Source organism: Hymenobacter sp. BT491 (assembly GCF_014349165.1).
In the GTDB taxonomy this organism is placed as follows: domain Bacteria; phylum Bacteroidota; class Bacteroidia; order Cytophagales; family Hymenobacteraceae; genus Hymenobacter; species Hymenobacter jejuensis.
In genome coordinates this window covers 230687-288357 of sequence record NZ_JACSJJ010000003.1, presented here as the reverse complement: position 1 = coordinate 288357, position 57671 = coordinate 230687, and the positions used below count along the sequence as shown (strand labels likewise).

The following is a 57671-nucleotide window of genomic DNA, read 5'->3' as shown; positions in this document are numbered from 1 at the left end:
TCGGCTAGAAAATCGTGCTCCGAAGGAAATTTCGCGTTCTCCTGCAAATAGGGCAGGATTTGCTGCACGGCAACGCTGCGCGGCACCCGCCACTCAGGTGCCACCGTGAAAGACGCAAGCCGGCTGCTGAACGTAGGCGTGGGCGTGCTGGCGCGCCCAATAAGCAGGCGGTGTGTGTACACGACCCGGCCCCGCCGCACCACCTCCAGGCGGTAGGCAGGCAGGTTTACTACTATATAATCGGAATCGGGAATGGCAACCCAGCGCCAGCGCTCTAGGGTCAGGGCCATTTGCTGCTCTTGTCGCCGATGGGCCACCGGGTCAGGTCCTGCGGGTTGCTGTCGCCAGTTGGCCAGTGCTTGCTGCAACTGTTGGTACTCGCGGTGCTGAGGTTGGCAGCGCAACAAGGCCGTCGCGAAGTCGGGGGCCATGAGTGCCCGTGCTACCCACGCCGCAGGCTCAAACGGCGCTTCGGGTTGCTCCAAGGGCGACGGGGTGAAGGCGTAGAGCTGGCCCCGGCGCAGGTGCCGCGCAAACCGCAGCACGCCGTCGGTGAGCAGCACTTCGAAGCGCGCCTGCTGCGCTACGTGGCGCGCCGGCGGCGAGGGCAACGCCAGCGAATCGGCTAAGGCCTGGAGCGCCGAGGCCTGGTAGCGACGAGGTTGCAGGCCGAAGTCTTCGGCCCGCGTCAGCAATGCCAACGCCGCCCGGCCTATTGTGCCGATTTCCAGGCCTGCGCTCCAGGCTGGCTGGTAATTGCGCAGCGCATAAAATGACTGATCGCCCTGCAATTCGGCCAGCGGCACGCGGCGCGGCGGCTTGTCGGCCGTGTCGAGCAACAGCAACTGAATATGGGCCGGCAACGAATTGGGCTTGGTTTGGAGCGGCCTTACACGGCCTTGGCCACCCGCAGGGCGCTCGGGTAGCGTAGCAAATGCAGTAGTCAGGAAGGCGACGAGCAACACGCACATTATCAAGCGCATAACCAAATAACGAATAAGGTTGGAAGAAAAACATGCGTTGGCTCGCGACAGCGGGTCAGCTTTGTGGCCGACGGCGGTGCGTGCTAATGCCCAACAGGGCGTACAGCGGGCTGTAGCCGGCAACGCCCGTCGCCAGCAAGGCGAGCGGCAGGAGAAGCCAGGCCATGAGCATGGGCGTGCTCAGGTCCTGCCGCGAGATGATGCCGGTCAGGACGGTAGCCAGCAGAATGCGGATCACCCGATCGAAGGAACTTAGATTTTGATGCATGATTGACACAGCATTAGGGTCGAAAACGCATACCAAAACGGGCGGGCGTTGGCCGCTTTTTCAAGCCGCCAACGCCCGCTGCTGTTGTGCCAGATGTTCGGCGCGGGCGCGAATGCCGCGCAGCATCCGGGCTTCCATCAGTGCGTGCAAGGGCTCGACGGCCCCGCGCCACAGCAGGAAGTTGGGGATCGTGGGTGGGTAACGAAAGCGCGACACGGCCACCAAGCGGGTGCGCATCCGGGAGAGCGGCCGCAGGTGAAACGACCACAAGTTTTCGGTGCCCGGTACCAGGCGCCCGAAGAAGACGAGGTGTTCCGCGTCGGGCTGGCGCGCCAAGCGCGGTCCGCCCATCGGGCCCAGCTGCAACACGTCGCCGGGCTGCGGCTGCTGAAACTGCGGCAGCACCACATCGGCGCTGTGTACCGGCAGGCCAATGAGCCGTTCGAGCCAGTCGTAGCTATAAAATCCGCCTTTATCTACGCCTAGCTGCCGCAACCAGGGCATGATGGCGGCGGGTGGTGCCGCCACCGTAATCGCCCGGACAGTGGAATAGGTGGGGTGCGGCAACAGCTCGTCGCCGGGGTAAGCCAGCTGCATTTCCTCGGCGGTGGCACCCCAGCGTGCCAACCGCGGGCGGGCCACCCAAGCGTAAGCCGCCAAGGCGAACGTCATCCAGCCCAACGCCGTTGCAGCTTTCATGGCATGTAAATTATTGATAATCAAGTGATTGTGAAATAAACATTTGCTGCTGAGCAATTCGGCTAATGCGGCACCCGAGGGCGGCGCTGCCATCGGCTCAGGGCCCACCCCAGAAGCTGCCCAAATACCAGCATGACAATCGCGGGGGCTACAATTAGGGTCAGCGCCAGGGAGTTTAGTTGCTGAATACCCAACAGCTCGCGCAGGCCCGGCAGGAAGTAGGAGAGCAGCAACAGCCCCGTGCACAGCGCCAGCGCCAGCCACACGTAGCGGTTGCGAAACACGTCGTTGTGCCGCAGTGGCGTACCGATACCGGCCATGTTGAAAACGTGCAGCAGCTGGGCCGTGGCCAAGCCATAAAACAGGATGTTGTTGCTAACCGTAGTCGATAACTCGTATTGATAATGGGCTGTGAAATAACTGGTTAGCAAAGCCAGGGTCATGAGGGCGGCGTAGGCGGTGGCCAGCCGCCAGTCGCCGGGCCGCATGACGGGCGAGCGGGGCGAGCGCGGCGGATGCTGCATGACGCGGCCACTGCCCTCGCCAACCCCCAAGGCAAGGGCAGGGAATACGTCGGTCAGCAGGTTCAGAAACAGGATCTGCAAGGGCAGCAATCCCAGGCCCACACCAACCAACCCAGCCGTCGTGACCACCAGCAGCTCGCTCAAATTGCAGGAAACCAGATACAGCACGAAGCGCCGGATGTTGGTGAAAATGATGCGCCCTTGCTCTACCGCCGCCACAATCGACGCAAACGAATCGTCGCGCAGCACCAGAGCGGCAGCTTCACTGGCCACCTGAGTGCCGCGCAAGCCCATGGCCACGCCGATATCAGCTTTTTTGAGGGCGGGGGCATCATTAACGCCGTCGCCGGTCATGGCCACAATGTGTCCCTGCTGCTGATAAGTGCTAACCAGATCGAGCTTTTGGGCCGGGCTTACGCGGGCGAATACGGTGGTTTGCAACAGCTGACGGCGACCGGCACCGTTGGGATGCGCCGTCAGGTTGAGCAGCTCCGCTCCGGTGAGTACGGTGGGGTGAGGGTCGGCGGAAAGGTGTACCTGCCGGGCCACGGTGAGGGCGGTGGCGGGGTGGTCGCCGGTAACCATAATCACCCTAATACCAGCATGTTGACAAGCGGCTAGTGCCGGAATCACTTCTGCCCGGGGCGGATCGAGAAAGGCTACCAAACCCAGCCACACCAACTCGTGCGCCCAGTCCGGCTGGTCTTCGGAATCGAGCACGCGGTAAGCGAGCGCCAGCGTGCGCAAGCCACTCTGGGCCAGCTCTTCGGCGCGGTGTAGCCACAGCGCGGTTTCGGTTGCCGTGAGCTGCTGCGGCCCGTCGGCGGTCTGTACCTGGGCGCTGTGGTGCAACACTTCTTCGGCCGCGCCTTTGACGGCCACCCAGGCCGGCACGTGGGCGCTGGCGTGCAGCGTAGCCATCAGGCGGGTGTCGGAGTTAAAGGGCTGCTCGGCCAGCCGCCGCGAAGCGGCTTGGGTGCCGGGCACGTCGAAGCGGCTGGTGTGGGCCAGTGAGAGCAGCGCAACTTCCAACGGGTCGCCTAGGGTGGCATCGGCGTCGGCCGGCGAGAAGGTGGCGTTGTTGCAGAGCACGGCCACGCGCAGCAGGTGCTGGTAGGCTTCGCTGCGCAGCAACGGGTTGGCATTAAACTCAATCTCCGTTTCGCCGGGCGTAAATTCTATCCGGCCTTCCGGCAGCCAGATGGTTTGCACAGCCATCTGATTTTGTGTAAGGGTGCCGGTTTTGTCGGTGAAAATAACGTCGGTGCCGCCCAGGGTTTCAACAGCCGCCAGGCGTTTTACCAGCACGTTGCGCCGCGCCAGCCGCAGCATGCCGTAGGCCAAGGCCAACGTCGCCACGATGGACATGCCTTCCGGAATAGCGGCCACGGCCAGCACAATTGCGGTTTTGAGCAGCAGATACGTCGATTTGCCCTCCAGCACGCCGGCTACTACAAACAGCGCCGCCAAGCCCACGGTAATGAACACCAACTGCTGGGCCAGGCGGTCGAGCTTGGCCTCCAGTGGCGTCGCCGCGTGGCGGGCCTGCTGCACCATCTGCGTGATGGTACCGAGCTGAGTGGTGCCGCCCACGCCCGTCACGTAGGCCCGGCCAGTACCGTTGACGACCGCGGTGCCCTTGAACAAGGTGTTGACTTGCTCGGCCAGCGGGGCGTCGGCAGCTACCTTGGTAAGCTGCTTGCTGACGGGCATGGATTCGCCGGTCAGGGCCGATTCGTTGACCTGAAGCTGTTGCGCTTCAAACAGCTCGGCGTCGGCGGCTACTACCTCGCCGGCTTCTACCAGCAGCACGTCGCCCACTGTCACCTGATCCGATGGGATGCCGCGTACCTGGCCTTCGCGCAGCACGCGAGCCGTGCTTACCCCCAACCGGCGCAAGGCCGCCATCGAGGCCTGCGCATTCCATTCGAGCCAGAAGCCGATCAGGGCATTGAGCAGAATGACGCCCACAATGGCATAGCCCTCCGCTAGGTCGTGGAAAGCAAATGAAAAAATGGCCGCGCCCCCCAGCACGGCCACGATGAGGCTCCGAAACTGCCGCGCCAGCACCCGCAGCCAGCTTTCATCGGCCACGGTTTCCACTGCATTCGGACCGTAGGAGGCGAGTCGCCGCGCAGCTTCGGCGTCGCTGAGACCCGTAACAGCGGCGGGAGCGATGACGGGTGGGGCTTCGACAGAAACGGGCATAACAGTAGCGATGAGTGAATAGTGTAGATAGGTATAATTATTTGATTATCAATAATTTAATATCAAATGAATCTACACTTCCGGCCACAGCATGCCGTCGTCGGCCGACAGGTGTAGCGGTTTGCGCCGTGGCGCCGATGGCTCGCTTACCGGCAGGACCAGCACCGGAACCGGACTCTGCGCAATAACCCGGGCCGTGACGCTGCGGTGAAACAACTCGCCGAGGTAGCTGTGCGGGCGGGCCAGCACCACCACAAGGTCGGCGGCTTGCTCACCGATGGCTTCCAGCACGCCGCCGCTCGGATTTTCGTGCTGGTAGCCCCGCAAATCGACGGTGCGGACGGCGGCCGTCAGGCCGCTGCGCTGCACGGCCCGCAGCGCACGGGCGCAGGCTTCATCGTCGTCTAGGGGTGACACGTGCACAACGGTCAGCTCTGGCGCCAAGGCCCGAAACAGCTCACTCACGGCGGCGCAGTCTTTCAAGGCAAAGTCGTCGCCGTCGGCCGCAATCAGAACCCGTTGGGGCAAGGCTGACGCAGCCGTCGCGACGGGCACCAGTAGCATAGGCAGCTGAGCAGACCGCAGCAAGTCGAGGGCGGCTGTGCTCAGCAGCTCCGAGGAAGTACGCTCAGTGGCCGGCAGGCCCAGCACAAACAACGCCGGCTGGTGCCGGGAAGCAAGGTCGAAGGCTACTTCGGGCAGCAAGTCGGTGGTCAGCTCAACCGTAGTGGGCGCGCGCAGCCTGCCCACCAACTGAGCCAGTAGCGCGCCGGTATCTTTCTCGGAATCAAGCTCTTCTCGGCGCATGGTTTCGCCTACGAAAACGTACGGGTCGAAGAGGGAAGCGCGCTTAACGTGCAGCAGCACCAGGCGGCCGCCCAAAGCACTGGCCAGGGAGTCGGCATATTGCACCGCTCGTTGCGCGGCCTGAAAAAAGCCGCCGAGCACCACCAGCGAAAAGCGCATCATAATCGGGAGTTAAGAAAGCAGGAGACAAAAGCAACGACTATCGAGCACGCGGCCTCACTCAGTCCAGTGCGGGCAAAAGCAGCACCGGAACGGGGCTTTCGCTGATGAGCTGGGCCGTAACGCTGCGGTGAAACAAGCTGCTAAGCAGGCTGTGGCGACGGGCAACCACGACCAGCAAGTCGGCCTTCACTTCGGCGGCACCTTGCAAAATGCCTTCGGCTGGTTTGGGGTGGTAGACTATCCGCACGTGTTCGGGCGTCAGCGCGGTGGCCACCCCGCTTTGCTGGGCCGTGTGCATGGCCCGGTGGTAGGCTTCGGCCCCCGGATCGTGCTGATCGACTACGTGAATGACGTCCAGCGTGCCCTGTAAGGCTTGCAGTAAGTCGCTCACAATGTGTTGGTTATCATACAGGGAGAACGAGTCGCCGTCGACGGCTAGCGCTAGGCGGCGGGGCGGAAACGTGTCCCAGCCCACGGTAGGCACAATCAGCAGCGGGAAAGGCACATGGCGCAGCACGTCGAGGGCGGCGCTGGTCACTACCTCCACGGGCGTAGTGGCCGTGCCGGGGCGGCCCAGCACAAGCAACTGGGGCTGGTGGTGACGCACTGCTTCGGCCACGGCATCGGGCAGAAAAGCCTCGGAAATCTCGACCTGCGTGGGCACAGGTTGGCCTTCAGCCAGCGCGTAGAGGGCCTGCTGGGTTTGCCGGGCGTTGCGCTCCGCGTGGCGGTCAGCGTATTCCTCGGGTGAAAGCAAACCGTCGTGGCGCACGTGCAGCAGCACCAGATGCGACTGAAGCGGCACGGCTAGTCCTGCCGCATACGACAAGGCCCGGTTAGACACGGCAAAAAAATCGGTCAGCACAACAATGGCGGGAGTCGTCATGGCGCGGTAGGAATAAAGATTTAGAAAGAGCCGGCGTAGCGGCCGGTAACGAAACGGTTGCGGGCCAGCCCTTCCGCTTCCGTCAGCGTGTCGCTGAGTGGGCGGTATTCTGGCGGCATATGATAACTGGGGTTGGCATGCGTACGCGAGCGACTTCGGTGGCCCCGGTGTTGCTCCGAAACCTCACTGTCGGGAACAGAGGTCGGGAATCGTTGATACTTCTTCGGAAGGCGATGGTGCATAACTATTTGATAGTTAGGTTTATATACATAACAGTGTGTCGTAGGCCAAACGTTGGCTTAGCCAGACTAGCCCGAAAACTCAGGCCGCACCGCGCAGGTGCAGGTGGTTGTTCACGTCGCGGGCGCCGCAGGCATAGGCTTCGGTCGCAGCGGTTTTGCGGTCGATCAAGGAATCGACGGTGCCGGTGAGGGTCACGCGCCCGTCCCGAATCAGCAGGTTGATGTCCTGGTCGTGCAGGCGCGCCGACCAATAGTAGTGGTTGCGCAGGCGCTTTTCCAGCACGTGGTCGGGCTCGATGTTTTCCAGGTGAATCGGCACGTCGCCTTCCCCGATGGCGGCTACCGCGGGTGTAAAATGCTCAGCAGCAAATACCTGCAAGTGATTGTCTACTTCAATGACGCCGTTGACGCCCGCCGCCACGTCTTCGGCCCGCTCCTGATCGGAGTGCGAATGCACGGTGCCGTAGAGCTGCGCCTTGCCGTTGCTGACGTTCACCGTAAAACCGTAGTGGCCCACAAAAGCATCGCGGGCCAGCGCGGCTTTGATGTTGCGCTGAATGGCCGCGTCGGGCGACGGGTAGTAGGCGCGCACTTGCAGCAGGTTACGCACGTCGAACACGCCCACTACATTGGCGGCATCCTCGCCGGCGGCGCGTTTGGCAGCTAGGCTGCTGACTACGCCGCTCAGCGTTGCCACGCCATCGTGCACGCTCACGTGGGCGCCGGGCTCGAAGGCCCGCACCCGCGGGTCGTAGCCAAACATGTCGCGGATGGCCTGGGCGATGTCCTCGTCGGCTTTGGAGGCGAATTTCTGATTGCGCAATTCCTTATCCAGTGCCCAGTAGGCCACGAATAAGTCGCGAGCCTCTACACGGGTGGCGCCGGCCATGTAGGCCACTGCCAGTACATGGTCGCGCTCAGCGGCGGTGCCCACCGTGCCCGCTACGTGCACCACTCCGTGATCGGTCCGGACGGTAACCAGGGTGCTTTTTACCCGAATATCCCACTCCAGCAACGCCCGGATTTGGGCCGTGATTTCGTCGTCGGAATTGGTAAGTTCGCCGCCCCGGATGTGAAGGCGATTCTCTATCTGGCGCACGCCGTGCACGCTTTTTAGCACTTGCAGCACGAGCTGCTGTTCGGCCCACGATTGCACGGTGCCTTCTGTCAGCACGGTGCCGTCGTGGACGAAGCAGCGTACGTTGTAGTCGGCTGTGGCGGGATCTTGGGCCAGCGCTTTCTCGACGTTGCTCAGTAAGTCGGCATCGGGCACGACGGGCGTGCGCACCAGCAGCTCGTTGATTACGCCGCGCACGCCGCGCACGGCTTTGGCAATCTCCTCGGCCCGTTCGCGCGAGAGCAGACTGGTGGTCGAGCCGGTCAGCTTAACAAGGCCGCGATCGGTGGCCACGTGGATGAAATGCGCGCTAACGCCTTTTTTCATCCGAAAAAGCAGTTCGATGGCCGCTGTGATGTCGGCGTCGGCGAGGCGCTCTTCGGGCGCGAGGGTGGCAGACGAGGGGTTCATGGCTAAGGCTTGCGTGTAACGGAAAGGATATCAAGCAATTGACAATTGCAAGGTAGCGCAGCAGCCAAACGGCGAAAATGACGATTGCCAGACCAAAACCTGACATAGATCAGGTGCGCCGGTAACTCGATTTTCTTTAATAACGATCAGTACATCAATCGATTGACTAGCGAAGGCGCTTGTTGGCCCTTCGTCCGCACGCCCGGCACGTAGTTCGTGCTCACGGGCACCGTCGAGAAAGCGGCGCGCGAGGATTTGGGCGCCGCCCAAAATCAAAAAACAAATTCGCGCTCCTAACTATCGGAGCACCAAGCGATTGGTTCTAAGCAGCCTGCAGCGTTTCGGTGACGCGGCGAATCGTGTGCGACCCCAGCTGGCGGCTTTGGCGAGCGAACTGCCAATGCGCCAGCATGGTGGCAAAGTTGCGCAGCAGTCCGCGAGCCTCAGTTGCCTGCGGCCCGTGAAAGTGTTGGTGTAGCGTGGCGTCCAGCAGGTGGCACCACTGGGCAAAATGCTGCCCGGTGAGGGGCAACTGGTGGGCCTCCGGAGTCAGGCGTCCTGTGTAGCATTTGCCGGCTAGCGCTTGTTCCCACCATGCACATTCGGCGCGCGATACGCGATGGCCCACGACGGAAAGCTCCCCGGCAAATGCAGGCCCCAGCAGCCGATCGGCGGCCACGCGCGCGGCAAACAGGTGCACAAACCGCCGGCGCTGCGCCGGGGTAACCAGGTCGGGAAGGAAGCGAGTGTTCATGGGAATGGGCCTAACAGAGTGGGCTTTACCCCGCAGCAGAATTGTCGCGGGCCGACTGATAAAGGTGCCAACCAAAGCTTGCCAGCGTCAGCAGCAACAGCGAAAACCAAAAGGTGGGAGCAATCATGGCAGTGGACCGTTTAGATGAAAGAACACCGCCCGCATACTGTAAGCGGCTACACTATAAAGATACAGCCAAACGATGCCGATCGCAATGACTATAATCACGGAAGTGCTTGATTTTGATCATGTTTGATGAGCTTCCGTGGCCCGACATTCAACTGCATTCGGCAGTTGCAGCCGCCTAAAAAATCAGCCCTAGGCAGGTGCTGATCGCGCTTTTGGCGTTCACATTCACTTGTTTCTCATGGCACAGCGACTTCCCGATACGCTGCCCGCCGGCCTGGCTTCGGCGGAAGTACTACAACAGCGGCAAAAGTTCGGCTCCAACACGCTAGCCCAGCCCAGCCGCAACGGCCTCCTGACCAGCCTGCGCCACGTCGTCGCGGAGCCCATGTTTGTGCTGCTCGTGCTCACGGCAGGGCTGTACCTGCTCATCGGCAGCCGGGCCGAAGCCTACGTGCTGCTGGGCGCCACGGCCTTGGTGGCGGGCATTTCGCTGTACCAAGAGGCGCGCAGCGACCGGGCGTTGCAGGCGTTGCAGGCTCTCACGCAGCCCCGCGCCCGCGTGCGCCGGGCCGGTGAATGGGCGGAGGTAGCGGCCTCCGAAATCGTGGTAAACGACATACTGGTGGTGGCCGAAGGCGAACAAGTAGCCGCCGACGGTGTGTTGGTGCAAGCCCACGATCTGCTGACCGACGAGTCGTTTCTGACGGGCGAGTCGATGCCGGTGGCCAAAACAGCCGACGGCAAGCAGCAAGTGTTTGCAGGCTCGGCCGTAACCCGCGGCGAAGCGGTTGCCCGCGTCACGGCCGTCGGCGACCGCACCCGCCTGGGCCGCATTGGGGGACTTATTCAGGAAGTAGAAGCGCCCGCCACGCCCTTGCAGCGGCAGATTTCTGGCTTCGTGCGCCGGATGGCCCTGGTGGGAGCCGGGGCTTTTGTGGTAGTGTGGGGCTACAATTGGTGGGAATCGGGCAGCTTGGTGCACGGCCTGCTCCACGGCCTGACGCTGGCCATGGCCGTGCTGCCCGAAGAGATTCCGGTGGCGCTTTCGGCGTTTATGGCCCTGGGCGCGTGGCGTCTCATGCGCCAGGGCATTCTGACCAAGCAGCCGCAAACTGTAGAAACGCTGGGCTCAGCCACCGTCATTGGGGTAGATAAAACCGGGACCATCACGCAGAATCGCATGACACTGAGCCAGTTGTATTGCCCTGGTGCGGAGGGCGCACAGGTTTTCGAAGCAAGCTCAGCGCCTCTAACACCTGCCCAGGCGGAGCTGCTGGCCGCCGCCATGTGGGCCAGCGAGCCCCAGCCCTTCGACCCGATGGAGCAGGCCCTGCACCAAGCCTACGCCGCCACCGCTACTCCCGACGCCCGGCTCGTGTACCAGCTCGTGCACGAATACCCGCTCGGCGGTCAGCCGCCCATGATGACGCACGTTTTTGCCGACGTCGCTGGCCACCGGATTGTGGCCGCCAAAGGCGCTCCAGAAGGGATTATCGCCCGATGTCAGCTTGCGGCGCCAGAACAGGCTGCCGCTTTGGCTGCGCTCCAGGCCATGGCCGTGGCCGGCTTGCGGGTATTGGGTGTTTGTGTAAGCACTTGTAAAGCAAATAGTTATCCATCTACTCAAGAAGGCTTTGCTTGGCAGTTTGTGGGCTTGGTTGGGTTCAGCGATCCGCCCAAAGCCAGCTCGGCGGCAGTGTTGCGGCAGTTTTACGAGGCGGGCGTTGCGGTGAAGATGATCACCGGCGACAACGCCGTTACGGCCGCTGCCATTGCCCGACAGGTGGGCCTGCACCGTCCCGAGCCCGTGCTCACCGGCACCGACGTCATGGATCTGGACGAGCCTACGCTCCGGCGCCGCGTGGGCGAAGTCAACCTGTTTGCCCGCATGTTTCCCGAAGCCAAGCTGCGCGTGATCGAGGCCCTGAAGACCAACGGGGAGGTAGTCGCCATGACCGGCGACGGCGTCAACGACGCGCCGGCCCTGAAAGCCGCTCACATCGGCGTGGCCATGGGCCGCCGCGGCACCGAACTAGCCCGTCAGGCCGCGGCCTTGGTGCTCCTCGACGACGAGCTGACGGGCATGGTGACGGCCATTGGGTTTGGCCGCAAGATCTACCACAACCTCACCAAAGCCGTGCAATACATCATCGCCATCCACATCCCGCTGATTTTGGCGGTGCTGGTGCCGTCGGTGCTTTCGTGGCGGTTTCCGGTGCTGCTCGGGCCGGTGCACGTTATTTTTCTGGAATTATTGATGGGCCCAACCTGCTCCATTGTGTTTGAAAACGAGCCCATGGAACCCGGCACGCTGCAAGAGCCGCCGCGCCCCGTCAACGCTACGTTTCTGTCTTTGCAAGAACTGAGCGGAAGCTTGGTGCAGGGTCTTGTGGTGGCTGTAGGCGTTATTGGTTTGGGCTATTACGCACAAAATCAGGGCTATAGCGAAGTGCTTGTCCGCACGTTGGTTTTCACCACTCTGGTACTGGCCAACGCCCTACTGACGCTCGTCAGCCGGTCCCGCACCCTCACGCTGCGCACGACGTGGCGTTACACCAATCCGTTGCTGCCTGCTGTGGTGGGTTTCACGCTGGTGCTGCTAGCCCTGTGCCTGTTGGTGCCCGCCCTGCAGCATCTATTTGATTTGCAGTCGCTTACGTGGCGTCAGCTGGCGGTGTGCGCGGCTGTGGCTGCCGCGAGCACAGGTTGGTTTGAAGTGTACAAAGCCTTTAAGAAATGAGAATTGATTCTTAAGAGTGCTTTAGGTTGTAAAGTGTTGATTTGCAATAGATTGATTATCAAATAAATAGCCTGCGGGCCCATGAACTGGTATCGGTTCATGGGCCCGCAGGCTATTAGGTTAAAGCCGCGCCGGTTTGCTCAGGAGTCGGTGGTGGGCAGCACGAGCATCGGTACGGGGCAAGTGCTCAGCAGCCGGTTGGTTACGCTGCGGTGAAACATCGCGCCCAGAAAGCTGCGCCGGCGAGCCAGCAGCACGACCATTTCGGCTCCCGTTTGGGTTACGGCTTTGAGGATGCCGTGCACCGGAAACGCGTGTTTTACCACTTCCAGCGTGGTGTGGCTGGCCGCATCGGCGAGGCCATTGACCTTCACTTGGTGCAGCGCGGCCGCGCAGACTTCGTCGTCTTCCACCATCGACACGGTTACGACCGTCATCCGCGGCTCGATTTCCTTGAGCAGCTGCAAAGCGGCCTTGGGCTTGTCCAGCGTAAACGGCTCGCCGTCGGCGGCTACCAGCACCTGCTTCGGTGTAGCGGCACCGTGGTACGTTTCCGGCACCAGCAACAACGGAAACTGCCCGGTGCGCAGCACTTCCAGCACGGCCGTGTTCACCAAGCCTTCCTCAGCAGATTCCTCGGTGCGACCCAGCACAAACAGGGCCGGAGCGTAGCGCTTGGCAAGGGCCGCCGCCGTGGAGAACTGCAAATCCGGCACCAGCTCGATGCTGGCGGGCTTGTAGAGTTCGTCGGCCAGCGTCTGAACGGCCATGCGCAGCTCGCCCTCACGTTCGGGGTCATGCGGCAGCAGTTCGCCTTCGAGTTCCGAAACCTCGCGCACGTGCAGGAGCACCACTTGCGCCCCGATGGGGGTGGCCAGCTCGGCCGCGTAGCGAATGGCCCGGTGCGCTGCCGGCATAAAGTTGGTCAGCACTATCAAAGAGAGGACGGGCTTGTCTTCGGCGGGCACGGCCGAGGGCATGGTCTGGGCCAGATTCTGGGTCATAGTTGAAAGGCGTTAAGTAAAATCGGCAAAGCGCATCGCCCCGAAAGGTCAGAGGGGCTTTTTCGGTTGGCTACAGTTCAAAAATACCACAGCCCTTCTTTCACAGCAATGATTGATGTCATGTAATAACCTTTTGTTAATCATGAAATTACATGGGTTTGCCTACGGGCTCCGAAAGCCCGGCTACAGCTTAGGCGCGGCGGCAAAAAGGGCCTGACGCAGTCCGGCATCGAGGCGGTAGACGTCGTTGTAAAATCGGAGTTTTCCGCCTTCCGCCGCGCAGGTGAAATACCGAATGTGCAGCGGCATGGGCTGCCGCAGGCGCACGTCTTGGGGGCGGGGCTGGAGCGCGCATTCGGCTTCGCTGGGCAAGTTCACGGCGCGGCCCTCGCGCTGCAGCAGGTAAGCCGCCAACTGCATGGGCTGCTCCACCCGAATGCACCCGTGGCTGAGGGCGCGGACGGGCTGCGCAAATAACTGTCGCACGGGAGTGTCGTGCAGATACACCGAGTAGGGATTAGCAAACCGAAACACAATGTTACCCAAGGCGTTGTCGCAGCCCGCCGATTGGCGGATGGTGTAGGCAAAGCTGGCCGGGGTGACTTGCCGCCAGTTGATCTGGTAAGGGTCCAGAGGCCGGCCGCGCGTGTCGTAGAGGGCGTAGTTGTTGCGGGCCAAGTAGCCCGCATCGGCTTGCAGGCGCGGCAGAATTTCCTTGGTAGCAATGGAGCGCGGTACGTGCCAGTCGGGCGCCAGGGTGAAGTAGCTGATGGCACTGCTGAGCGTGGGCGAGGGCGTCTGGGGCTTGCCAATGATGATGCGGTGCCGACGCAGCACACTGTCGCCGCTTACCACATACAGCTCGTAGGCCGGCAGGTTGATCAGCACATAGTCTGGGGCCGCAAAAGCTTCCCAGCGCCAGCGTTCCAGGTTAAGTGCAGCTTGTTCATAATGAGACTGTTGCTGGTAAGCTGAGTCGGGTGCTACCGGCTCGCGTAGCCACTGCGCCAGTGCCTTTTGCAGGCGTTGGTACTCGTGGGTGGGGGGCTGACAGGCCAACACCGCCGCTACCACGCGCCGGGCGGCCAGGGCTTCCCGCAACGTATCGGCGGGCTGGAACACGCGCTTCGTGGCTTTTTCCAGCGGCGACGGGGTGTAGATCCGCAGCCGGCCCCGGTGCAGATCCAGCATGAAGCGCAACACGGCGTCGCTCAAAGCCACGTCGAAGCGGGCCTGCCGGGCGTTGCGACCCGCCGAAGCCGCAAAGCGCAGGGAGTCGCGCAAGGACGACAGGTGCAGAATCGCATAGTTTTCGGGCTGCAACCCATAGGATTTGGCCTGGGCCAGCAGCGTCAGCGCGGCAGTTGCCTCGGTCGTGATGCTGTCGGTGCCCGCCGTCCAGGCGGGAGCCGGTTCGGCGCCGTAAAACGTGTGCACGTAGGAGCCAGCTTGCAAGGCCGGACGGGCACCGGGAGCGGTGCGGCTGAGGGCGGAGGTGTCCAGCATCGCCCTAATCAGTTGGCTGACAGTCGCTTCCGTTGGGGTAGTCGCCAAGGCGGTCGGGTGGGCTGGGGTAGTCAGGGCTGGGTGTTGCTGCTCAGTGCATTGCAGTAAGCTAAGCAGGGTGCTGGTTACCAGCAGGACAATTCGGTGTAGCACGCGGGCGGCTGGAAGAAATAATAGGGATTCGGGTAGGGTTGTTCGAAAAAGCGAGTGCTGAAAACAGAACTGCGCATGGCCGAGCGTCAGACCTTAGCGGGCGTAGACGAAGTCTCCAGACGCGCCAGGATATCGTTCATCATTTCCACCTGAATGCGCTGAATCTCAAGCAGATCCTGCTGCTGGTGCAGAATCAGGTGATCGAGCTTCTCGTGCAGCATCCGGATTTCAAGTTCCGACTTCAGGTTGATCATGTAGTCTTTTTTGGCCCGTTGGCGATCCTTGTCTTCCTGCCGGTTCTGGCTCATCATAATGACCGGGGCCTGCATAGCCGCGAGGCAGGAAAGCAGCAAGTTCAGCAGAATAAACGGATAGGGGTCGAAGCCGCCGTTGCGTAACCACCAGGCATTCAGCACGATCCAAAGTAGCAGGACACCGAAAAAGCTCAGGATAAACGTCCAGCTACCCCCAAACGCGGCAATGCGGTCGGCCAAGCGTTGGCCCAGGGTCAGGGGTTCAACCTCTTCTTCGAGCTTATCGGTGAGGGTGCTGTGGCCCTCGATGTGGTCGAGCACGGTTTGCTCCAGGTCCGAAAGCTCCCCGACCTCCCGCAGCAGATAGTTTTGAATGTACTGGCGGCGATAGGTGTTTAACTCGCTTATTGCCAAGTAGTTATCACGGGTAAAATCGGGGTGGTCCTGCTGGATCAGGGTGAGTAGGGTCGGGCGCAGCGTGTGGCCATCGACTTGTTCGCTCACCGGAAATTCGCGGCCTGAGCAAGCACTGATAAACGTGGCAGGGATGGGTTGGGCGGGCATAGACGGCGCTTAAATACCCGTGAACAGCACATCCGACTCCAGGTACTCCGGCACGATCACCGACGACCAGCCCCGGTCGTGGCGCAGGGCCTGAGCCAGGCTTTCGGCTGCCAGCGGCTCGCCGTGCACTACAAACGTGCGCTTGGGCGCCTGGGAAAAACCGCGCAGCCAGCGCAGAAGCTCGGAGCGGTCGGCGTGGGCCGAAAAGCCGTCGAGCTCCGTTACGTGACAGCGCACCGGTACCCACTCACCGAACATCTTGATTTGCTTTTCGCCGTCTTGGAGGCTGCGGCCGCGGGTGCCTTCGGCCTGGTAGCCGACCAGCAACAGCGTATCCTGGGGGCGGGGGAGGCGGTTGTGGAGGTGATGCACGATGCGGCCGCCCGTGCACATGCCGCTGGCCGAAATGATGATGGCCGGACCCGTTAGCCGGTTCAGCGCTTTGGACTGCTGCTGGTCGCTGACGAAATGCAAGCCCGAAAAATCGAACGGGTTATTCAGCCCCAAGCGGTGTGCCGTGGGGTGCTGACGAAACAGCGAAGTTACCCGAATGCCCATCGGGCTGTCTACGTACACCGGTATCTGAGGCACGCGGCCTTCCTGGCGTAGCTTTTTGAGGTAGTAGAGCAAGGTTTGGGTGCGCCCCACTGCAAAGGCCGCAATGAGCAGTACGCCGCCCCGCTCCACGGCCTCGTTGATAAGTCGGGCCAGCTCCGCTTCCGGGTCTTCAATGCGCGTATTGCGGTCGCCGTACGTAGATTCTACCAGCAGCACATCAGCCTCTTTCACGGGCGTTGGGTCAAACAGCACGGGGTTGTTGTAGCGTCCCAGGTCGCCGGAAAACACGAGCTTTTTGCTTTGCCGGGCGCCCTGTAAGGTCATCTCCACAATGGCAGACCCCAGAATATGGCCGGCATCCCGGAAGATAACCTGCACTTGGTCAGTTACTTGCAAGGTCTGATTATAGGGCGCAGATTCCAGCAGCGCGAGCACTTGCTCGGCATCGGCTACGGTATAGAGGGGCTCCGCAGGATGGTGCTTCGAATAGCCTTCCGCGTTGGCAAAAGCCGCTTCTTCCTCTTGCAGCTTGGCCGAGTCGAGTAGCAAAATCCTGAGCAGGTCGGCCGTGGCATCGGTGCAGAAAATAGGGCCCTGAAAACCGTCTTTTACCAGCTTGGGCAAGTAGCCGCTGTGGTCGATGTGGGCGTGGGTGAGCACTACCGCCTCCAGGTCGGCCGCGACCAGCGGGAGCGGTTCGTGGTTGCGCTGTCGCAGTTCTTGCAGGCCCTGAAACAGCCCACAATCAACAAGTAGCTGTTGCCGGTTGCGGCCACGGTCCAGCGTCAGAACATATTTTGAGCCCGTTACGCAGTGTGCCGCCCCCAAAAAGGTCAGGCTTACGTCGAGGGGAAGCGGCTCGGCGGTTGCCCATTCTACCGCGATCGGCTGTGCGGTGGCCGCGGCCGGACGCGTTGTGGATTGGGCAGAGGATTTAGGCAGCCAGACGAAAGGAAATGGTACAGAGGGAAGGCGAACAATTCGATTCATGGCGAAAGGCAGAAAAGCGTGGGTCGTCGACCAAAGTGCGGATGCCCGGCGCGAGCTACATAGGCCGGAAAGGACAAGTATAGAGCATATTCCCAGCCCGTAACATGATATATGTCATTGGCAAAGAGGATATTACTTCTTTCCGGAACTGTCGCTTTATGCCGAGAAAACGCTGCTTTCTGCTTTAGGCGCCAATCCTCGGCTACGAATGCGCCGGGGCCAGATTAGCGGGCTGGGGCTCGAAATGCGCATCGGTGGAAAGGCCCATGCGCTCGGCGCAGCGCTCGCAGCAGGTGACGTTGGCCTGGCGCGGGGTCTGGCGCAGCACGAGCACCGGAATCTGGGTATGGTAGGCGCGCGTTTTGGTGTAGCACACGTCAAAATAGCGCAGCAATTGGTCTTTGCTGGCCGGCGCAATGATGAGCAGTTGCGCTTGGGTGCGGGCACAAAACTCACTGATGCCTTCCAAGGGCTCGTCGTCTTCCAGCAGTTGCGTGCTGCTCACGGGCCAGGTAAGCTGCGACGCGGCTTTTTCGGCCGCTTTTTTCAGAACTAGCCGCAGTCCCCGCTCGGCGGGGGCGTAAAACTGCACCAAATCCAGTTGGGCCGGAAAGGCTGCTTGCAGGGCCGAAAGCCGCGGTAACGCGTTGAGGTCGAGCGTGTTGAAATCAGCCGAAAAAACCATGCGCGTAGGCAGTGATCGCCGGCCGGGCGGCACCACCAGCACCGGGCACGTCACTAGCTCCGTGATGGACGCCGCGTGGTTGCCCGGCGTTTCTACCCGGCCGCAGTCGATGTGCTCCAGGCCCATTACTACCAAGTCGGCCGCACATTGAGCCGCTTCATCGCGGATGTGGTCGTGCAGGCAACCGGCCAGCACGCGGTAGCGGTACAGAATCCGGCGCCCATCTTGGCGAGTAAGCTGCTGGTAGCGAAGGCGTTCGGCCAGGCTACGCAGCCGATGCTCCTGTGCCAAGGCTTCGGCCTCGGTTAGCGTGGCGCCGAAGTGGCAATACAGCAGCACAATTTCGGCCGGCCAGCGTACGGCCAGCTTGTTGGCATAGGCCAGCGTGGCTTCGGCCGAAGCGGTGAGGTCGATGGGTACGAGGATGGTTTTCATGATTGGGGCTGGAGGAAAGGCGGAGAGAAGCAGAAAATGAGTAGGCGGCTACTGACAGTAGTGTATGGTAAGCGGCTGTTTAGCAAGAATTTGCGTGGATGCGGTGCTGAGCTGTGGGCTCAGGTAAGGAATACCCAGCCCCAGCCCACGCAGGATGAACAGCACGGCCATCAGGGAGGCAACGTACGGCACCGCTTGCCGCATGCGCACGCGCCACACCAGCGGCACCAGCCGGCCCGTGAGCGATAGCCCAAACATCAGCGGCAAGGTGCCCAGGCCAAAGCATGCCATGTAGGCGGCCGAGCCGCCCACGCCCGGCACGCTCAGTGAGCCGGCCAAGGCGAGGTACACCAACCCGCAGGGCAACAGGCCGTTGAGAAGCCCCGTGATGTACAAAGCGCGCAAAGAGGGCTGCTGAAAGAAGTACGCCAACGCGGTCTTGATGCGGACCAGCAGGCGGTCGAAGCCGAGCGCGGCGGCTAGGCGTCCGGTGTAGCGTTCGGGCACTACCACCAGCAGCAAAATCAGCAAGCCCGAGCCAATAGACAGGCTTTGCTGCACTCCGGCTAGGCGCAGGGTTTGGCCGACCAATCCGGCGCCGGCGCCCAGGGCGCTGTAAGTCGTGACGCGGCCCAGGTTATAAAGCAACCGGCCGCCCACGTAGCGCAGGCCCGGCGTGGCCGCGTCCACGCGCCCGGGCAAGGCCAGGGCAATGGCGCCGCACATGCCCACGCAGTGAAAGCTGCCCAGTACGCCAAACAGAAAGCCCGCCCAGATCATGAAACTACTTGATTACTAAAGGTTTTTCGACAAAGTATGCCTGCTCGCCCGCCGTGAAATCGAGGCGTACACGCCAGTAGCCCGGCTGCATTTTGGCCGTGCTGAACTGCTGTTGCAGCTCGGCGTTGGCTTGCAACGGCAAGGTGAAGTCCAGCTTCAGATCCGAAGGGCGGAAGAAGTGTACCGTACCGGCCAAGGGCTGCCCAGCCAGCGAGGCGGGCAACTGCAAGGTGAGCTTGCGGGCAGCAGCGTCGTGGAGCACCGTTACGGGGGCGGGCAGGGTGGCCGTGCGGGCCACCGATTCCATGCGCTTTTGGTAGGCTAGCTCCTGCTGGTAATAATCGGTGCTGATCAGGTCGACGCTGGTTTTCATCGTCTGCCGCACCAGAAAGCCGATGTAGCCGCCAAACAGCACGAACACGGCAATGATGGCGTAAGGCCAGAGCGTGCGCGTAGGTTTTTGTATCGTATTGTTAGTCATGATGTTATGATTTTGCTTTCTGGCTTCCCCGCTTTGCTCGCCTTCCAGTAATGGGGGGTTCGCGGCCAAACGTGCTTAGCGAGCCGGCGCCAGAAACTTTGTTTTCTCCTCCGTAATCAACTTGCCCTGGCTGTAGACGCCGATGCGGATCTTGTTACTGGTCAAGTGCAGCGCTTTGGCCGGCAGCTCCGCGAAAAACACGCCTTCCGTGATGCCCTGGGCCGGCAGCGTCAGCCCGTCGGTGCCCACGAGGGCAATGGTCCCCCCGGCGGGTTCGAGCAGCTTGAGGGTGATTGGGTAGGGGTGGTTGGTCTTGTTGATGACCGAGATGTTGTAGAGGTTGGTGATGGTGCCGTGGTCGGTTTTCTGAAACAGCTGCCCCGGCGTGCGCAGCACCGTCGCCTCCACGTTGGAACGCGTGGCCAGCAGCGCCACCAGAATGCCCGCCAAGACCACCAGCACGCCCGAATACGCCTTGATGCGGCCCGTTACGTGAAACTTCGTGTTGGCCGCGATGTGGCTTTCCGAGTCGTAGCGGATCAGGCCGTGGGGCTTGTTGATCAGGTCCATGATGTTGTTGCAGGCGTCGATGCAGGCTGTGCAATTGATGCATTCCATCTGCTGGGCGCCGTTGCGGATGTCGATGCCCGTGGGGCACACCTGCACGCACTGTTTGCAGTCGATGCAGTCGCCGGCTTTGCGCTCCTGGTTTTTGCGCAGCTTCTCGCGCGGCTCGCCCCGGTTGTAGTCGTAGGCCACCACAATGCTTTCCTTGTCGAGCATCACGCCTTGCAAGCGGCCATAGGGGCAGGCAATGGTGCACACCTGCTCGCGAAAACGAGCAAAAACGGCATAAAAAACTCCCGTAAACAGCACCAGGCTGGCCAGTCCGCCGAGGTGCTGGTCGGGCGAATCGGTGACGAGCTTCACCAAGGCATCGCTGCCAATGATATAGGCCAGAAACGTGTTGGCAATCAGAAACGAGATGACCAAGAACACCGTGTGCTTGCCGGTTTTGCGCCACGTTTTGTTCCAGTCCCAGTCGGCTTTGGCGAGGGCTTTTTGCTGGGCCGAGTCGCCTTCAAAAAAGTACTCGATCCGGCGAAAGACCATCTCCATGAAGATGGTCTGGGGGCAAACCCAACCGCAGAAAACGCGCCCGTACACCACCGTGAACAGGATCACGAACACAATAAACGTGAGCGAGGCCAGCAGCAGAATGAAGAAGTCCTGGGGCCAGAAGATTTGGCCGAAGATGATAAACTTCCGGGCCGGGATGTTGAGCATCAGCACAGGCAAGTCGTTGATGCGCAGCCACGGACCCGCAAACAGCAGCGTCAGCAGCCCGTAGCTCACCCACTTGCGGTAGTTGTATAGCGGGCCCTGGGGCTTCTTCGGAAACAACCACACGCGCTTGCCCGCCGCGTCAACGGTGGAAATGGAATCGCGGAAGGTTTCGTCGTTTTGGGTAATCATTGTCATCGCATTGGTGCTGTGCTCTCTGCCTTGCCATCGGCTGCTAGCTATCGTTTTGCTTTATTGTATAAATACTTGATTATCAATAATTTATGATTAAGCACGCCCAGTCCGACGCGGGCTGCATCGGACTGTGGTTAGCGCATCGCGATTTTGGTGGCCGTTGGGTCTTTTTCGCCCTGGGGCTCTTTGGCGTTGGCCGGTTTCGAGCCTTGCAGCGTCAGGATGTAGGACGAAACCTGCAAAATCTGCTTGCTGGAAAGCTTTCCTTTCCAGGCCACCATGCCTTTGCCTTGCACCCCGAATTTTACCGTCTTGTACACGTGGTTTACTTCGCCGCCGTGCAGCCAGTATTCGTCGGTGAGGTTGGGGCCAACTTTGCCTTCGGCCGCGGCTCCGTGGCAGGGCGCGCAGTTGGTGGCGAAGAGGGATTTGCCGGCGCCAATGTCGGCGGCAGCCGTCAGGGGCTGAAAATCAGTCAGCTTGTTCGGGTCGTCGGAGCCTACTGAAACGAGCAGGGCCGCTTGTTTCATCTCGGTTTCGTACTCCGCTTGGCTCAGTTGGCCGGCATCGGCTACGTGGAAGTAAAACAGATAAACCGCGGCAAACGCGATGGTGCCGTAAAAGCCCATTTTCCACCACGGCGGCAGGTCGTTGTCGAACTCGTGGATGCCGTCGTAGTCGTGCCCGCTCATGATTTCGTCGCGCACCCGGCCTTGCAGCAGCACGGGGTCGCCCACAAACAGGCCGAGAACCTTGCCGCTCCAGGAGGGACGCACGGTGGGCATTTCGTACACCTTGCGTAGCTGTGGCCGTAGCTGCACCACAATCAGGATGCCGGTGAGCACCAACGCCAGCACAAGCACTCCCAGCAGGCTTACCAAAACCCAGAACAGCATCTCCTGGCCGCTCATGCCCGCGGGTGTGGCGGCCGCTTCCGGCGCTTGCGCCTGTGCCGAAAAGCTCAGCAGCAAAGCAGCAGCGGATAGGCGCCAAGAGCGATTTTTTAATGTTGTTGCCATAAAGCTCTTCCTATTCGGCGGTGGTAGATTGCGGATGAAGTATGGTGGGCTCCGCGTCCTGCTCAGGGTCCAGGTGGGGCCGCAGCTGCACGGTTATCATGGCACTGGCCAGCAGCACGACCAACAGCACCAACCCCAGGATGCCGACCACAAACCAGAACAGCATGCCCTGCGTGGAGCTGGCTGCCGAAGCAGAGGTGGCGGGCGTTTGGGCCGCCGCCACGTAGCCGGTCAGCAGGCCCGTGGCTGTCAGCAAAAAAGTGCGCCAGGTTAGCATAGGTTTCCTTGTTCGATGTGGGCTTCCATCTCGTCGTCGTTGAGCAGGGGTAATTCGCTCATCGTGCTGATATGCTGACGGTTAACGACTGCCACGTAGGTAAGCAGCGCCAGGAAAAAGAGAAAGAAGATGGCCAGCGAAATCAGCGGATATATCTCGACGCCGGCGATGGATTGTAAGACGTTCTTGTCCATGATGTTGTAGCGTATTTCTTGGGAAGTGGCTCTGGTTGGCCGGCACTGCCCGCCAACCGGAGGTTACTGGGCGCCAGCGGTAGCGGTCGTAGCTTGTTCGGGCTTCACCTTGATGTCGGTGCCGAGGCGCTGGAGGTAGGCAATCAGGGCCACGATTTCCTTGTCGGATTTCACCTCGATCTCTTCCTTCTTCAGCTCGTTGGCAATTCCCTCGGCTTGGCGCTGCGCATCGGCCACTGCTTGCTGATCGTAGCCCACAGGGTAAGGCGTGCCTAGCTTTTGCAACACCCGGATTTTAGCGCCGGTGTTGGAGTAATCGATCTGGTTTTCAAACAGCCACGGATAAGGCGGCATGATCGAGCCGGGCGACATGCTGGTGGGGTCCATCATGTGGTTGTAGTGCCAGGAGTGCGGATACTTGCCGCCCACGCGGTGCAGATCCGGGCCAGTGCGCTTGGAGCCCCACAGGAAGGGCCGGTCGTACACAAACTCACCGGCTTTGCTGTATTCGCCGTAGCGCTCGGTTTCGGAGCGGAAGGGGCGCACCATCTGGGTGTGGCAGTTCGAGCAGCCTTCCTTGATGTAGATGTCGCGGCCTTCGAGCTCCAGCGAAGTATAAGGCTTCACCGAGGCGATGGTGGGCACGTTGGACTTCACCAGGAACGTCGGAATCATTTCGATAGCGCCGCCGATCAGAATGGCGATGGTAGCGCCGATGCTGAGCTGCACGGGGCGACGCTCAATCCAACGGTGCCAGTGGCCGCCGGTGGCGTGCGGATCTTGGGCAACGGGCAGCAGGGCAGGGGCTTGCGCTTTTTCGTTGGCGAGCAACGAGCCGGATTGGGCGGTTTTGATGAGGTTGAACATCATCAGGAACACGCCGCTGAGGTAGAGCACCCCGCCGATGCCGCGCAGGTAATACATCGGCACGATTTGCAGAACGGTTTCAAGGAAGTTGGGGTACTGCAACATGCCCTCGCCGTTGAACTGCTTCCACATCAGGCCCTGCGTGAGACCGGCCCAGTACATCGGGATGGCGTAGAACAGGATGCCCAGCGTGCCCAGCCAGAAGTGCGTGTTAGCCAAGCGTTTAGAGTAAAGCTCGGTTTTGTAGAGGCGGGGCCACAGCCAGTAGAGCATGGCGAAAGTCAGGAAGCCGTTCCAGCCGAGCGCGCCGACGTGTACGTGGGCTACAATCCAGTCGGTGAAGTGAGCGATAGCGTTCACATTTTTCAGCGACAGCATCGGCCCTTCGAACGTAGCCATGCCGTAGGCCGTCACGGCCACCACCATAAACTTCAGCACGGGCTCTTCGCGCACTTTATCCCAGGCGCCGCGCAATGTGAGCAGGCCGTTGATCATGCCGCCCCAGCTAGGCGCGATCAGCATCACCGAGAAGGCTACGCCCAGGCTCTGGGCCCAGTCGGGCAGGGCAGTGTAAAGTAAGTGGTGCGGCCCGGCCCAGATATAGATAAAGATCAGCGACCAGAAGTGAATGATACTCAGGCGATAAGAGTACACGGGCCGACCAGCCGCTTTGGGCAGGAAGTAGTACATCAGGCCCAGGTAAGGCGTAGTCAGGAAGAAGGCCACCGCGTTGTGGCCGTACCACCACTGCACCAGTGCGTCCTGCACGCCGGCATACAGCGAGTAGCTTTTCATGAAGCTCACCGGCACCTCCATCGAGTTGACGATGTGCAGCACGGCCACGGTCAGGAAGGTGGCGATGTAGAACCAAATGCCCACGTATAAGTGGCGCTCGCGGCGCTTGGCGATGGTGCCAAACATGTTCCAGCCAAACACCACCCAGATCAGCGTGATGGCAATGTCGATGGGCCACTCCAGCTCGGCGTATTCCTTGCTGGTAGTGAAGCCCAGCGGAAGGGTAATCACCGCTGAGACAATGATCAATTGCCAGCCCCAGAAGTGGATTTTGCTGAGCAAATCGGAGTACATCCGCGTTTTGCACAGGCGCTGCAACGAGTAGTAGACGCCCGTGAAAATGCCGTTTCCAACGAAGGCAAAGATGACGGCGTTAGTGTGCAGCGGCCGGATGCGCCCGAAGGTGGTGTAGGGCGTGCCCATGTTGACTTCGGGGCGGGCCAGCTGGAAGGCAATGATCACCCCGATTAGCATTCCGGCAATACCCCAGAATACGGTGGCGATGCCGAAGTTGCGGACGATCTTGTTGTCGTAGAAAAATGTGTCGACCGCCTTCACGGCGTTCTTCAGGACCTGGGGCGGCTGAGGCGCAACTACCGGCGGTTGTGGATCGACTTGCATAGCGTGGAGAGTGTATGATTAACTTCTCCAAAGGTCTTCCGGCGGCTGCAGCTAAAAGATGACGAAAGTCAGATGGGGCGGTGATTGATGTCAGCCCACCGAGCGGAAGCTTACGGCGTCGGGTCCGTGGGCTCGTCCTCAAATAGCATCCGCACGGAGGGCGTGTAGTCGTCTTCGTACTGGCCGGTGCGTACCGCCCACAAGAAGGCTCCCAGGAATATTAAGGCGACAGAAAGACTGATGCCGATGAGCAGAAAGATGATGGTCATGGGAGTGGATTTAGGCAAGGAGTTGATGCCGGCTGAAAAAAGCGCCGGAATAACTATTTATCAAGTTTGTATATACAAATGTTGCTGATAGTTTTGCGGCCATACTCTTCTGCACGCCGTGGCTACTGATTCGCGCTATTGTAACTGTCTGTTTTTCTCGGCTAACGCCGTCGCCCGCTTGCTCACGAGCATGGCCGAGGAAGAATTTGCCGTTACGGGCCTCTCGCCCTCTCATGCGTTCGTGCTCATGACCGTGTGCCACAAGCCGGGGCTGCAAGCCGGGGAAATCAGCCGGGAAATGCAGCTGACGCCTTCTACCGTCACGCGGCTGGTGGAGAAACTGGAGCAGCGTAAGCTGCTGGAACGCGAGTCGGTGGGGCGGAGCACCCGCGTGACGCCCACCGCGGCGGCCACTGAGTTGCTGCCCGATGTGAAAGCCGCTTGGCGCCGCCTCTATGCCCGTTACACCACGTTGCTGGGGTCGGAAGCCGCCGCGCAATTGACCGCTGCCACGTACGAGGCCACAAAAAAACTCGAGCCGAAAGGCTAGTTTTTTTGCCTTGTAATTATTGTATGTACAAGCAAATGAATTGATTTTCCACTCACTTTTTACCTCTCTCTTTCTATGAACATTGGAATTTTGGGCACGGGCAGCGTCGGCCAGACGCTGGGTGCCAAACTGCTGGAAATGGGCCACAGCGTATTGCTCGGGTCGCGCACAGCTGGCAACGAAAAGGCCGTAGCTTGGGTGCAGCAGCACGGCGGAGCCGCCCGCGAAGGCTCGTTTGCCGACGCCGCTCAATTCGGCGATCTCGTGATTGTGGCCACCTTGGGCACTGCTACCGTAGAGGCGGTGCAGCAGGCCGGCGCGGCCCACTTTGCCGGCAAAACGGTCATTGACCTGACTAATCCGCTGGACTTCTCCCAAGGCATGCCGCCCACGCTCTTCGTAGGGCTCACCGACTCGCTGGGCGAGCAAGTGCAGCGGGCTTTGCCGCAGGCGCACGTCGTGAAAACCCTGAACATGGTCAGCGTGCAGCAGATGATAAACCCAGCCTCGACCGGCGGGGAGCCCGATATGTTTGTGTGTGGCAACGATGCCGGCGCCAAGGAGCAGACCACTCAGCTGCTGCGTGAGCTGGGGTGGCAGCGCGTCACCGACCTGGGCGGCATCGAAGAAGCCCGGGCGACCGAGCCCTTTGTGCTGCTGTGGGTGCGCTACGGCCTGAAGCACAACACCTGGAGCCACGCCATCCAGTTTGTGCACGCCTAAGCCCATCCCAAAGCCCCCAAATTTATTCCGCAGAACCCCACCGAAGCGCACAGCGCTTTTCAGTGGGGTTCTTTGCGTGGGGGCGGGTGGCGAGGAGGAGGAAGCCATGAGCTGACTGGTTAAAACCGGCGCCGCCAAGCCGCATAGCGCACCAGCAGCGTGGCAAACAGCATCACGCTGAGCGAGCTGATGGGCATCAGAATAGCCGACACGATGGGCGTAAACCGGCCCTGTACGGCCAGCCCCAAGCCGATGCCATTGTAGCAAAACGACAAAACAAAGGTGGCCAGCACAATCTGGAGGCAGTCCTTAGAAAAGCGCAGGAACGTGGCGAGCTGGCCGAAGCTGCTCGCATCCAGGATGGCGTCGCAGGCGGGCGAGAAGTTGCTGAGCGTATCGGTGAGGGCGATGCCGGCGTTGGCTTGCTGCAAAGCACCGGCATCGTTGAGGCCGTCGCCGACCATGATGACCGTGCGGCCCTGCCGGCGCAGCTCGGCGACGTATTCCAGCTTATCCAGCGGCGACTGTTGAAAGCGTAGCTCTGCTTTCGGCCCGAATAACTCGCGCAGCCGAGGGCGCTCCGAACTGTTGTCGCCGGAGAGCACGGCCAAGCGGTAGCGCTTGCCCAACTCCGTCAGGATAGGTGCGAGGTTGTCGCGGTAGACATTATGAAACACGAAGCAGCCGACCGGTACACCATTCAGGGCCACGTACACCCGCGATTGCCGTTGCGCGTCGGCTTCTGCAACGTCGGCTGACCGTTGGGCCCCGGTGAAGGCCGCCGAGCCTACCTGCACGCATACCCCGTTGACGACTCCACTCAGGCCCTGTCCAGGTGTTTCTTGTAACTTATTTATAGTCAATGCATTATAAATAAGCTCTTTGGATAGCCGTTGGCTAAGCGGGTGCGTCGATTGCTGAACCAACGTAGCCACGAGCTGCTTTTCTTCAATGGTCAAGGGGCGACCCTCGTAGCTGACCTCTGAGCGATGCGTGTCGGTGAGCGTGCCGGTTTTGTCGAATACAATCGTGTCGGCGCGGCCCAGCGTTTCGACCACGGCCGAGTTTTTCAGGTAAAACTTCTTCTGCCCAAACACCCGCACGGCGGCGCCCATCGCAAACGGCGTGGCCAACGACAACGCGCACGGACAGGCAATGACCAGCACCGACGTAAACGCCCGCAGGGCCATGTGCGGATCCTGCGGGTACCAATACAGAATCGCGCCTAGTGCCAGCGTGAGGGTCAGGGCCACGAAGTAGCGACCGACTTTGTTGGCGTAGGTTTCCAGCGTTTGCTTGTCGCCTTTTTGGAATGCGGGGTTGTTCCAAAGCTGCGTCAGGTAGCCCTGCGACACCTCGCGCACTACCTCCAATTCCACGGCTTGGCCCACCTGCCGGCCGCCGGCGTACACCAGCTCGCCGGCCCCTTTGGCCACGGGCACGCTTTCGCCCGACACAAAGCTGTAATCGATCTGGCCAGTGCCGCGCATGAGCATGGCGTCGGCCGGAATCACCTCTTGGTGGCGCACCAAGATGCGGTTGCCCACCTGTAACTCCTTCACCGACACCGATTTATCACCGTCTTTGGTGAGCAGCGTCACGGCCACCGGGAAGTAGGAGGTGAAGTCGCGATCGAAGCGCAGGGCGTCGTAGGTGCGTTGCTGCACCCATTTGCCGATGAGCATGAAAAACACGAGGCCCGTAAACGAGTCGAGGTAACCCGGCCCGCGGTGGGTCAAAATATCAAACAAGCTGGTCAGCATCAGGGCCGTAAGGCCAAGGCTGATCGGAAAATCGAGGTTGATGTAGCGCTGCCGCAGTCCCTGCCAGGCCGATTCGTAGAAGCCCCGCGCACTCACCAGCAACACGGGCAGCGAGAGGATAATGCTCAGATAACCAAAGAATTGGCCGAATTCAGCCTGAAGCTGTTCCGTAAAGGAAAAGTACTCCGGAAAGGCCAGCAGCATCACGTTGCCGAAGCAAAACCCCGCCAACCCCAGCTTGTAATACAGCATCCGGCTGCCGTGGTGGGGCTGGGCACCGAGTTCGGCCAGCGTAATCTGGGGCTCGTAGCCAATGGCCGCCAGCAGCGTTACAACTTCCTTAAGGTTGGTTTCGCTGGGTAAGTAACTAATGGTTAATTCTTTACGCAAAAAATTGACCCGCGATTCCGACACGCCCGGATTGAGCTTGTACAGGTTTTCGAGCAGCCAGATGCACGAGGCGCAGTGCATCTGCGGGATGGTGAGCGTGAGTTTGGCCAGCGTGTCGCTGCGGAAAGCCAGCAGCTGCACCTGCACCGATTCTTGGTCGAGGTAGTCGAAGCGGCCGGGCAGCTCTACGTCCTTTACTTTCTGGCCGGGGCGCTCGTCGAGGCGGTAGTAGGTGCACAGGTTGCTGGCCGCCAACAGCTCGTACACGGCTTTGCAGCCTTGGCAGCAAAAGGGCTGACTATCAAGGAGAACGGGCTCGTCGGGGCACGCGTCGCCGCAGTGGGTGCAGGCAACGTGGGTATGGATTTCGGCAGGGGCAGGGATCACGGCAGAGCAGATCAGAGGAAAGCCAAAGCTCCGACTTGCCGCCTGCCCAACAGATGACGAATGTCAGCCCAGGGGCTGATTCATTTCAGTCAAACGGCTCTCATACACGGCGTTTCCTCGCCCCGGCTACCAGTTTGAGCGCCGCAGCTTTTCGGGCTGCAACACCCGAATGCCTTTGGTCGACATCTCGATCAGGCCGCTTTGCTTGAACTCGCTCAGGGTGCGGATCAGCGACTCGGGGGCGGTGCCTACCACGGCGGCCATGTCGTCGCGGGAAAGCTGAATCAGTGCGTCGGGCTCCGGACCGGCTTGCTCCTGCATGCGCAGCAGCGTATCGGCCACGCGCCGCCGGATGGAGTTGTAGGCCATGCCCAGCAACAGTTGTTCGCGCTCGGCCACGTGGCCGGCCAGCAGCCGGATAAAGTGCTGACTAACATCGGGGTTGCGTAGCACCAGCTGCATGAAGTCGGCCTTCGGAATGTAGACCAGCGCCGAATCGTCCACGGCCACGGCCGAATCGGTGTATTTCGTGTGTTCCAGCAGCGGTAGGTAGCCAAAAAACTCGCCGGCTTGGTAAATGCCCGTAATGAGCTCTTTGCCCGCAGAAGTGGTCTTGATGGTTTTGACGCGCCCCGATTTTACGAAGTATAGCCGCGTCGGCTCGTCGTCCTCGGCGTAGATTTCCTGCTTTTTGCGCACGGTTTGCACCTTGCGGTCGGCCGAAAGGCTTTCCAGGTTGCCCACGGAGCGGGCGTCGTCGAGAAACTCGTTGAGGCCTTCGCCTTGCAGATCGTAGTCGGGCTTGAGGTGCTGAAAGCGGTTGAGCCGGCCGGTAATGGCGCTCAGCAGCTCGGTTTCGTCGAAGGGCTTAGTCAGGTAGTCGTCGGCGCCCAGTTCCATGCCGCGGCGCAGGTCGGTGCGCTCGGTTTTGGCCGTCAGGAAGATGAAGGGCACGCCCGCCAGCTGCGGGTTCTGGTTGAAAATGTGCAGCACCCCGTAGCCGTCGAGCACGGGCATCATGATGTCGCAGATCACCAGATCCGGTTTGGTGGCCAGGGCCTGCTCGACGCCGATCTTGCCGTTTTCGGCCGTGTGTACCGCGTAGCCCGCCAATTCCAGAATTTCGGCGGTGTTTTCACGGATGAAGTCGTTGTCCTCAATCAGCAGGATGGTTTTCATAAGGGATGGTGATGGTGACGGTGGTGCCCACGTTCAGCTCGCTGTGGAGGGCAATGTCGCCCCCCATCAGCTCAAGATATTTGGCAATAATATAAAGTCCTAAGCCCGTGCCGGGTACCGTCGTGACGTTGCGCGCCCGGAAGAAGCGCTCGAACAGGTGCTCCTGATCTTCCCGGGAAATGCCTACGCCTTGGTCCTGCACCGTCAAGGTAAATTGATTCTGCTCGCAAAGCGTACGAACGGTTACCACCGACCCGGCGCCGGAATACTTGATGGCGTTGGACAGCAGGTTGACCAGAATCTTGCGCAGCAACGACGGATCAAGCCGAACGGGATCCGAGCACAACACCTCTTTCTCGATGCGCTGGCCGGGCTTAAACATACCCTGCATGCTGGCCACCGTATCAGTGAGCAGGCCGGCAATGTCCAGCTCGATAGGGTGCGCTTCTATCTTGCCTTCCTCTATTTTGCCCACCGACAGAAACTCTTCTAAGATGTCGTTCAGGTTGTTGACCGACGAGCGGATGCGCTGCAAGTGCTTGAGCCGCTGGGGCTGCTGGTCGCCGCCGGCGTACTTTTCAATCAGGGCAGCCGACGTGAGCACGGTAGTTAGCGGCGTGCGAAACTCGTGCGACGCCATCGATACAAACCGCGATTTCATTTCGCCCAATTCCTGCTCGGCGGCCAAGGCTTTGGCCAGCTCGTCCTGGCGCTGCTCCAGCTGCTCGAGCGTGTGCATGAGGGCGTGCGTGCGGTCAACGACCTTTTGCTCCAACTCGGCATTCAGCCGCTCGACGCGTTCGCGCTGGGCAATCAGTTCGCGCTCGGTGTTCTTTTTATAGGTGATGTCGACGATGTAGGACACCACGTACAGCTGCTCGTCGAGGTGAAAATAGCTCAGGCTGACTTCCACCGGAAACACCGAGCCGTCCTTGCGCCGCGCCTGCAAGTCGCCGCGGTGCGCGCCCATCGACCGCACGGCCGGCGCCTCGTTGAACGACTCCCGGAACCGTTCGTGCTGGCTGCCCACGGCGTCGGGTACCAGCACTTCAATGAGCTCACCAATTAATTTATCGTCTTGATAACCAAATAGTTGGTGGGAAGTACGGTTGGCCGAAATGATTTGCCCCTGTCGGTCGCAGACAATGATGCCGATGGTGGCATTGGCCACGACTGCCTCGAAACGGCCCACGCTCTGGGCCAACTCGCGCCGGGCCTGCTGAAGCCGGCTTTGCTCGGTGAGGCGAACTAAGAAAAAGGGCCGATCTTCCATCTGAAAGGCCGTCAGCTCGAGGCGTGCCCAAAACGGGTCGCCGGTCTGGCGGCGTATTTCGGCTTCCAGCTCCTGCCTCTTTTCGCGCATGACCTGCTCCTGTAGCGCTTGCCAGGCTTCGTCCGATAACCCCGAAGTGAGGAGCGAGCGCTTGGGGTCCTCGAAAAACGCCTCCTCCGACGGGTAGCCCAGCAGCTGAATGCCCGCCGGATTCACATGCGTAAACCAGCCCAATTTCACGTCGTAAAGGCCAACAAACTCCTTAGCCTGCGTAAAAAGAATATCGACCAGAGTCGTGATATACGGTGAAATAGGCATATGAAAACGCAAATACGGCGGCAACGAGGCCGGGATGAAGGACGCTAAAGTTGCGGATAAATTTTCTGGTGATAAAAGTCAGCTAAAACCCTGACCGTCGTCAGGGGGCAAGCTCAGCGGGGGAAGTACTTTTACGAAAGCAAAATTATTTTACCCGGCGATGACTTCCTCTCAACCCCAACCGCAGCTTTCCGAAACCGATTCGGCGGTCTTGCTGGTCTTGCTGCCAACGGCTACCGGCAATGGCGTGCAGCAGGCCGCCACCAACGCGTCGCTGGCCACCTTGCAGGGGCGCCTCGGTGCGGCCATCCGCGTGCTCAAGGTCGACGAAGCCAGCCATCCGGCCGTGGTGCGCAGCTTCCACGCCACCGAATTGCCGTCGTTCGTGCTGGTGCGGCAAGGCATTGAGCTTTGGCGCCAGCAGGGCCTGCCGGAAGGAGAAGTCACCGCTACCCTGCTGCTGAGTAAAGTAGATTAATAGAGCATAAGTAATTGATTATGAATTACTTATGCTCTATGCTTTAATAGCGCTTACGCCTTGCCGGGCAAGGATTTTACAGGTTACGTGCGGGATAATATTTTGTAGCTTACTGCCCCCTGGCTACCGCGGGGTTTATCTATTCGTATTATTCCGTCCCGAATGGCTTCATTTCGCACGATTTTCTTCCGCAGCGGCCTGTTGGCCAGCACTTGTTGTCTGCTGTGGGCCGGCCAGAAACCGCAGCCCGCGGCGGCTCCCTACGATCTGGTGATTTCGCACGTCAACGTGATCGACGTGGCCACGGGCCAGATCCGGCCCGACCAAATGGTGGCCCTGCGCGGCGACGCGATTGCGGTAGTCGAAAAGGCCGGCGCAAAATCGTATGCGGCCAAGCGTACGCTCGACGGCCGGGGCAAATACCTGCTGCCAGGCCTCTGGGACATGCACGTGCATTTTCGTGGGGGCGACAGCCTGATACAGGCCAACCAAAACCTATTGCCGCTTTTCCTGGCCCACGGCATCACGGCGGTGCGCGATGCGGGCGGCGACATGACGCCGGCCGTGATGAGCTGGCGGCGCCAGATTGGGGCGGGTACGTTGGCCGGGCCGCGCATCTTTACCTCCGGCCCCAAAATCGACGGGCCACACGCCTACTGGCCGGGCTCGCTGGAAGTCGAAACGCCGGCCCAGATCAATAAGGCGCTGGATTCGCTGCAGAAGCTGCACGTCGATTACGTCAAGATTTACGACAGCAACATCAGCCGCGATGCCTACCTGAACGTCATTTCCGAAGCCGAAAAGCGCGGCCTGAAAACCACGGGCCACATGCCGTATTCCGTGAAGCTGGGCGAGGCCGTCGACCGCGGGCTGGACGCCTCCGAGCATCTGTATTACGTGTTTAAAGCGTGCTCCAGCAAGGAAGACAGCCTCACGAACCTCGTGCGCCAAAGCCTGACCACTGCGCACCCCTTGGGCCTGTTTGCCATGCTGCCGGCCGTGGAAGCCACATATTCGCCGGCCGCCGCGACGCGCATTTTTCAACAGATGGCCGCGCATCATACGGCCGTGGTGCCTACGCTTTTCATCAGCAAAACCCTGGCCGACTTGCCCACCACCGACCACACCCGCGATACCATGCTGGCCTACATCGACCCCAAGATTCAGGCTACCTACACCCGCCGCCTGAGCAGCGCGAAGGGGCAGTCGGCGGAAGCGGCGCAGTTCCGCAAGAAGCTGGAGGTACGGTTCAGCGGCTTGGTGCCCAAGCTGCAAGCAGCCGGCGTAACCGTGCTTGCCGGCTCCGACAGCGGGGCGTTCAACTCCTTCACCTATCCGGGCGCTTCGCTGATTGGCGAGCTGGAAATGCTGGTGCAGGCCGGCCTGACGCCTGCCCAAGCGCTACGGGCCGCTACCCTCAACGGGGCGCGGTTTATGGGCGTCGAAAAAACTGCGGGTACGGTGGCAGTGGGCAAAAACGCCGATCTGCTGCTACTAGCCCAGAATCCGCTAACCGACATCCGAAACGTGCGCACTATCAACACCGTAATTGCCCGCGGCAAGCCCTATTCGCGGCAGGCCTTGGGCGCGATGCTGCAAGCCGTGAAACAGAAGTAATCCGGCACCGGCAGCGGTTAAAGCCACGCAAGCCCACACGTATTGCCGTGTGGTAAATTTCTGTTTATCAATAAGTTAAATTTTTTTAAGTATGTCTGATTCAACGTCTTCTTTGACAGCTCCCGCATCTTCGATCGTCGAGCGTTTGGCACAGCAGCTTAGTACGGTCGTCTCGGCCCAGACGCTGTACGGTACGCCCGTCGAGCGCGACGGAGTCACGGTGATTCCGGTCGCGCGGGCCCAATACGGCTTTGGTGGGGGCGGGGGCACCGATGGCTCGCGGGCCGGCGGCTCTGGTGGTGGCGCGGGCGTAAACCTGACGCCGGTGGGCTACATCGAACTCAAACAGGGCAACGCACGCTTTCGGCCTATTCGGGGCTCGGTGGTGCCGCTGGTAGCCGTCAGCGGTTTGGTGGCCTTGTTGCTGCTACGCAGCGTTCCGAAGCTCCTGCGAAAGCGTTAGCAGAAGTCTGAATGTTGCGGCGCAAGTAATTGTATACCAACAAGTTAAATTGCGCAAGGGTAGCGCGACGCCAACCACGCTATAAAGCCTTAGTGCAAACTTGAGGTGCTGCGCAAATAGGCGCTGCCCAAAGCCAGTATTGCAAGCAGCAGAAGCGGAAAAAGGAGGGAAGGAATAACCATGACGCCGGGGAATTAAGGGCTTGCAAAAGCCCAGGGTGAGGTGGGATGCTTCTCTAAAAGTCGGTTTTTACACTCCGTAATGCTTTGATAAACATTGGGTTGGCGTATGACTTTTGTCATGGCTGCTCTGCCTGAGGCCAGCCCTAAGAAAAGAACGCCCAGCAGCGCAAAATGGCCCGTGTTTTTTGTTGCGGATATAACAGCGCGGCAACGTCCAGCGGCTGCCTCGTTGCTTCTGTTCTGCCACCCGCTGAAATTTTCGTTGCTGGTTATGCCGACTTCCGCCCAACTTCTCGCTCCTGCCACGTCCGCTGCGCGGTCTGAACGCCGTTTTCTGTCGGGGCCGCGCAGCCGCCCCAGCGAGCTGCGGTTTCTGTGGGATGTACTGCGCGAATTTCTGCGCGGCTTTCGGGTGCTGCACTTTGTGGGGCCATGCGTGTCGGTGTTTGGCTCGGCGCGGGTAGTCGAAGGCTCACCGTTTTACCTGTTGGCGCGGCAGTTGGGTGCCGGGCTGAGCCGGCAAGGATTCACGGTGCTCACGGGCGGCGGGCCGGGCATTATGGAAGCCGCCAACCGAGGCGCCCGCGATGCCGGCGGCCCTTCTGTGGGCTGCAACATCGAGCTGCCCCAGGAGCAAAACCCCAACCCATACCTGGATAAGTGGCTGACCTGCCGGTATTTCTTCGTGCGCAAAGTGCTGCTGGTCAAGTATTCCTATGCCTTCGTGATTATGCCCGGCGGCATCGGTACGCTGGATGAACTGTTTGAAGCCCTGACGCTGATCCAGAACAAAAAAATTCTGGACTTCCCCATCGTGGTCGTCGGGCGCGAGTATTGGCAACCGTTGCTGGCGCTGCTCGCGCACATGGAAGCCCAGGGCATGGTGGCCCCCGTCGATTTGCAGCTGCTCACCTACACCGATTCGGTGGAAGAAGCCCTCGCCCACATCGAGCGCTACGCGGTGGTGAAGTTCAAGCTGCTCAGCGAGCATCGGCCGCGGCGTCGGTGGTGGTTTGGGGAATAAACGCTTGCTAAAAGGGCTGCAGGGGGCCGTAGCTCAACTCCTGCACGATGAAATGGGCATAGGGCTGGCGCTTACCATCTGCAACCCAAGCGCCTTCCAGCACGGTGGGCACGCGCACGCCTTGTATTTCACGGTATTGGGCCGAGCGCCCTATCCATGGCAGTAATTTCTGGTCGCCTTGGTAGCGCTGGGTTTCGCATTGCTCGATTTCGTTTTGCTCGTTGAAGCGCACCAGATACGCGACCGTTTGGCCTTCGTGCGTAAACGTCAGCCGGGCCGACTGGTCATCGACGGCGGCCCAACTGACGCGCTCGCTGGGCAGCAGATTGGTCGGGAGCCACGTGCTTTCGCCCAGCCAGCGCAGCAGTTCGCCCTGATCGTAATGTGGGCCGGCGCCGCGCATGATGGGCACCGCTCCGAGTAGGCGCACCGTGAGGCTGCCACGCCCGCCTACGTATTCGTCGCGGGCGATAAACTGCCGGGTGGTGCCTTGCCAGATAAATCCGGGCGGGTCGGCTACCAGGTATTCTTCCCCTTTGATGTCGACCCAGTCGCCTTCCAGCTCCGTTTTGAACTGCCCACCGTGGCGCAGGCGCAGGCCGCGTAAGTACGGCTGGCCATCGCGCAGCACGTGGCGGAAGTAGCGCTGCACCGGCGCGGGCAGCCCTTCGAGCTGGGATTCGTGGTAGATGCGGGTGGAAACGTCCGTCGATTGGGCAAAAAGCCGCTCCACATCCCGGCGTAGTCGCCGGGCTGCTGCCTTCCGGCCCAGCACAATACCCGCCACGGAAGTAGCCAGCGCCGCGGAAACCAGCAACCAAGTGGCTTTCTTTTTCATGATTATATAAGTGATTGGTATAGAACAAGTTATGTGAAAGCGCCGCGTAGCTTTTACAGCGAAGCACAGCGCAAAGGTGCACCAGCCCTCAAGCATCGGCCATGACGAAAGTCAGGCGGTAACCCAGTATACTTCATGGACTTACCTCGGGCGGAGTTTGCCAAACCGCTCGATAGGGGACGCTCGTCGGGGCCCGACGGGAGAAAGAAAATCCCGTACATTCAGCCACCAACCAGATGCCGTTGCTTATGAGCCTTCGCATTCCCTACATGCAACTCCAGCAGGAGCTGAAGCGCGTGTTGCTCTCACTTTCTTTTTCGGAAACCAAAGCCGAGCATTGCGCTACGGTGTTTGCGCAAAACAGCCGCGACGGCGTGTATACCCACGGGCTCAACCGCTTCCCGACGTTTGTGCACGCCATCCGAAACGGCTGGGTGCAACCCGCAGCCGACCCGACCTGCATCGAACAAAACGGCGCGCTTGAGCGCTGGGATGGCCACCTGGCGCCCGGCGTGTATAGCGCCAGCCTGTGCATGGAACGGGCCATCGCGCTGGCCCAAACCCACGGAATTGGCTGCGTAGCCCTGCGCAACACCAACCACTGGATGCGCGGCGGCACTTACGGCTGGCAGGCCGCCGACGCTGGCTGCATCGGTATTTGCTTTACCAACACCATTGCCAACGTGACGCCGTGGGGTGGTACCGGGCCGCGGCTGGGCAACAACCCGCTGGTAATTGCCGTGCCCCGCGGCTCGGAGCCGCCTGTGGTGCTGGATATGGCTCTGTCGCAGTATTCGTTTGGCAAGCTCAGCACCTACGCCAGCCGGCAGGAGCCGCTGCCCGTGCCGGGCGGCTACGACCAAGACGGCAACTTGAGCACCGACGCGGCCGAAATTATGGCATCGCAGCGTGGGCTGCCCATTGGCTTCTGGAAAGGCTCGGGACTGTCGCTGGTGCTGGATGTGCTGCTGACGGCCCTGAGCGGCGGGCGCTCCACGGCCGCCATTACGCAGTCCGGTGCGGAGTACGGGGTGTCGCAGTGCTTCATCGCAATTCGGCAGCCCGAACTACATACCTCGCTGATTGAAGAAATTCTGCGCTACACCAAATCGGACGGCGAAGGGCAACCCAGCGGCAAAGTATTCTATCCCGGCGAGCAATCGCTGGCCACCCGCCACGACAACCTTTTGCACGGCATTCCGGTGCAGGAAGATATCTGGCAGCAGGTATTGGAAATGTAGCGGTGCGCCAAGCGCTATGATATGCTCAGCCAGCGCGGCGCTTTTCGTCCTCGGCGCTGCCGGTGCGTTTGCGAGCAGGCGTTACGGTATCGCTGCCGAAGCGGTAGCTAAACGAAAGCGTCGCCACCCGTGTGTCGAGCCGCTGATACAGCGATTCTACGTAGTTGTCGTAGGTGGAAGTAGCGTGCAGCGTGGCGGTATAAAACAAGTCGGTGGCGTTGAGCTTGAGTGTGCCCTTGCGGTTCCATACGGCTTTTTGCAGGCCAAGGCCTACCTGCCCATTTGGCCTAGTATCCAAGAAGCCGTACTGCTCGCGCGACTGGTAGCGGCCGTTGAGCTCGGCCGACCAGCCCTGGCCGAAGGTCAAGGTGCTGGTGCTGCTCAGGTTGAAGGCCGGGCGGCCTTTGTCTAGGGCCGTGCCGGCCAGGTGGCCCACGAAGCGGCTGTAGTAGAACACGCCGTTGTTGTAGACGCTCCACCACTTGGCAAGCTCGACGGGCGCCGTCAGCGTCAGGGCGTAATAATACTGTTTGCCCAGGTTCGCGCTGGTTACCACCACCTTATTGCCTGCTTCCGGCTGCACCACCCCCACGATGGGGTTGCTGGTGATGCTGTAGCTCAGGCCGGTGCTGAATTTTTGCTTGTAAGTGTGGGTCAGCTCCAGGTTGTAGCTGGTTTGGGGCCGCAGGTTGGGGTTGCCAGCTCCCGAAGTGGTGGGATCGCTGTAAATGCGGAAGGGGTTGAGCTGCCCATAAGAAGGCCGGTCGATGCGCCGACTTAAGGATAGCGATACTTCGTGCTTATCGTTGATCGTTTGCTTGGCGGCGGCACTCGGGAAAAGCTGGGCGTAATTGCGTCTAAAACCTACATTGCCAACTACTTGGTTGCCAATGGCTTGCGTTTGTTCGGCGCGTAGGCCGGCTTGCAACGTCAGGCGGGCGTAGGTATGCGTCAGATCGAGGTAGCCTGCATAAATGTTTTCGGTGTAACGGAAATGGTTGGTTTGCCCCACGTCCACCGAGTCGCGGCCGTCGCGGGTTATCAAAAAGACCACGTCGTTGTCTGATGATACCCTGCTGGCCTTGCCGCCCGCTTCCAGCACAAATTCTTTCGAAACCGGATGCGTGTAATCCACCTTCACCGACTGGATGGTGAGCGCACCGGCCTGCGTCACGCGCAGCAACGAAGGCGAAGCAACCGGTACTTCATAAAAGGTGTTCAGGTGCTGCTGCCGATCGGTGGTGTAGCGCGCGTAATCGACGTCGGCACTCAGCTCGCGCTTGCCACTTGCGGCCGCAAACGTGTGGCGAAAATTGAGGTTGGCCGCGCCGTTGGGCGAGTGAAAGTCGCGCGTTTTGTCGGTGCGGTTTTGGGCCAGCAACGACTGGTCGGCCCGAAAGAGTTGGGTAGTATTGTAGCCTGCCTGCTCCAAATGACTCCTCAATCCGCTCACCACGGCCCCAATTACTGTGCGCTCGGAGAGGGTATAATCGAGGCCCGCTTTCCAGGTGTGCGTGTGGGTGTGATTGACGATTTTATTGAACAGATCGCTGCGGCTGGTCACCACTTCGGCCACCGAAAAATCGCGGTGGTTGGTGATTTTCACGAAATCCTGCCGGTTGGCGTAGTTGTAGGAGCCAAAGAGGTTGAGTTTTTGGTGGCGGTGGTTGAGGGAAAGGCCGCCGGTAAACTTGCCGTACTGGCCGCGGCCGTAGGCGGCGTTGGCGCTGCCGTTGGTGCCCTGGCGCTGGTCTTTCTTCAGGTTGATGGCAATGATGCCGGCCCCGCCCTGCGCGTCGTACTTGGCCGGCGGGTTGGTGATCAGCTCGATGCTCTGCAGCTGCTCGGCTGGCAGGGCCCGCAGGTACTCGGCCAGCTCGCTGCCGCTCAGCGGCTGGCGCTTGCCGTCGATGAGCACGAGTAGGCCTTGTTTGCCGCGCAGGGCCAGGTTGTCGTTGCCGTCCACGGTCACGCCCGGGGCCCGGGCCAGCACGTCGAGCGTGGTGTTGCCGGCGGCCAGCGTGGAGCCGGCCACGTTGACGACGGTGCGGTCGGCCTGGTGCTCGAACAGGGGCTTTTGGCCCACCACCGTCACTTCCTTCAGCTGCGTAGCCCCGCTGGCAGATAGTACCAATGCAGGTATATCTACTTCATGGCCAGTTACTTCTGTTGGTGCGCTCCAACGGCGCACAAAACCCACTTGCGAAGCCGAGACCAAGTAGCGTCCCGGCCGCACCTGATCGAAGCGAAACCGGCCTTGGGCATCGCTAAACTCGTTTTTGACCACCGCCGAATCGGTAGTGCGGTGTAGCGTAATCGTGGCTAGTTCGAGGCCCGCGGCAGCAGGGGTTTGCACTAGGCCGGTGATCGCGCCGAGGCCCTGTGCCCGGCTGGTGGGAGCAGTCAAAGCCAACAAAACCGTGACTCCTATCGGTAAACCAAGCCGCTTGAAGAGGGGAGAGGAGAAAAGAAGCATAGGCCAGCGCGTGAAGGGTTTGGAGAAGGGACAACCCTTTCTCGCGCAGGCTGCAACACCCGGGCAAAAGTTAGCCGCGATCTTACTCTATTTCACGAGCTTACGGAAATTATACCGCTTTCTGTAGTTTGAGCATCAAAATGCATCTATTTGATAATCAAACAGATGCATTTTGATACTGATTTCGCCATTAGTACCTATTCCTCCGTGCTTTGGCCTTTACTACGTTCGGCGTCGAGGAAATATGCCCCCTGGCGGACTAAGTGCGTGGTATCGGGCAGGGATTCGAGCGGCACTACGGCCACGTCGCCGTGGGCGGTGGCGCCGGGGCGCACCTTCACGCGCCGGAAGGTGGCGGTGCTGTCGGTGGCCGCCGTCCGGACGTAGACGTAGCTCAACTCACCAGCCTGAATTACAGCCTCTTCGGGCAGAGTGCGGGCTTGGGCGCCAGCCGTCTGGAGGCGGGCCGCTACATACTGACCGGGGAGCAGATTGGCAGCTTCGGTGCCTTCGAGGTGGGCGTGCACAGCGATGGTGCGAGCGTCGTTGTCGAACGCTTTGCCTACCAGAAACACGCGGGCGTGCAGCACCTCGCCCGGCGTTCGGCGGCTGGGCACCGTGAACAGAATGGGCTGGCCTACCCGCACTCGGGCAATGTCTTTCTCAAACACCTTGAGTTGCAGGTGCAAATCGGAGCGATCGACCACTTCCAATAGCACGTCCTGGGGGTTTACAAACTGGCCGGGATTGATGTTGATGGTCGTGACGTAGCCTCCCAGCGGCGTTATGAGATTTACCGTGGGCTGGATGTGGCCGGTAGCTGCGAGGCGGGTTGGTGAAATATTGAGTTGGGCCAGTTGGGCCGCGAGGCTGCGCACGGCGGCCTGCTCGGTGGCGTAGTCGGCTTGGGCTTGCTGAAGCTTGCGTTTGGCTCCCACATCTTCTACGTCCAGAATACGTTGGCGCTCAAGTTCTTGGGTAAGAAACCGCACATGGGCGCGGCTTTGCAAATAGTCCTGTTGCAGCTTGAGGTAATCGGGGTGGCGCAACACGGCCACTACGGCGCCTTTGGCCACATGCTGACCGGGCAGCACCTTCACCTGCTGCACGTAGCCGCCCAACACGGCCGAAATGGACACGATGTTTTGGGGCGGCACATCGATAACGCCGTTGGCCAGCACTTCGGAAGCCATGCTCTGGCGCATAAAGCTGCCCAGGCCGATGCCCGCCGCCTGCATTTGCGCCGCCGAAATCGTCACCTGATCGGGGTTGGCCGGGGCAGCGGGCGGGGCGGGCGGCGTCGCGCCCTCGGCTTCCGAAGAAGCGCCCCCGTGGCAGGACGCAAGCACCCCAACCAATAAGGGCAACGGCAGCAGACGAAGCGCAGAAAGCAAATAGTTCATGGCAAGTAGGTCAACGGCAAGTACTGGCTTAGTCGGTGCCGGCCAGGGCTTGTAGGCTGAGAATGAAATCGTTGTATTGGCGCACCTGATCGAGGTAGGCCTGCTGAATCTGCCAGGCGGGCTCGGTGTTCACCACATACGTCACGTAGTCGATGTCGCCGGCCCGGAAGCTTTTTTCGGCCGTAGTCAGAATAAGCTGCGCCTGCGGCAGGCCATACTGCTCGTAATAATCGAGCGAAGCCCGCGCCCGACGCAGGTGCTGGCGGAGCGCACCTAGTTGGCCCGTAAGCTGAGTGGTCGCGTATGCTAATTCGTTGTCGGCCAACTGTTCACCTAAGCGGGCGGCGGCCACGCGGGCGCGTTGTGCCCCACCCAGCAACGGCACCGACAGGCCCGCTTGCGCCACTTGGTAGCCATTGGTTTTGTTGATGCTCTGGTTGAAATAGCCCAGCCGCACATCGGGCAGGCGCCGCAGCTGCTCCACGCGGGTTTGCTGCCTGCTGACGGTAGCCTGCTGGCGAAGCAGCCCCAACGTAGGGTTGGTTTCGGGCGAAAGAGCCGCCGTATCCGCGGCCGCCAGCGGAGCCACGAAGCTTTCCGTCGTGTCGATGTGCGCGTTGGGGCCTACACCGAGCAGAACGCCCAATTGCTGGCGCTGCACGATCAGGTCGGTGGCCGTGCTGGCCAAGCGGTTTTGCAGCTCCCGCGCGCGGGCTTCGGCCGATACCTGTTCCAGTCGGTTGGTTTCGCCCACTTGGTACCGGATGCGGGCCGCGCGGGCCGCCCGCCGATACAGGCTATCCTGACGGCGGAGCAGGGCCGCCCGGCGGTGGGTAAGTAGCAACTGGTAGTAGCTGCTGCGGATGGAAAGGGCCAATTCGCGGCGCTGTACGCGGGCGCGCTGCTCGGCCGTGAGCGTTTGGCTTTCCAGCAAGCGGCGCTGCGCTGCGTACACGCCCGGCAGCGACGCCTGCTGAATCACGTTGAAGCTTTGGTCGACGATTGGCCCCGAAATCTGGCCGCGCTGGTAGTCCAGCACCGTGCGCGGCAGGTCGTAGCCGGTGCGGGTAAGCGCGCGCTGTTGCTCCACTTGCAACGCAGCCGATTGCAACGAGAGGTTTTGCTTCAAGCCCGTCTGCAATGCCTGTTGTAAGGTAAGTACTTGATTATTAAATATTTGTGTTTGCGTGTTCTGCGCTCGTCCCGCAAGTGGCAAAACCAATAGCGCCACAACAATAGCAACTGCAACCGGACTCGCCGGGCCGGAAGGTGTGGGCGTGGAAGCTGGCTCGCTTTCGGGGGTGCCGGGTGCGGGATCGTCTTTGGTGAAGAGCGTGTAGAGCACTGGCAGCACCAGCAGCGTAAGCAAAGTAGCCGTAATTAATCCGCCGATCACCACCGTGGCCAGTGGCTTTTGCACTTCAGCCCCGGCAGAAGTCGAGAGGGCCATCGGCAGAAAGCCCAGGGAAGCCACCGAGGCCGTCAGGAGCACCGGCCGGAACCGTTCGGCGGTGGCCCGCAGCACCCGTTCCTGCACGTGATGCACTCCGGCTTCTGCTAGTTCGTTGAGGCTGGCTACCAGCACGATGCCGTTCAGCACGGCCACCCCAAACAAGGCAATAAAGCCCACGCCCGCCGAAATGCTAAACGGCATACCGCGCAGCCACAAAGCCAGCACGCCACCGATGGTCGCCAGCGGAATGCCGGTAAAAATGAGCAAGGCCTGCTTCACCGAATTAAACGACAAGTAGAGCAGTAAGAAGATGAGTAGCAACGAGATAGGCACCACAATGCTCAGGCGGGCTTTGGCGCGTTGCAGGTTTTCGAAAGCCCCGCCGTACTGAATGGTGTAGCCCGACGGCAGCTTCAGGCTTGCGTTGAGCTTCTGCTGAATGTCCTGAACCAGACTCTGCACGTCGCGGCCGCGCACGTTTACGCCAATGTTAATGCGGCGGCGGGCGTCGTCGCGCGAAATCTGGGCGGGCGCGTTGCGGAAGCGCACTTGCGCCACTTCGTCAAGGGGCACTTTCTGGCCGCCGGGCACATCCACGTACAGGCTGCGGATGTCGTCGAGGCTACGGCGCTGGGTCGAGTCGAGGCGCAGCACGAGGTCGTAGCGGCGTTCGCCTTCATAGACTTGGCCCGCCACTTCGCCCGCAAATGAGGCCCGCAGCAGCGTATTCAGGTCCGATACGCGCAGGCCGTATTGAGCAAGCTTCTGACGGTCGTAGGTCACGCGCAGCTGGGGCAGGGCCGCAATCTGCTCCACTTTCAGGTCGCCCACCCCGGCCAGCGGGCGAATGAGGGAAGCCGCCTGATTGGCCTTCTCGAAAAGGATGCCCAAGTCGTCGCCGTAAATCTTGATGCTGATGTCGGATTTGGCACCCGAAATCAGCTCGTTGAAGCGCATTTGAATGGGCTGCTGAAACTCCAGATTGATGCCCGGCACGTCGGCCAGCGCGTGCTGCATCCGGCCGGCCAGCTCCTCACGTGAGTGCGCCGAGGTCCAGTCTTGTTGATCTTTCAGAATCACCATCTGGTCAGAGTCTTCCAACGACATGGGGTCGGTGGGAATTTCGGAAGTGCCGATTTTGCCCACAATTTGTTCGATTTCCGGAAAGTTCTTGAGCAAGATCTGCTGAATGCGGGTGGTGGTAGCAATGCTCTGGGCCAGCGACGAACCCGGAGCCAGTGTCACGTTCACGGCAAAATCGCCCTCGTCGAGCTGCGGAATAAACTCGCCGCCCATGCGCGTAAACAGCCAGCCTGCTACCGCCAGCAAGCCCACGGCGACGGCAACCACCACCGCCCGCCAGCGCAGCGCGCCTTTGATAAGAGGCGAGTAGCCGCGGTGCAATGCCTTCATGATGCGGTCGGCAAGGGTACCTTCCTCCTTGATGTCTTTGCGCAGCGCCCACGCCGATACGGCTGGTACGTAGGTCAGGCACAGCAACATAGCGCCCACAATGGCAAAGCTCACGGTCAGGGCCATCGGCCGGAACATCTTGCCCTCGATGCCGGTCAAGGCCAGGATGGGAAAGTACACAATCAGGATAATGAGCTGTCCAAACAGCGCCGAGCGCATCATGCGCGTGGCGGCGGCTTCGGCCACCTGGTCCATGGTTTCGCCCTCGGCCCGCTCGCGGAAATGCACGAGGTGAAATATCATGGCCTCAACGATGATCACGGCCCCATCCACGATCAGCCCAAAATCCAGGGCGCCCAAGCTCATCAGGTTGGCCGACACGCCGAACAGGCGCATCATGCCCAGCGCAAAGAGCATGCACAGCGGAATCATGCTGGCCACCACCAAGCCCGCCCGGAAATTGCCCAGCAGCACCAGCAGCACAATAATGACGATGACGCCGCCTTCCAGCAAGTTTTTAGTAACGGTATGTATGGCCTTGTCGATGAGCTTGGTACGATCCAGAAAAGGCAGGATTTCCAGGCCGGGCGGCAGCGTTTTCTGGATTTCGGCTACCCGCTCTTTCACGCCCTTGATGGTTTGCTCGGAACTGGCGCCTTTGAGCATGAGCACGATGCCGCCCACCGTTTCGCCGCTGCCGTTGCGCGTCATGGCGCCGTAGCGCACCGAGTGGCCAAAGCGCACGTCGGCCACGTCGCGCACCAGCAAAGGAGCGTTTTGCGAGGCTTGCTTAACTACCAGTGAACCAACATCTTGTAAGGACGTCACGCGGCCTTCGCCCCGGATGAAGTAGGCATTGGGGCCGCGTTCCAAATACGAGCCGCCCGTGTTGGCGTTGTTGTCCTGCAAGGCCGCCAGTAGCTCGGGCATGGTCACGTTGGCCGCATTGAGGCGGTCGGGACTTACGCTCACTTCGTATTGGCGCACGTAGCCGCCAAAGCTGCTCACGTCCACTACGCCGGGCACGCCGGCCAGTTGGCGCTTCACCAGCCAGTCCTGCACGTCGCGCAGCTTAGCCAGCGAATATTGCTTCTCAAAGCCGGGCTTCACACGCAGCGAATACTGAAAAATCTCGCCCAGTCCGGTCGTGATTGGGGCCATAACGGGCGTGCCGGCCCCGCTTCCCAAATCGGCCTGAGCGCTGGTGAGCTTCTCGGCTACCAGTTGGCGGGTGCGGTAAGTATCGATGTTGTCTTCGAAAACCACTGTAATCACCGACAGCCCAAAGCGGGAAATCGAGCGGATTTCGGTGACGCCCGGCACCGTGCGCAGCTGCAATTCCAGCGGCACGGTCAGCAGTTGCTCGACCTCCTGCGCGGCCAACGCCGGCGACTGCGTAATTACCTGCACCTGGTTGTTGGTAACATCCGGAATGGCATCCAAGGGCAGGTGCAGCGCCGAGTAGCCGCCCCAGGCCACGAGCCCCACCACCAGCAACAGAATCATGAGCTTGTTGCGAATGCTGGCGGCTATGATTTTAGAAAGCATTGAATAGCAGATAGTTCGATTCGGGGCCGCGAGGCAGTTGGAGGCGCAATATGCATCGCGGAAAGGGAAGCACTCGCCAAAAAACGGATGGGTGCCTTATAAACTCCTTAAAGCCGCCTTAAGATTTTCTTAAAATGCACCCCGGTGCTGGCCGGGCAGCATCTTCGTCCGATTATTGTCGTTAGGGCCGCAGGGCCACGGCGGGTAATCGGCAAGTGGGGCAGGGCCCGGCTCCCTGTCTGCTTGCTAGCTGCCCCAACTTTTCACGCTACGAGCCTCCGTTATGCGCATTCTGGTAATCGAAGACGAGCCCGGCATTGCCCGCTTTCTGAAGCAAGGCCTGGAGGAAGAAGGCTACACCATCGACGTGGCAGACACCGGCGATACCGGCTTGGCCCAAGCCGTGGCTCAGCCCTACGACCTACTGCTGGTCGACTGGATGCTGCCTGGTCTGACGGGTTTGCAGGTGTGCCGGCAGCTACGGGCCCAGCACATTGCCACGCCCCTGATTTTTCTGACGGCCAAAGACACGGTGCAAGACACGATTGCCGGCTTGCAAGCCGGTGCCAACGACTACATCAAAAAGCCTTTCCATTTCGAAGAATTGCTGGAACGCATTCGGGTGCAGCTACGCCCCGCAGCAGGGTTGGCCGAGCGGTTTTTCGTCGGCCCGATTGTGCTGGACGTGGCAACGCATCAGGTGTACAAGAACGAAGAAGAAATTGCGCTGACACAGAAGGAATTTGCGCTGCTCGAATACCTACTGCGCCACAAAGGAAAGGTATGCCGGCGCCAGAAAATCATTGAAAACGTGTGGGATATCCACTTCGAGTACAACACCGGCGTGATTGACGTGTACATGAACGCGCTGCGCAAAAAGCTGCGCCTGAGCAAAGACGAAGACTACCTGCAAACCATCCGCGGCATTGGCTATGTCGCCCGCGACTAAATGAATCTGGCTTTCAAGGATCGTATTGCGTGGCACTACATGCTGGCCACCGCCGCCCTGATTGCGGTGGTGTACGCGGTGGTGTTCCTGGTGGTGCAGCAGCAGGTATATGCCGACCTCGACCGCAGCCTGCGCTACGAAGCCGCCAAGCACCAGCAGGAGCTGACGATTGTAGGCGGAAAAATTCTCTTTTCGCACAAAGGCGAGTGGCAGGAACGCGAGCACCGCGAAGTCCAGGTCGATCCGGTATTTATTCAGATCAACGATTTGCAGGGCCGGCTCATGGACCGCTCGCCCAATCTCAAAGCCGACCGGCTGCTGTTCGCGGTCCGCACCGATGGAATGTCCCTGCTCAACTCGGAGCTGCGCGGCAAGGCCATTCGGCAGGTGCAAGAGCCAATTGTGCGAGAAGGGCGCCCAGTCGGCTACCTCGTGGCGGCCATCTCATCAGAAGCCGCTCAGCACGTACTCGACAGCTTGGGCATGGTGCTACTGCTCTCGTTTCCGGTGGTGCTGGTGGTGCTTTTTGGCATGGCTCGCCGCTTGGCCGGGCGCAGCATTGCGCCCATCACTGAGATCACGGCCACTACTAATCGCATCACTCAGAGTAACTTAGCCGAGCGCATCGCCCTGCCGCCGCGGCCCGACGAGCTGCACACGCTGGCCAGCGCCATCAACGGATTGCTGCACCGCGTAGAGCGGGCCGTGGAGCGCGAAAAGCAGTTTACCGCCGATGCTTCGCACGAGCTGCGTACGCCGCTGGCAGTGCTGAAAGGCACGCTGGAAGTTCTGATCCGTAAGCCGCGCACGAGCGCCGAGTACGTGGAAAACATCGCCTTGGGCATTGGCGAAATCGATCGTCTGACGCACCTAGTGGATCAGTTGCTCTTGCTGGCTCGTTTTGAAAACCACGCTAAGAGTCTAAATCGGCAGGAGCTGACCGTCCTTGCTTGCGTACACGACGTGTTGTATCGACTGCGTAATACCCTCAACACCAAGCATATACGAGTAGATGTGCAAGATGGTGATACCGAGCCCATTGTCTCCGATCCGTTTCTGGTCGATTTGATTCTGGAGAACCTGCTCACCAACGCCGTCAAGTATTCGCCGGCCGGCTCTACTATTACCGTCGTGCTGAGTTCCGGCGCCGACCGCCTCACCTGCACGATTATTGACCAAGGCATCGGCATCCGGCCCGATGAGCTAGGCCGCATTTTCGACCCCCTGTATCGCTCCGACGCGCTGGCACACAAGGAGATAGGCGGCACCGGACTTGGGCTCTCCATCGTAGCCAAAGCCTGCGCCTTGCTGCACATTAAGCTGGATGTGCAAAGTGAGTTAGGCCAGGGCACCACGTTTACGCTTGAGTTTCCACGCGGCGCTTAGGTTGTAAGTGATTTGTAATCAACAAATTGATTATAAATAACAAAGCCCCCGTACCGTATTCATTGGCGCGGGGGCTTTGTTGCTTAGTCGATCAGCCTTACACTTTCGGCTCCGACATCATCTCACGGCTCCAAAAGCGACCGATGGCTAGGTTAGCCACAAACGCGTCGGCGCCGTCGCCGATGCTCACGCCATCGCCCTGCAAGATGTCGTCGGCCCCGCCGTAGGCGGCGGCTTTCAGCAACGCCTTGCCAGCGCTGGCCGCGCCAACGGGTTTGCAATGTCGGTACGCTTCGTTTATAAAATTCACAGCATCAGGCTGTTGGGCTAGTGCCTGGACGCTTTTGTCGCCGCCGGCTACGTACACTCCGTCAAACATCACGGAGGCAGTAGTTTGCAGGCTGAAGTCAATCCTGATGGTTTCGCCGGCGCCGGTGCGTAGCTTGCCCAGGTGCGGTGCCACCAGCTTAGCCTGCGCGCCGCCGGCTTCCAGAGCTTTTTTCATAGCGGTGATGGAATCTCCATCGGCCCCGTCGGCGGCCAGAATGGCTACCTGCTTGGTTTTGATATTCTTATCGGCGTTCAGCGGGGTATTTTCGATGCTCAAGGCATCCGACTTTCCTTCTTTTCCCGTGAGCGGACGCGACTGATACTCAGCCGGATCAGCATCGGCAGGGACGCCTAAATTGAGCTGCACGCCTTCCGCCGAGGGAATTTCCAGACCCAAGCCCTTCGCAACGCGGGTGGCCAGCTCGTCGGCAACTTGGGCAAGCTGAATCAGCATGCGCTCGCGCACCGATTCTTCCTCTACTTTACCCAGTTCAAATTGCAACGCTTTCACAATGTGCACCTTTTCCCAGTCGGCCTGGCTGTTCCAGAACAGGCGGGCCTGGCTGTAGTGGTCGCGGAAGCTCTTGCTGCGGGCCCGCACTTTGTTGCCGTCCACGCGCTCCTGGTAGCTGGCAAAGCCGCCTTCCGACTGCTTGGCCTGCTTAGGCGTGTTTTCGTTGAGCAGGTTGGGGCTGTAGCTGGTTTTGCCCACGTTGATTTGCTGGCGCATATGGCCGTCGCGCTGGCCGTTGTGCACGGTCACCACCGGGCGATTGATCGGAATTTCGTGGAAATTCGGGCCGCCCAGGCGCTTAAGCTGGGTATCGGTATACGAAAACAAGCGGCCTTGCAGCAGGGGGTCATTGCTGAAATCGATGCCGGGCACTACGTGGCCCAAATGAAAGGCAACTTGCTCAGTTTCAGCAAAATAATTGTCGGGGTTGCGGTTGAGCACCATCTTGCCGAGCTTCGTTACCGGCACCAGTTCTTCGGGAATAATCTTGGTCGGATCGAGCAGGTCGAAATCGAACTTCATTTCGTCCGCTTCCTCCACAATCTGCACACCCAACTCCCACTCGGGGTAGTTGCCGTCTTCGATGGCCTGCCACAGGTCGCGGCGGTGGAAGTCGGGGTCTTTGCCTGAAATCTGCAATGCTTCGTCCCACATTACCGAGTGCACGCCCAGCTTGGGCTTCCAGTGAAACTTCACGAAGCGGGCTGTGCCTTGCGCGTCGATCAGCCGGAAGGTATGTACGCCAAAGCCCTCCATCATGCGCAGGTTGCGCGGAATGGCACGATCCGACATCACCCACATAATCATGTGCATTGATTCGGGCGTGATGGAAATGAAGTCCCAGAACGTGTTGTGTGCCGATGCCGCCTGCGGAATCTCGTTGTGCGGCTCGGGCTTTACCGCGTGCACAAAATCCGGAAACTTGATGGCGTCCTGGATGAAGAACACCGGCATGTTGTTGCCCACTAGGTCAAAATTACCTTCTTCCGTATAGAATTTTACGGCAAAGCCGCGCACGTCGCGGGCTAAGTCCGAGGAGCCGCGCGAACCGGCCACCGTGGAAAAACGCGTAAACACCGGCGTTTTGGTGCCGGCCTTCAGAAAGTCGGCCTTGGAATACTGCGCACCCGTGTCGTAGGCCTCGAAGTAGCCATGCGCCGCCACGCCGCGGGCATGCACCACGCGCTCCGGAATGCGCTCGTGGTCAAAATGGGTGATTTTTTCGCGCAGAATGAAGTCTTCCAGCAACGTCGGGCCGCGGTCGCCGGCCTTCAGCGAGTTCTGGTCGTCGTTGACGCGCAAGCCTTGGTTGGTCGTCAGAAACTTACCCGTGCTGTCTTCCCGGTTCTGCTCCAGCTCACTTAGCTTGGCGTTGTGGTTCTTTTCTGATTTTTGCTTGCTCATAGAAATTGAAAGAAGGTATAAGGTAGAAGAAGTGGGCCCGGTAGCAAAAGCGAAGCCGCAGCCCGCTTTCTGTTACGGAACTCGGCCTACTTCTATCTTATATTCAACTTAAAATTGCCTTAAAATCGGTGGGCGGCTGCCTGCAACGAGGTGCCCGACAACGGGTTAGTTTTGCCAAAACGGTTGTTTAACAGGCCCCAATGCCATGAGCACAATCCACAACGAGCGGTTTGCAGCGGCAATCCGGAAGTTTGACGAAGCCAACAGCGCCGACCCGCACGTGGAGGATGCCGAGGGACGCCGCTACCCCAAAGAGTTGCTCTACGCGCAGCGCATGAGCGATTGCCTGGATCGGGTGACGCCACAGGCCAGCGAAGCCCTGCGCTTGGCGGTGCGGTGTCAGCACATCCGGCGGTGGGAGATTCCGCGCCACGACTTCCCCATGGACCGGCCGGGGTACCACCAGTGGCGCAACCGCCTGAAAAAATTCCATGCCGAGCTTGCAGGTCGTATTTTGCAAGATGTTGGCTATGAGGAAGATATAATCGGACGTGTGCAGGCCTTGGTACAGAAACAGCAACTACAGCTCGACCCCGAAGTGCAGTTGCTGGAAGACGTTATCTGCCTCGTGTTTCTGGAATACTACCTGCCCGATTTTGCGGCCCAGCACCCCGAGGAAAAGGTGATCGACATCGTGCAGAAAACGTGGCGCAAAATGACGCCGCAGGGCCACGAATGGGCGCTGGCGCTACAGCTGCCGCCAGCCGCGCAGGACATAGTAGCCAAAGCGCTGGCCGGCTAAACGGCGTCGCTTTACAAAGCCGGCGTCAGCACCGACGGCACGGCCACAAACTCATTCTGCGGTGCCTCGCAGGTGGGGCAACGGTACCCGACAAGCGTCGCGAACGGCGTGCCCGGCGCGACTTGGCTGGCTTCGTCGCCGTAGGTTTCGTCGTACACAGTCAGGCAGTTTTGGCACTGATAAATGGCGGGCAGCGATGCTAGAGGTGGCTCTGCTACGGGCGGTTCTTCCAGGTATAAAGAGTTGAGAACCTGAGCTGTTTCGCTCTGCAACTCATAGAATTGGTTGCAAAGTTGGATCAAATACCAACTCAGGCTTTCCCGGTTTACCTTCTTCCGGAAGCTGACAAAATCCTTCGAATTTGGGTTGAAATCGCGGGTGCGTAGAATTTCAAATTGCTCCTCGCGCAGGCCCAGCGCCTCAGGTTGTTGGGCGCGGATGACGATGGAGCCAAACCCGCCGGTTTTGGGCTTGGTTTTGATCGCAAAGCAGAGATGATACGTCCGGACGTCCTCTTCGTTAAACTGGCGTACTAGGTCGTTTTTCAGGGTTAGGCCGTAGTCGCAGAGGTCTTCTACTTGCCAGTTCAGCTCGTTGGCGGCGTAGCGCACGTTGAGGCGGTGCTTGCACAGTACGGTGTCCCACAGGTTGCGGTCGGCCATTTCTATCCCTTTCACAATCAATGATTTCCAGGGCGTGGAATACAGTCCGCCGATGCGCGTTTTGAGGCAAACTTGGCACACATCCTTCAGGAAAGCGACCGGAAACCGCTCGTCGCGACGGTAAATACCCAGCCACAGCTTCGTGCCGTAAAGGTTGAAGCCTTCGTAGTAGGGGAGGGTGAAAGCTGGCGGGGGCAAGTCGGGGGCCGGCGGGGCCAGTGCGGCCGTTGGGCGGGTCGTGATTAGGCTCAGCAGCCGCAAGCCGTCAAGGACAGGCTGGTCGTAGAAAAGCTCTTTGTGGGCAAAAATGACTTGCTCCAACGTTTGGCACAACTCCGGACCCTAATTGTAGTAGGAGAGGTAGTGGCCCTGGGGCATTCTATCCCGTCATTCGAAGGTCCTCAAGCCGCGAGCTGGAGGTAAGAAAAGCCTTACGCTTTGTCGAGGGCGAGGCGTGATTCTTCGAGATCCAGCTCGTTCTCGATCTTGCGCAGCATTTCTTCGCTGGTTTGCTCTTCTTTGCGCAGCTGTTCCAACACGCTCCGCTCAAACCGGATGATGGCTTCTTGCAATTGCTGAAACTGCGTGATGGGTTTCTCATCGAGGCGGCTGGCCCGCACGCCGGCCAGCCGGTTATGAAGCCGCTCCATCCGGATTTCGTAGCGGCTTTGCATGCGCGCCAGCACGTCGGGAGGCGCGTGGTCGGCGCCGGCGGGGCTGTTGAGGTAGGCCACCGTTTGATTGGCCAAGTGCAGCCGCAGGTTAATTTCCTCGCGCTCGACGCTTCCGTCGGGCCGAATGCCGAGCCAGCGAATCAGCGGCACCAAGCTCAGGCCTTGCCCCACGAGCGTGCAGAAAATCACGACGAAGGTGATGAACAAGATTAGGTTGCGGTGCGGAAAGGGTGTGCCGGGGCTCAGCGTCATGGGCAACGCCAGCGCCGCCGCCAGCGACACGACGCCGCGCATGCCAGTCCAGGCCACCACCGTAACCAACGGCAGCGATGGCCGCGGCTCGCGCTCGCGAATGGAGCGGCTCAGCCAGCGCGGCAAATACGTGCCCGGATACACCCAGAGCAGCCGACCTATAATAACGATCAGGCTAATGAGCAGGCCATAGCCCAATGCCCGCCAAGCCGATACTTCCTGCATGTCATCCAGAATGGTTGGCAAGGCCAATCCGATAAGGATGAATACCAAGCCATTGAGCAGCAACACAACGGTATTCCAGACGGCGTAGGTCTGCAGGCGGGCTTGGTGGGCAAATAGCTGGGCAGCCCGTCGGGTCAGAAATAAGCCCGCTGCCACCACCGCCAACACCCCCGACACATGCACGGCTTCGGCCGCCAGGTAGGCAAGGTAAGGCGTCAGAAAAGTGAGGCTCGTGGCTACTACCGCGTTGCGGGAAAAGCGATGCAGCCAAAACGCGGCCCACCCAATTGCCAATCCAATGCCGGTGCCGGCCACCGCTACCCACACCAATTGCAAGCTCGCTTGCCAGAATACAAACTGTCCTGTTAGTACCGCTGCCAGGGCATACCGATAGGCAATTAGTCCGGTTGCGTCGTTTACCAAGCTCTCGCCTTCCAAGATCGTCACCACTTGGCGGGGCAGCTCCAGCCCTTTGGTGGCACTGGCCGCTGCCACGGCGTCGGGAGGGGAAAGGATGGCGCCCAAGACGAACGCCACCGGCCAACTAAACCCCGGCAGTAGCCAATGCGCCGCCACGGCTACCAGACACGTAGTAAACAGCACGCAGCCCAACGCAAGCAACCCAATGGGTCGGCGCGCCGCTTTGAAGTCGGGCCACGAGGTACTCCAGGCGGCCGCATACAGCAACGGCGGCAGAAAAAGCAGAAACACCAAGTCGGGAGCGAGGGCCACTCGCGGCAAACCCGGCACCATACCCAATCCCATGCCGGCCAGCACGAGCAAGATCGGATAAGGAAGCTTGAGGCGATCGGCTACTTCGGCCAGCACGGTAACCGCCGCCAGCAACGCAAGAATCAGTTCGAGGTGAGGCATAGAAGACAGAAGCAGCAGCTAGTCAGGCGCAACCGCCCGGAAGGCAGTGTCTAGCCACGCCTCCAGGCGATAGTAAGAAACTATTTTTTAACGACTTATTAAGCGCATCCGCCCCGGCCCGCCGCCGTAGGTGTCGGGCAGAAACTATAATAAGGTTATTTTATCATAAGTAATTGACAGTAAATAAATTATGAATAAGCATCAAATTTGTCCCCAGCCCTTGACAGTGGCCCCGCCGAAGATGCTACGGTTTACCGCCGGCGAAAAAATGCCGTAGGGAAAAGCCGGGTCGAGGGCGCTACTTTCGTCCAGCGTGCGCAGGTGTTCGGGCGTAAGGTGCAGTTCGAGCGAAGCCAGATTGTCGTGCAGCTGCTCCAGCTTACTGGCCCCCAAGATGAGCGATGTAATGCCAGGCTGGGCAGCCGCCCACGCTAAAGCTACCTGCGCCAAGGGCCGATCAAGCGACGTGGCTACGGTGCGTAAGGCATTGAGTACGCCCCAGTTGCGGTCGGTAAACTTGCTGTTGCCAAACGGATTGCTGCCGCTGAGTCGGCCCTGGCCGGTGGCGCCGGAACCATCTTGCTCGTATTTGCCAGCCAGAAAGCCAGCTGCCAACGGACTCCACGGCGTAATGCCGAGTCCGCATTCACGGGCTGCGTGCACATGCTCGCGCTCGATGCTGCGCTCCACCAACGAGTATTCGACCTGCATGGCAATCGGGCCGGGCAAGGCGTGCGCCGCGGCCAGCGTGGCGGCTTTGGTGGCGTACCAGGCGGGCATGTCCGAAAAGCCGAAATAGCGAATTTTGCCGGCCCGCACCAGATCGCCCAACGATTGCAGTACTTCCTCGACCGGCGTTACCAAGTCCCAGGCGTGCATCCAGTACAGGTCGATGTAGTCGGTGCGGAGGCGCTTAAGCGAGCCCTCCAGCGCCCGGTGCATGTTCTTACGCCCGTTGCCGCCGGCATTGGGATTGCCGGGTTGGGCGTTGAATGTGAATTTGGTAGCCAGTACGAGTCGGTCGCGCAGGCTGCGGCTGGCAATGTAGCCGCCTACCAATTCTTCGCTTCGGCCACCCGCATAGACATCGGCTGTATCGATGAAATTGCCGCCCGCATCGGTGTAGGCGTTGAAAATAGCTTCGGATACTTCGTCGGGCGAGCCCCAACGCGGCGTGCCAAAAGTCATGGTGCCCAAGGCATGGGGGCTAACCACTAAGCCCGAGCGACCAAGTGTGCGGTAGGCGGTAAGGTCCATAATGTCAGGTGGTTAGTGTGCTGAAATTCGAAAAGCGGCGGGCGTCAGGCCCGTTTTGCTTTTGAACAGGCGGGTGAAATATTGCGGGTATTCAAATCCCAGTTGAAAGGCCGTTTCGTTGATGGAAAGTGAGGTGGTCAGCAGCAGGCGCTTGGCTTTTTCGATCAGGCCTTGGTGCAAATGCTGCTGCGTATTCTGGCCCGTCAGGGAGCGCAGCATATCGCTCAGGTAAGCCGGCGACACCCGCAATTCGTCGGCGAAATGCTGCACAGTGGGCAGCGGCTGTTCGCCGTCTTGGGCAAAATAAGCCGTTAGTAGCGTTTCAAAACGGCTTACCAAATCGTGTTCGGTAGTACGGCGCGTCAGGAACTGTCTGTGGTAGAAGCGGTTGGCGTAGCTGAGCAATACTTCGAGCTGCGAAATCAGCACGTCTTGGCTGAAGGCATCAATAGGCTGCTCGTATTCGCCCTGAATGCTATGCAGCAAGCTATCGAGCACTTTCTCCTCCCGGTCGGAGAGGTGCAGGGCTTCGTGCAAGGCATAGGAGAAGAAGCCATAGCTGGCTATTTTCTTGCCTAACGGATACTTCAATAGCAGGTCGGGGTGGAAGACCAGCATCCAGCCGCTAACCTCCGAGGTATCAAGGCTTTCGCTGACCGCAAATACCTGGCCCGGCCCCACAAAAACCAGTAGGCCTTCGCTAAAGTCGTACGACTGATGCCCGTAGTGCAGCAGCCCCTTGAGGTTGCGCTTTAGCGACACGGTATACAGTTGCTGCACAACCGGCGTAGTCACGCGCGGCAGGTCTCGGCAGGCAGCCAAATCGATGAGCGTGAGCAACGGATGCGCCGGCGCCGGCAGTCCAAAAAACCGGGTATAGTCGGTTACGGTAGACAGAACACGAAACTCTTTTGCGGGATTTTTCATAGATAGGAGGCGCTAACGGGCCTTTGTACGCAAAGGCCTGTTAATCTTGGCTTTAGCTAAATTCTTTAAAAGCCAGCCGGATACGCGGCACCCGTGGCGCTGCCTACCGGCATGATGGCGTCCAGCTCATTCAACTCCTGCTGGCTTAAGGAAATACTGGCGGCTGCCACGTTGGCTTCCAAGTATTTACGGCGCTTGGTGCCCGGAATGACGACTACATCCTGCGCCAAGACCCACGCCAGTGCCAATTGCGCGGCCGTTACGCCTTTCGTATCGGCTAGGGCTTTTAGCTTTTCAACCAGCGCCAGGTTTTTGTAAAAATTCTCGCCTTGGTAGCGCGGGAAAAAGCGGCGCGAATCGTTGGCTTCGAAGTCGTCGGGCGTTTTGATGTCACCCGACAAAAAGCCCCGCCCAAGTGGCGAATACGCCACAAACCCAATGCCCATTTCGCGGGCTACTTCCAGAATGCCCTCTTCCTCTACCCGGCGGTCGAAAAGTGAATACTCGGTTTCGAGCGCCGAAATGGGGTGTACCGCGTGCCCACGGCGCAGGATATCTGCCGGCACTTCCGACAGGCCCAGGTAGCGCACTTTGCCTTCCTCCACAAGGCGACTCATGGCGCCTACCGTGTCCTCAATAGGCGTTTCTGGGTCGAGGCGATGCAGGTAATACAGGTCGATGTAGTCGGTGCGGAGGTTGCGCAGGGAGCGTTCCACGGACTTGCGTACGTATTCGGGGCGGCCGTTGTATTTGCCGGTCCAGGTTTCGTTGTCGTCTATTTCGAAGCCAAACTTCGTGGCCACGATAAACTGCTCGCGCTTGCCCGCGATGGCTTTGCCAACCAAGCGCTCGTTCAGCATCGGGCCGTACAGATCGGCCGTGTCGAGCATGTTGACGCCCAACTCCAGCGCTCGGTGCAGGGTGGCAAGGCTTTCTTTCTCGTCGGCCTCGCCGTACACGCTCATGCCGTTGATGCCGCCCGTCATGCCCATGCAGCCCAATCCTTCGACGGGTACTTCCAACCCTTGGCTGCCTATCGCTACTTTTTTGAGAATATTCATACGGAATGGATAAGGGTAAACGCGAAGTGAATGTTTTTACCCTGCAAAGATCCAAGCGTGGGCTACAGCCGGAGCTACACAAAATCCAGTTTCTACGACACAAAACGGCGCTAGTACGGGCGAGGGAGTGCGTACCAGACGGCATTTTATGTCACAGAAATCCTAGTAGAAAAGAAAATAGACTCAATTTGTATCTAATTGACAATGAATTGATTGTATGTGCTTTTGTAAGCCCTTGTCCGGTTTCAGCAAGAGCGAACCTGCTGATAGCAGAATTTCAACTGGCCGTGAGCGCGGAGCGGAGTAAGAGTATAAGGATGTATATGTATAAAAGAAGAAAGGAGGATAAAATGACCGTTAGCGGGTCGGATCTGTCCGGCCTAAAGGGAAACGGCAAGGTCCAAGTGCATTTATAGTATTATATGAATACGATACAGGTGAATTCTATAGAAAGAGAATATGGCTCATTATTTAAATAGTATTGATTTTATATAATTATTTCTTCTGTAAAGTATGGTTTTTCAATGGCTTCGGCTATTGGCTGTTAGGCAAAAAGGTGACTTTGATACTCGCCTTATCTATAAGCTAATACTTAGTCTTTTTGGAAGTTATGGCTAGAAAAAATGTTTTTTAATTTGGTTTAAATGACTTTAGCAACATGCGTTTGTACATGTATGACTTATCATAGTTTGGAAAACGGTTTTATCACAAATTTCTTGACATCCATTTACTCAGTAAACCCTGCTATCTTTACAATAGGATCTAGCATACTCAT

At 59.8% G+C, this 57671-nt stretch carries 46 protein-coding genes (1 of these 46 cut by a window edge); 11 read left to right on the top strand and 35 right to left on the bottom strand.

Features of this window, described 5'->3' with window-relative positions:
• The 9 genes from H9I52_RS12725 to H9I52_RS12685 all read right to left on the bottom strand — a co-directional run.
• Positions 1-983, bottom strand: partial view of a L,D-transpeptidase family protein gene (locus tag H9I52_RS12725; protein WP_187454186.1) — the 5' portion only. Its footprint begins 493 nt before the window's first position; only the first 983 of its 1476 coding nucleotides appear in the window; it begins with the start codon at positions 981-983; its stop codon lies beyond the left edge, outside the window.
• A 55-nt stretch (positions 984-1038) separates the two neighbouring features.
• Positions 1039-1251: a DUF2892 domain-containing protein gene (locus H9I52_RS12720; protein ID WP_139516206.1), complete on the bottom strand. Its 213-nt coding sequence runs from the start codon at positions 1249-1251 to the stop codon at positions 1039-1041.
• Positions 1252-1311: 60 nt separating this feature from the next.
• Positions 1312-1950, bottom strand: a complete 639-nt coding sequence (locus tag H9I52_RS12715) for an SRPBCC family protein (RefSeq protein WP_187454185.1) — start codon at positions 1948-1950, stop codon at positions 1312-1314.
• A 62-nt stretch (positions 1951-2012) separates the two neighbouring features.
• The gene (locus H9I52_RS12710) at positions 2013-4682 is read right to left on the bottom strand and encodes a cation-translocating P-type ATPase (RefSeq protein WP_187454184.1); all 2670 of its coding nucleotides are present in this window, start codon (positions 4680-4682) and stop codon (positions 2013-2015) included.
• A 72-nt stretch (positions 4683-4754) separates the two neighbouring features.
• Positions 4755-5651, bottom strand: a complete 897-nt coding sequence (locus tag H9I52_RS12705; protein WP_187454183.1) for a universal stress protein — start codon at positions 5649-5651, stop codon at positions 4755-4757.
• A gap of 58 nt (positions 5652-5709) precedes the next feature.
• Complete coding sequence (locus H9I52_RS12700) at positions 5710-6537, bottom strand: universal stress protein (protein ID WP_187454182.1); 828 nt, start codon at positions 6535-6537, stop codon at positions 5710-5712.
• Between the two features lie 20 nt (positions 6538-6557).
• Entirely contained in the window at positions 6558-6779 is a 222-nt protein-coding gene (locus H9I52_RS12695) for a hypothetical protein (protein ID WP_139516211.1), read from the bottom strand.
• A gap of 79 nt (positions 6780-6858) precedes the next feature.
• The gene (locus tag H9I52_RS12690; RefSeq protein ID WP_187454181.1) at positions 6859-8307 is read right to left on the bottom strand and encodes a BON domain-containing protein; all 1449 of its coding nucleotides are present in this window, start codon (positions 8305-8307) and stop codon (positions 6859-6861) included.
• A 322-nt stretch (positions 8308-8629) separates the two neighbouring features.
• Complete coding sequence (locus H9I52_RS12685; RefSeq protein ID WP_139516213.1) at positions 8630-9061, bottom strand: hypothetical protein; 432 nt, start codon at positions 9059-9061, stop codon at positions 8630-8632.
• A gap of 367 nt (positions 9062-9428) precedes the next feature.
• On the opposite strand from H9I52_RS12685, the gene H9I52_RS12680 reads away from it, so the two are divergent.
• Positions 9429-11930 (top strand): cation-translocating P-type ATPase, encoded by a 2502-nt coding sequence (locus tag H9I52_RS12680; protein WP_187454180.1) that lies wholly within the window; start codon positions 9429-9431, stop codon positions 11928-11930.
• Between the two features lie 140 nt (positions 11931-12070).
• Here H9I52_RS12680 and H9I52_RS12675 read toward each other — a convergent pair whose 3' ends face one another.
• The 13 genes from H9I52_RS12675 to ccoS form a co-directional block, all read right to left on the bottom strand.
• A complete protein-coding gene (locus tag H9I52_RS12675) occupies positions 12071-12934 on the bottom strand; it encodes a universal stress protein (RefSeq protein ID WP_139516215.1) in 864 nt (287 codons plus the stop codon).
• Positions 12935-13117: 183 nt separating this feature from the next.
• Positions 13118-14593, bottom strand: a complete 1476-nt coding sequence (locus H9I52_RS12670) for a L,D-transpeptidase family protein (protein WP_187454179.1) — start codon at positions 14591-14593, stop codon at positions 13118-13120.
• Between the two features lie 86 nt (positions 14594-14679).
• Positions 14680-15411, bottom strand: a complete 732-nt coding sequence (locus H9I52_RS12665) for a DUF1003 domain-containing protein (RefSeq protein ID WP_187454178.1) — start codon at positions 15409-15411, stop codon at positions 14680-14682.
• Positions 15412-15420: 9 nt separating this feature from the next.
• Positions 15421-16959, bottom strand: coding sequence for an MBL fold metallo-hydrolase RNA specificity domain-containing protein (locus H9I52_RS12660; RefSeq protein WP_187454177.1), 1539 nt, complete (start codon positions 16957-16959; stop codon positions 15421-15423).
• Between the two features lie 202 nt (positions 16960-17161).
• Positions 17162-18079 (bottom strand): universal stress protein, encoded by a 918-nt coding sequence (locus H9I52_RS12655; protein ID WP_187454176.1) that lies wholly within the window; start codon positions 18077-18079, stop codon positions 17162-17164.
• Positions 18080-18127: 48 nt separating this feature from the next.
• Positions 18128-18859: a sulfite exporter TauE/SafE family protein gene (locus tag H9I52_RS12650; RefSeq protein ID WP_187454175.1), complete on the bottom strand. Its 732-nt coding sequence runs from the start codon at positions 18857-18859 to the stop codon at positions 18128-18130.
• Between the two features lie 4 nt (positions 18860-18863).
• Positions 18864-19340 carry a FixH family protein gene (locus H9I52_RS12645; RefSeq protein WP_187454174.1) on the bottom strand — a complete coding sequence of 159 codons (477 nt, stop codon included), beginning with the start codon at positions 19338-19340 and terminating at the stop codon, positions 18864-18866.
• 75 nt (positions 19341-19415) lie between these two features.
• A complete protein-coding gene (gene ccoG, locus H9I52_RS12640) occupies positions 19416-20822 on the bottom strand; it encodes a cytochrome c oxidase accessory protein CcoG (protein WP_262386063.1) in 1407 nt (468 codons plus the stop codon).
• 131 nt (positions 20823-20953) lie between these two features.
• The gene (locus tag H9I52_RS12635; RefSeq protein ID WP_139516222.1) at positions 20954-21838 is read right to left on the bottom strand and encodes a cbb3-type cytochrome c oxidase N-terminal domain-containing protein; all 885 of its coding nucleotides are present in this window, start codon (positions 21836-21838) and stop codon (positions 20954-20956) included.
• Between the two features lie 10 nt (positions 21839-21848).
• A complete protein-coding gene (locus H9I52_RS12630) occupies positions 21849-22115 on the bottom strand; it encodes a hypothetical protein (protein ID WP_187454173.1) in 267 nt (88 codons plus the stop codon).
• Positions 22109-22309, bottom strand: a complete 201-nt coding sequence (locus H9I52_RS12625; RefSeq protein WP_139516224.1) for a hypothetical protein — start codon at positions 22307-22309, stop codon at positions 22109-22111. The genes H9I52_RS12630 and H9I52_RS12625 overlap by 7 nt, the downstream gene beginning before the upstream one ends.
• Positions 22310-22372: 63 nt before the next feature.
• Positions 22373-24592: a cytochrome-c oxidase, cbb3-type subunit I gene (ccoN, locus tag H9I52_RS12620; protein ID WP_187454172.1), complete on the bottom strand. Its 2220-nt coding sequence runs from the start codon at positions 24590-24592 to the stop codon at positions 22373-22375.
• A 110-nt stretch (positions 24593-24702) separates the two neighbouring features.
• A complete protein-coding gene (gene ccoS, locus H9I52_RS12615) occupies positions 24703-24879 on the bottom strand; it encodes a cbb3-type cytochrome oxidase assembly protein CcoS (protein ID WP_410403029.1) in 177 nt (58 codons plus the stop codon).
• Positions 24880-24979: 100 nt separating this feature from the next.
• Between ccoS and H9I52_RS12610 the strand changes: the two genes are divergently transcribed.
• Together H9I52_RS12610 and H9I52_RS12605 are read left to right on the top strand one after the other, a co-directional pair.
• Entirely contained in the window at positions 24980-25411 is a 432-nt protein-coding gene (locus tag H9I52_RS12610) for a MarR family winged helix-turn-helix transcriptional regulator (RefSeq protein WP_187454171.1), read from the top strand.
• Positions 25412-25486: 75 nt separating this feature from the next.
• Positions 25487-26134 carry an NADPH-dependent F420 reductase gene (locus H9I52_RS12605; RefSeq protein ID WP_187454170.1) on the top strand — a complete coding sequence of 216 codons (648 nt, stop codon included), beginning with the start codon at positions 25487-25489 and terminating at the stop codon, positions 26132-26134.
• A 119-nt stretch (positions 26135-26253) separates the two neighbouring features.
• On the opposite strand, the gene H9I52_RS12600 is transcribed toward H9I52_RS12605, so the two are convergent.
• The 3 genes from H9I52_RS12600 to H9I52_RS12590 form a co-directional block, all read right to left on the bottom strand.
• Positions 26254-28674, bottom strand: coding sequence for a heavy metal translocating P-type ATPase (locus tag H9I52_RS12600; protein WP_316248037.1), 2421 nt, complete (start codon positions 28672-28674; stop codon positions 26254-26256).
• A 126-nt stretch (positions 28675-28800) separates the two neighbouring features.
• Positions 28801-29853 (bottom strand): response regulator, encoded by a 1053-nt coding sequence (locus H9I52_RS12595; RefSeq protein WP_139516230.1) that lies wholly within the window; start codon positions 29851-29853, stop codon positions 28801-28803.
• Positions 29831-31444, bottom strand: a complete 1614-nt coding sequence (locus H9I52_RS12590) for an ATP-binding protein (protein ID WP_187454169.1) — start codon at positions 31442-31444, stop codon at positions 29831-29833. Before H9I52_RS12590 ends, H9I52_RS12595 begins: the two co-directional genes overlap by 23 nt.
• Positions 31445-31604: 160 nt before the next feature.
• On the opposite strand from H9I52_RS12590, the gene H9I52_RS12585 reads away from it, so the two are divergent.
• The 4 genes from H9I52_RS12585 (at position 31605) to H9I52_RS12570 (ending at position 35208) form a co-directional block, all read left to right on the top strand.
• Entirely contained in the window at positions 31605-31922 is a 318-nt protein-coding gene (locus tag H9I52_RS12585) for a thioredoxin (protein WP_139516232.1), read from the top strand.
• A 162-nt stretch (positions 31923-32084) separates the two neighbouring features.
• A complete protein-coding gene (locus H9I52_RS12580) occupies positions 32085-33539 on the top strand; it encodes an amidohydrolase family protein (protein WP_187454168.1) in 1455 nt (484 codons plus the stop codon).
• 91 nt (positions 33540-33630) lie between these two features.
• Entirely contained in the window at positions 33631-34002 is a 372-nt protein-coding gene (locus H9I52_RS12575; protein WP_187454167.1) for a spore germination protein GerW family protein, read from the top strand.
• Between the two features lie 453 nt (positions 34003-34455).
• Positions 34456-35208 carry a TIGR00730 family Rossman fold protein gene (locus H9I52_RS12570; RefSeq protein WP_139516234.1) on the top strand — a complete coding sequence of 251 codons (753 nt, stop codon included), beginning with the start codon at positions 34456-34458 and terminating at the stop codon, positions 35206-35208.
• 7 nt (positions 35209-35215) lie between these two features.
• On the opposite strand, the gene H9I52_RS12565 is transcribed toward H9I52_RS12570, so the two are convergent.
• Entirely contained in the window at positions 35216-36046 is an 831-nt protein-coding gene (locus tag H9I52_RS12565; RefSeq protein WP_187454166.1) for a DUF6544 family protein, read from the bottom strand.
• A gap of 248 nt (positions 36047-36294) precedes the next feature.
• On the opposite strand from H9I52_RS12565, the gene yiaK reads away from it, so the two are divergent.
• The gene (gene yiaK / locus H9I52_RS12560; protein WP_187454165.1) at positions 36295-37287 is read left to right on the top strand and encodes a 3-dehydro-L-gulonate 2-dehydrogenase; all 993 of its coding nucleotides are present in this window, start codon (positions 36295-36297) and stop codon (positions 37285-37287) included.
• A gap of 25 nt (positions 37288-37312) precedes the next feature.
• On the opposite strand, the gene H9I52_RS12555 is transcribed toward yiaK, so the two are convergent.
• The 3 genes from H9I52_RS12555 to H9I52_RS12545 form a co-directional block, all read right to left on the bottom strand.
• Positions 37313-39694 carry a TonB-dependent receptor gene (locus tag H9I52_RS12555; RefSeq protein ID WP_262386062.1) on the bottom strand — a complete coding sequence of 794 codons (2382 nt, stop codon included), beginning with the start codon at positions 39692-39694 and terminating at the stop codon, positions 37313-37315.
• Positions 39695-39960: 266 nt separating this feature from the next.
• A complete protein-coding gene (locus tag H9I52_RS12550) occupies positions 39961-41166 on the bottom strand; it encodes an efflux RND transporter periplasmic adaptor subunit (protein WP_187454163.1) in 1206 nt (401 codons plus the stop codon).
• A gap of 28 nt (positions 41167-41194) precedes the next feature.
• Positions 41195-45580, bottom strand: coding sequence for a CusA/CzcA family heavy metal efflux RND transporter (locus H9I52_RS12545; protein ID WP_187454162.1), 4386 nt, complete (start codon positions 45578-45580; stop codon positions 41195-41197).
• Positions 45581-45863: 283 nt separating this feature from the next.
• Between H9I52_RS12545 and H9I52_RS12540 the strand changes: the two genes are divergently transcribed.
• Together H9I52_RS12540 and H9I52_RS12535 are read left to right on the top strand one after the other, a co-directional pair.
• On the top strand, positions 45864-46529 hold the full coding sequence (locus H9I52_RS12540; protein WP_139516240.1) for a response regulator transcription factor: 666 nt from the start codon (positions 45864-45866) through the stop codon (positions 46527-46529).
• Entirely contained in the window at positions 46530-47915 is a 1386-nt protein-coding gene (locus H9I52_RS12535) for a sensor histidine kinase (RefSeq protein ID WP_187454161.1), read from the top strand.
• 97 nt (positions 47916-48012) lie between these two features.
• On the opposite strand, the gene H9I52_RS12530 is transcribed toward H9I52_RS12535, so the two are convergent.
• Entirely contained in the window at positions 48013-50163 is a 2151-nt protein-coding gene (locus H9I52_RS12530) for a catalase (RefSeq protein WP_187454160.1), read from the bottom strand.
• A gap of 205 nt (positions 50164-50368) precedes the next feature.
• Here H9I52_RS12530 and H9I52_RS12525 point away from each other — a divergent pair, with 205 nt between their 5' ends.
• Positions 50369-50965, top strand: a complete 597-nt coding sequence (locus H9I52_RS12525; RefSeq protein ID WP_187454159.1) for a DUF4202 domain-containing protein — start codon at positions 50369-50371, stop codon at positions 50963-50965.
• A gap of 11 nt (positions 50966-50976) precedes the next feature.
• Here H9I52_RS12525 and H9I52_RS12520 read toward each other — a convergent pair whose 3' ends face one another.
• From H9I52_RS12520 to H9I52_RS12500, 5 genes are all read right to left on the bottom strand, one after another.
• The gene (locus H9I52_RS12520) at positions 50977-51948 is read right to left on the bottom strand and encodes a rubredoxin (RefSeq protein ID WP_187454158.1); all 972 of its coding nucleotides are present in this window, start codon (positions 51946-51948) and stop codon (positions 50977-50979) included.
• A gap of 110 nt (positions 51949-52058) precedes the next feature.
• The gene (locus H9I52_RS12515; protein WP_187454157.1) at positions 52059-53651 is read right to left on the bottom strand and encodes a Na+/H+ antiporter; all 1593 of its coding nucleotides are present in this window, start codon (positions 53649-53651) and stop codon (positions 52059-52061) included.
• A gap of 201 nt (positions 53652-53852) precedes the next feature.
• On the bottom strand, positions 53853-54908 hold the full coding sequence (locus tag H9I52_RS12510) for an aldo/keto reductase (protein WP_187454156.1): 1056 nt from the start codon (positions 54906-54908) through the stop codon (positions 53853-53855).
• A gap of 12 nt (positions 54909-54920) precedes the next feature.
• Entirely contained in the window at positions 54921-55835 is a 915-nt protein-coding gene (locus H9I52_RS12505) for a helix-turn-helix domain-containing protein (RefSeq protein WP_187454155.1), read from the bottom strand.
• A 65-nt stretch (positions 55836-55900) separates the two neighbouring features.
• On the bottom strand, positions 55901-56896 hold the full coding sequence (locus H9I52_RS12500) for an aldo/keto reductase (RefSeq protein WP_187454154.1): 996 nt from the start codon (positions 56894-56896) through the stop codon (positions 55901-55903).
• Positions 56897-57671 lie beyond the last annotated feature (775 nt).

Bases quoted from the DNA above. Each gene is read 5' to 3' on its own strand.
- H9I52_RS12515 (WP_187454157.1), bottom strand. From the start codon at position 53,651: ATGCCTCACCTCGAACTGATTCTTGCGTTGCTGGCGGCGGTTACCGTG.
- H9I52_RS12675 (WP_139516215.1), bottom strand. From the start codon at position 12,934: ATGACCCAGAATCTGGCCCAGACCATGCCCTCGGCCGTGCCCGCCGAA.
- H9I52_RS12630 (WP_187454173.1), bottom strand. From the start codon at position 22,115: ATGCTAACCTGGCGCACTTTTTTGCTGACAGCCACGGGCCTGCTGACC.
- H9I52_RS12510 (WP_187454156.1), bottom strand. From the start codon at position 54,908: ATGGACCTTACCGCCTACCGCACACTTGGTCGCTCGGGCTTAGTGGTT.
- ccoG (WP_262386063.1), bottom strand. From the start codon at position 20,822: ATGACAATGATTACCCAAAACGACGAAACCTTCCGCGATTCCATTTCC.
- H9I52_RS12635 (WP_139516222.1), bottom strand. From the start codon at position 21,838: ATGGCAACAACATTAAAAAATCGCTCTTGGCGCCTATCCGCTGCTGCT.
- H9I52_RS12505 (WP_187454155.1), bottom strand. From the start codon at position 55,835: ATGAAAAATCCCGCAAAAGAGTTTCGTGTTCTGTCTACCGTAACCGAC.
- H9I52_RS12665 (WP_187454178.1), bottom strand. From the start codon at position 15,411: ATGCCCGCCCAACCCATCCCTGCCACGTTTATCAGTGCTTGCTCAGGC.
- H9I52_RS12700 (WP_187454182.1), bottom strand. From the start codon at position 6,537: ATGACGACTCCCGCCATTGTTGTGCTGACCGATTTTTTTGCCGTGTCT.
- H9I52_RS12575 (WP_187454167.1), top strand. From the start codon at position 33,631: ATGTCTGATTCAACGTCTTCTTTGACAGCTCCCGCATCTTCGATCGTC.
- H9I52_RS12720 (WP_139516206.1), bottom strand. From the start codon at position 1,251: ATGCATCAAAATCTAAGTTCCTTCGATCGGGTGATCCGCATTCTGCTG.
- H9I52_RS12660 (WP_187454177.1), bottom strand. From the start codon at position 16,959: ATGAATCGAATTGTTCGCCTTCCCTCTGTACCATTTCCTTTCGTCTGG.
- H9I52_RS12535 (WP_187454161.1), top strand. From the start codon at position 46,530: ATGAATCTGGCTTTCAAGGATCGTATTGCGTGGCACTACATGCTGGCC.
- H9I52_RS12715 (WP_187454185.1), bottom strand. From the start codon at position 1,950: ATGAAAGCTGCAACGGCGTTGGGCTGGATGACGTTCGCCTTGGCGGCT.
- H9I52_RS12695 (WP_139516211.1), bottom strand. From the start codon at position 6,779: ATGCACCATCGCCTTCCGAAGAAGTATCAACGATTCCCGACCTCTGTT.
- yiaK (WP_187454165.1), top strand. From the start codon at position 36,295: ATGAGCCTTCGCATTCCCTACATGCAACTCCAGCAGGAGCTGAAGCGC.
- H9I52_RS12585 (WP_139516232.1), top strand. From the start codon at position 31,605: ATGACTTCCTCTCAACCCCAACCGCAGCTTTCCGAAACCGATTCGGCG.
- H9I52_RS12650 (WP_187454175.1), bottom strand. From the start codon at position 18,859: ATGATCTGGGCGGGCTTTCTGTTTGGCGTACTGGGCAGCTTTCACTGC.
- H9I52_RS12530 (WP_187454160.1), bottom strand. From the start codon at position 50,163: ATGAGCAAGCAAAAATCAGAAAAGAACCACAACGCCAAGCTAAGTGAG.
- H9I52_RS12500 (WP_187454154.1), bottom strand. From the start codon at position 56,896: ATGAATATTCTCAAAAAAGTAGCGATAGGCAGCCAAGGGTTGGAAGTA.
- H9I52_RS12565 (WP_187454166.1), bottom strand. From the start codon at position 36,046: ATGAAAAAGAAAGCCACTTGGTTGCTGGTTTCCGCGGCGCTGGCTACT.
- H9I52_RS12590 (WP_187454169.1), bottom strand. From the start codon at position 31,444: ATGCCTATTTCACCGTATATCACGACTCTGGTCGATATTCTTTTTACG.
- H9I52_RS12580 (WP_187454168.1), top strand. From the start codon at position 32,085: ATGGCTTCATTTCGCACGATTTTCTTCCGCAGCGGCCTGTTGGCCAGC.
- H9I52_RS12655 (WP_187454176.1), bottom strand. From the start codon at position 18,079: ATGAAAACCATCCTCGTACCCATCGACCTCACCGCTTCGGCCGAAGCC.
- H9I52_RS12540 (WP_139516240.1), top strand. From the start codon at position 45,864: ATGCGCATTCTGGTAATCGAAGACGAGCCCGGCATTGCCCGCTTTCTG.
- ccoN (WP_187454172.1), bottom strand. From the start codon at position 24,592: ATGCAAGTCGATCCACAACCGCCGGTAGTTGCGCCTCAGCCGCCCCAG.
- H9I52_RS12570 (WP_139516234.1), top strand. From the start codon at position 34,456: ATGCCGACTTCCGCCCAACTTCTCGCTCCTGCCACGTCCGCTGCGCGG.
- H9I52_RS12685 (WP_139516213.1), bottom strand. From the start codon at position 9,061: ATGAACACTCGCTTCCTTCCCGACCTGGTTACCCCGGCGCAGCGCCGG.
- H9I52_RS12680 (WP_187454180.1), top strand. From the start codon at position 9,429: ATGGCACAGCGACTTCCCGATACGCTGCCCGCCGGCCTGGCTTCGGCG.
- H9I52_RS12705 (WP_187454183.1), bottom strand. From the start codon at position 5,651: ATGATGCGCTTTTCGCTGGTGGTGCTCGGCGGCTTTTTTCAGGCCGCG.
- H9I52_RS12595 (WP_139516230.1), bottom strand. From the start codon at position 29,853: ATGAAAACCATCCTGCTGATTGAGGACAACGACTTCATCCGTGAAAAC.
- H9I52_RS12550 (WP_187454163.1), bottom strand. From the start codon at position 41,166: ATGAACTATTTGCTTTCTGCGCTTCGTCTGCTGCCGTTGCCCTTATTG.
- H9I52_RS12605 (WP_187454170.1), top strand. From the start codon at position 25,487: ATGAACATTGGAATTTTGGGCACGGGCAGCGTCGGCCAGACGCTGGGT.
- H9I52_RS12710 (WP_187454184.1), bottom strand. From the start codon at position 4,682: ATGCCCGTTTCTGTCGAAGCCCCACCCGTCATCGCTCCCGCCGCTGTT.
- H9I52_RS12545 (WP_187454162.1), bottom strand. From the start codon at position 45,580: ATGCTTTCTAAAATCATAGCCGCCAGCATTCGCAACAAGCTCATGATT.
- H9I52_RS12645 (WP_187454174.1), bottom strand. From the start codon at position 19,340: ATGACTAACAATACGATACAAAAACCTACGCGCACGCTCTGGCCTTAC.
- H9I52_RS12690 (WP_187454181.1), bottom strand. From the start codon at position 8,307: ATGAACCCCTCGTCTGCCACCCTCGCGCCCGAAGAGCGCCTCGCCGAC.
- H9I52_RS12625 (WP_139516224.1), bottom strand. From the start codon at position 22,309: ATGGACAAGAACGTCTTACAATCCATCGCCGGCGTCGAGATATATCCG.
- H9I52_RS12525 (WP_187454159.1), top strand. From the start codon at position 50,369: ATGAGCACAATCCACAACGAGCGGTTTGCAGCGGCAATCCGGAAGTTT.